Here is a 56,225-nt window from a genome sequence, read left to right as displayed (position 1 = left end):
AAACAAGTGTGTCACGCTTATCACTTTATATCGCCACCCATACAAAATTTATCGCAGGACCGAGGTGGTGAAATAAAATAAAGGGATATTTTACTTGTGACGTCGTCAGATAATACGTGGTGTATAAAGAAGTGCTATCTGACGACGTTTTAGCATAGTCTCCCGTTTCGATTTACGCGATAACGTCCGTAGTCACCTCAACTTTGCCCACGAGTTGTACCAGAAAATCCGGGTTGGCATTGCCGTTAAGATTTAATGCAAGCTCACTTAGATTATTTTGGCTGTCATAAGACAACAGCGCTTCACCGGCATGGCCAGAGAAATGCTCAACAAAGTGAATAAAGTCATGGCCTTCCTCGATCTGATTAAAGAATGACAGATCAATTTTGTCTTTGCCTGACTCAAAGTCCATGACTTTGTCAGGTGATGAAATCGGAGAGTCATTCAGTTCGGAAAACACAAAAGTATCATTTCCGCTTCCTCCCCAGAGTATATCTTGACCGCCTGAACCGTAAATAATGTCGTTACCGCCCCCTCCCTTTATGAGGTTATCGGCACTGTTACCTACGATGACATCGTTGTCTGCACCACCGATGGCGTTTTCAATCGTTACGCCCGCCGCGATAGAGATATTACCCTTCAGACCACCGACATCAGAAATAGAACCTTCATTCAAGTTTATGCGTTGGTCCTGCAAGTAGCCGGAAAAGTCAAGAGTATCATTTCCGCCTGCGTCCCATATAGCGAATATGGGGGCTGGCTTACCTTCTAACGCAGTATAATAAGCTTTACCGGTTGTATTATGAAAACCGTAGACGTCATCGCCAGTTCGCGTTGACATATTGGCGCCATACAGTTTTTGTGCTGCGGCTATATCATCTACTTGTGGCGAATAAGGCGAGTGGTTATGACCAAATTCGCCGCCAACATGGCCGGAACCCCAATAAGTCATAACGGTAAACATATTATTGTCTTCAGCGTACTTTGCCTGACTATCATAACTCAGTGGTGTTCCGCCCGAGGCATCATAGTTTCCTGGGTGAGATAGCCCTAGAATATGGCCAAGCTCATGTGTGTAAAGATTTTTTATGTTTTCGGGCGGGTTTGTGTTATTAAGGTCTCCAATTGTTGGCCCTATTTTTAAATACTTATTATTGCCTGATATTGGAAATGATCCTGAAGCGCCGGTCTGTTTCATGTTGGGATCGTTAACGATGACAAAACCGACTTTTTGCTGTTCTGTTGTATCCTCAACCTCTTTGAAGGTTATATTTGCAACGTCAGACCATGATTCCATCGCTGATTTTATAATGGTTTTCTGCGCATCGGTGACTGGCACACCGTCATCGCGAAATGAATAGGTTACGATCGCCGCAGTATCTGTCACATTTTTACCATTCCAGCTGTATCCTGTTCTGGTTATTGTATCTGCAGCATTTTCTATCGTATATGATGGCTTTCCATTGTAGGTAATCCCATCGCCGCGTTCATGATAGCGAATGAGTTGGCTGACTTCATTTACAGCGTTACTTTCACTCATTTTCATTACCTTTTAGCTTGTTTAAAAAGACAACCATCGATGGCAATGCATATAACGGCCATGCCCATGCAGTTCCATTAAGTTGCCAGGTTTATTGGTGTCGACAGCGAGCCGCACCGCGTGAACATCATGACTGTTATTGGAGCCGATAGTTTTCAATAAGTCATTAACCCCCTTACATTTCTACCCGTCGGTGAGTTGAACGATGTTTAAAAACTCAATGTTCCCTGCGCCAGGACGAAGTTCATGTTTTTCAGCCCGGCATGCTGCTGCAGGCTGTGGCCGACGTCGAAGTAGACATAGGCCACCTTGAACTGAAGATCGCTGCGCGGCGTCCAGATGGTTTCGACCTGATACTGGTTGCCGATAAAGCGCGAGCCTTGCGCGCTGCCCTTCACCGGGCGCATCGGCCCGAGGTAGAAGGCATCCTCGCGGCGTTGCCGCCACAACGCGTCCCAGCTGAAGTCGATGGCCAGGGTTTGCCACGGCGTAATCGTGACCGAAGGATGAATGGCGATCAGGTTAGCCGGCGCCACCAGCCCGTTTTCGGTCAGGTAGGGCAGCTTGGGGTACATGGCGTTAAAGGTATTGAGCTGCCCATCGTGGCCGTTTTTATCGCCGCTGGCGATGCCAATTTTGCCGCCAAAGCGCGGCTGCCAGCGCCAGTCACTCACCCTATACCCGGCGTGCGCCGACGCCGACCAGGCGCGAATATCGCGCTGTTCTGCGCTACCGAACTGCCAGGCGGCTTCATTATCCCAGTCGAACCCCTGCGCCGCGCCGAAAATACGTGCGCCGACGGTATAGCGCCGCTCTTGCCCGCTGAGCTGCGCGTAGTGGGCGTCGTTATCCTCAAAGCCAAAGGTGTAGAGATCGAGTGAGGACGCCAGCGCTGCCAGCGGCGTGGTGCCGTACAACCCCCACACCTTTTGGCTGTTGTCGGTATCGTCGTCGAAACTGCCGGTTTTGAGGGTGACGGGATGGCCGATAAAGGCATCGAGGCGGTTTTTATCCTTGGCCCAGCTGGCGCGGATAGCATCGAAAGCGCGGCGCACGTTGGGGCCGTCGCGGGTGCCCATCAGGTGCAGCGAACCCAGCGCAATTTCCTGGCGGCCGACCCGCAGGGTGCCGAGGCCGTAGGCGGTGGGCAGTTTTAAGTCCACATAGCCCTGGCCGAGATAGGCATGATCTTCGTCGGTCGGCTTGCGCCCGCGATCGCGCGGCGTGGCCAGTGACGATCCCAACTGGACATAGGCGCCAAAGTCGTCGCCATAGTCGAGGCGCGCGCCAATCAGCAGGCGCTGCATGAAGGTGTCGTCGCGTCCGCCGCTCAGATCGCGTTGATCCGTCCATTCATAGCGCTCGCGCAGTGAACCGTCGAAAGACAAGGTGGCCGCATCGCCCAACGGAATGTTTTTCCAGGGGGATACGGCGGGCTCCGCCGCCAGAGCGGGGAGCGTGGAGAACAGCAACAGTGCGGGAAGCGTGCGTTTCATCATGGGTATCCGAAGAAAAAAACGCGCCGCAGCGCGCCTTGGATTCATTTAGCTGTTTGGTGAATTTCGGCGATGTAGCCGCCGGGGAAACGCACCAGCGCCGAGGCGCGGCGCTCCGCCGCCGTCGAACGCCACAGCACCTGAGCGCCGCTGGCCTGCGCTTTAGCCAGCGTGGCCGGCAGATCGTCGACGCCATAGCCGGTGCGCTCATGGCCGAACGGATAAGGCAGATGCCCGTCGGTGACGAAAATGCGCGTTTTGCCGAAGCGCGAGTCCAGTTCGATCTGGCGGATCTTGCCGCTGTCGCTGCGGCCGATCGTCGTATCGCTGACCTGTTCGTCGCTCACCACCGTGGCGTGCGAGAACGCCTGGTAGCTTTTCAGGAAATCGTCGACGCGGTAGGCGGAGAGATACAGGCGGTTTTCCGGCACGCTCAGCAGCGGCTTGTAGTTGGGCGCCTTGGTGTGCCAATAGAGCTGCATGTTGACGCCGCCGGGCCACTGGATCACCGCGTCGCGGCCAATCGGATCGTCGAAAGGCGCAACCTGCACATCGGCGCCGGCGGCTCTGGCCTGGCGGATGGCGGCGTCCATATCCCTGACCAGAAAACCGTTGCGCTCGGTGCCGAACGGGTGTGGGATCGGCGTTTTGAAATCGAACACCGAGAAGCTGCCGGCTGGCGTCAGTATCAGCTGGGAGTAAGTTTCGCTCGGCGTGGGCGTGACGTTGACCAGCACGCGTTCGGTGCTGGTACCGCCGAAGGTTTTCAGGATGCTGTCGACAAAGGCATCCATTTTGCCGCGTTCGACGTAGACATGGGTGGTGTCATATTGCGGCCCCACGGCGAGAGACGCCGTATCGGCCGCCCATGATACGGCAGGGAGCAGCAGCGCAAGGGCTGATGTTATTAACCAACGAGAGGACATACCGATAATTTGTCTCATTCTTATCTCCAGGTGGATTATTTTTCCTGAGTAAACACAGCCAGGATTGAGGAGAGCGCATTTAATCTTTTCAATCTCTATTAGGAACATCGAATAGGTTGTTAATGTCCTTTGCAAGCAAACCGATTCGATAGGTTTTAAAGTGAATAAAGGTAATGTTTTTGGTGGGTCTTAATTATAAATACATCATGTAAGCTGATTTTTCGCATCAAATTTTTATATGACTCGTTTAAAAAATACGAATGACAGTGCCATGATAAAATTATTAATGGCGATAAGGCGCTTACTTGAATAATTACTGCTTGTTACTATTTTTTTTTGGTGTGCGAGTCACAATGGCTTTCATTATCCGATGTGTGACAGTCAGGGTTATCCGCACCAGTGTTTCTAAGTTTTCCTGCCCTAATGAAAATGTGCAGTGAAATAGTGCCGATAGCCATGAGAATCACCTGTTCATATACATGAAAAGTGCTATTGATTGATTCCCATGGTTTTCTCTTGTTCGGGAATCGTCATGAGGTTTGAAATGTTCGCATCACAAGCTCTGATGGGCTTCTGCACGATCGTTATCCTCCCAAAGTGATGACTCTGTCTGCTGAGGCTATGGTGCTCTCTCGGTGGGCGATGATTATTCTGGTTATGTTCATTTGCTTTATTGCCTGATTGACAAAGTTTTCACTTTCTCGATCAAGAGAGCTGGTTGCTTCATCCATAAATAAAACACTGGGTCTTCTGTATATTGCTCTGGCAATGAAAATACGTTGTTTCTGCCCACCTGATAAACCCTCGCCCAATTCTCCAATCAAGGTTTCATATCCCATTGGCATGCTTATGATCACATCATGTATATAACTCGCTTTGGCACATTCAATCATCCATGCGTCATCAATGTCTTCCGCAAAACCACAAATGTTTTCCTTTATTGAACCAGAAAAGAGTTTGTCATCCTGCATAACGGACGCAATCATCTTGTGGTAGTTGTTAATCCCCAATTGTTGAATGTCTATACCATCGGCGATAACTTTGCCTGTTTCAGGTTCGAACAAACCGCACAGTACTTTCATCAGGGTCGTTTTTCCTGCTCCAGACGGGCCGACAATGGCAACGCTTTCTCCCGGTGCAATGGCGGCATTAAGTTGACTGAAGACCGCCGGTGATTGGCTGTCATAGCGGAAACTCAGGTCATTAATCTCGAGCGCGATCGGTAGCATTTTCGCCACGTAGTTGATATCCGGTTTTTTACTCTCCATTTCATTCAGGGCAATATCGGAAATACGCTCGTTATGCAGGCTCATCATGCGCAGCTGAAGCAGAAAATTTGTCAGTGACGCGACGCGATCGGAGAATTGCCCGCGAAAAGCGCCAAAGGCCACGAACATACCGATCGTCATTTGGTTGTCGATGACCAGGCTGGTTCCCAGCCACAAAATCACCACTTGGTCACAGGCGGCAATAAACGTATTGATGCCGCCAAAAAACAAATCCATTTTGGTGACTTTGATACCGGTATTGATGGTATCAATTTCAAGATTAAGCCAGTGGGAGCCGCGCCTCTCGGTCATGCCCTGCATTTTGACCGTCGCTATGCCATACAAGGTTTCCATAAAGTAAGAACTGGCGCGGGCCCCCCTGACCAGAGACTCTTCAGACAACTGCCGATAATAGTCATAAGTGAGTAGGCGAATCAGCACGTATATCAGCGTAAAACCCAGGACGAACCAGGTCAGGTAGCCGCCGTATAACACCATCATTATCAATACGCCAACGACCATGATGCTGTCCATAATCGCCCCGACTACGCTGGTGGTAAACGTTGTGCGCAGCGTATCCAGCGAGCCGAACCGAGACTGAATGTCTCCCAGTTTGCGCCGTTCAAAATATCCCAGTGGCAAGCGCATCAAGTGTGAAAACAAGCCAGTTTTCCACTGTACGCCGATCAGTGTGCTCATGACTAACGATGACCAGGCCCTTATCATACCGGTTGCTGCTCGCAGTAAGATAAAGAACAGCAAGCCTGCGCAAATGAGCGTCAATAATCCGCGATCGCTCGCCGGAATAGCGTGGTCCATCACGAGTTGCGTTCCGATTGGCATGACCAGATTGATGGACTCGATCACGACAGACAGACTGAAAATTTTAACCAGCGCGCCTTTGATGCCATGCACGCTGCCGATTAATGCCGACAGGCTGATTCGATTGCGGATGGTTTGCGCTGTAAAGTGGCTGCCAGGCCAGACTTCAAGCGCCACACCCGTGAAATGCTGAGATATCTCGGAGAGGCCTATGCTGCGCCGACCCCGGGCAGGATCATGAATAATAATGCGTTGCCGCCTGACGCTTACCAGCACCACAAAATGATTAAAATCCCAGTGGAGTATGCAAGGTTTTTTCAACGCGCCGATTTCATCCAAATCCAAAGAAAGCGCGCGCGTCATCATGCCGAGTTGAGTGGCTATACCCTGAGCGCTGGCTAACGTTGCGCCACGTGCTGAGAGGTTAAACTGCTGCCTCAGAGAAATCAGATCGACATTTTTTCCATAGTGCCCGCATATCATGGCCAGACAGGCTAATCCGCACTCCGAGGCTTCTGTCTGGTGAATGACCGGCACTCGGCGGCGTAGCCCCAGCTCGAGTTTACTGACGATAGTTTTAAATGGCATCCTACTCATTAACCGGCCCCATTGCACTGTGTTTCATATCGTAAAAAGGAGAAAGCATCCACTGATATATTTTTCTTCGCTCCAAAAATAAAGTGGTTTGCGCTTTCATTCCGTTTTCCAGACTTAGCATTTTTCCATTGTACCCGACCATCTGTTTTTCAGGTTTGACAATTACTTTATAATAAGGGATCGATGTCGTCTGGATATTTTGAGGTGCTCCAGGGTAAGTTTGCATTTCTTGTGTAGATGCTGGTGTTTTGGATACCATCTCTATTTTTCCGGCGAACTGACCAAATTTTTCGGCAGGAAAGGCCTCGTAACGTAGATTGACGTTATTACCCACGGAGATATAGGGAATCGCATCATTGGGTACCCAAATGACAAGGTGGTAATTTTTAATTTTGCTCGGAATGATCTGTACCAGACTGTCGCCGATATTGACCATTTGCCCCACGGTGACACTCAAGGAGTCCACTCTTCCGTCAGACAATGCCCTTACGATAATTTCACCGCTGGCATCTGTACTGACCAGTTCTTTCTTCAGTTCATAGCGTTGCAACTCCATCTGATAAACCCTGTTGTCAAAGTCGGCCGCTTGAGTTTGAATCTGGCTTTCTAAACTGGTTATCTGTAAAGCGTTTTGTTCATTTTGCCCACTCAATCCCAGTAAGTTGTTCTGTTGCTGATAATAAATAGCCGTCTGATTGGTTAACTGATCTTTGTTTATCAACCCCTTTTTTTGATATTGTTGATAGTTCTCCATGTTATTCTTCATGATGTTTATGCCTTCTTCTGCGCGCCTGATGATATCAGAGGATTTTTTGAAAGCGTCGGTGTATTGTGATTTTTGTTTTTCCAAAGCCTCTAATGTTGACCTCTTGCTGTTTTCAAGATGCGCAATGATGCTGCTTATTCGTAGTAACTGATCTTCGATATCTTTTCGTTGGTTATCGCTGACGACTCCGCTGCGCGTGCTGCGGCTGACGTCGATTTGATAGAGAGGATCGCCATATCTGACAACTTGCCCCTCATTGACGAACCTTTTGACAATGAATCCTTGCGCACGGGAATAAACATTTATTGTTCTGGGGTCTGTTGTCACTTCTCCGCTGACGTTAACGCGGCGCGTATAGGTACCTGCAATAATAAATACCAAAAGGGCGATGAGGAACAGAGCACAAAGGCCAGTAGTCAACCACAGGGGAATGCCTGGCAACAAAAGAGCCCGTCCGCGCCATTTCATTTTTTGACTGTTTATCGCTTCCTGGCGAAACAAAACCGTACCCTCCCTAGAGCAAGCTTGGTATAACGCAGATCCGTTTCGTTACTCATCGGCATAGAAAATTCATTGCTGTAAACAGGTCGTGAGTGCAGGGGGAGATTAAAAGCCCCAATTGGCAAGCCCAACTGGGGCTTGGGTAAAAAGCGATTACCCTTTAAGCGTTTTTATTCGACCCAAATAAACCGCCGAACAGAGTGCCGAGTGCATTAATGCCCACTTCAACGACGGACCCAATGCCTTTGCCCAGCGCCGCGCCGGCTTCCGCTGCGCCCTTAACGCCTGTCGCCTGGACGATTGCGCCAATCCCTTGACCAAGAGCTTGACCGGCATCGGCGATCGCGCCTGCTCCTGATACCTGTTCTACTTCGATATGGGTTAACTCTTTCATAGAACCTCCTGATTAATCTTTCAGATTAGGCTTTGTCGGTTGTTGAGGTGTTGCCACCAAACAGCCCGCCAAAAAGGCCTTCAACGAGGCCGCCAACGACGTTGCCAACGGTTTTACCGATGGTGGAGCCGATGTTATTGCCGACAGAACCCAAGCCAATAACGCTACCAACCAGATTGCCAATGAAACCGCCAGCCGTTGAGCCAACGCCGGATAGGGCATCCTGAATGACTCCAGCACCACTGATCATTTCCACTTCTTGTGTATTTAGCTCTCGCATAATGACCTCCTGTTACTATGATGATCGTGCAGTTTTTGCACGTTGGTGAAGAGACCTCAAATGAGAAGGAGACTTAATATCACCTTCATTAGTTAGGTTAGTTAATGTATGTGACCGTTTTGTGATCGGTTAACAGCTTAAGATCTATTGTTTCAGCGGTCGTGGCCACAACACGTGGTGGAGCTTAAGGTTCAATTCAGCTGTTCGCTTTTAAAACGCATAGCGTAACGCAATCATCCGGGGGGACTTAACCGGGGATAATTCCACCGATGACCCCGCCAATGGCCTTGCCAACCGCGGTACCCACAGAGCCGATAATACTGCCGGTAGCCGTGCCCGCCGCGTTGATAAATGAAGGCCCCAATGAACTGAGTGCGCCCACATTATTTTTATAAGCATCATTGCCCAGTTGGCTGCCGACAGCAATCACGCCATCAGCAACTGAACCGATCCCGAAACCTAGTGCGCTGCCAATTTGCGAATTGGTTCCTCCATTTTTAACTTGATCCAGAGCGCTGCCAAAACCCAATCCAGCATTGCCAAACTCCTGAGCTAAAATACCGGCACCGGTAACCAGCTGCACTTCATTGAAAGACAGTTCTTTCATGATTAATTCCTCGTTTAGATATAACAAAAAGGCATTAGTATATTCCACTTGGCAAGGAGGTGAGCTCCTTAATTAAAAGTAATACCGCTAATTGCGCCGGGATTAATACCAAGTATTTTTATATGACTTGTTCAATAAATATGAACAAACTTCTTCGCTATGTGAATACTAAATATAGGTAGTAAAAGATGACTAATAGTTCAAGGTGGGAACTATTATGGTTTTTGATTTGTAATTTGTTTTTTATTTTGTTGATTTTATTAGGTTTTAATTTTTAATTGTCATTTTTCATTGGATTTAATTCATGTTTTTTGAAAGATACGTTCTGTTTTATTGTGTGAATAATAATTCTGCAAATGGTACTCTTGCCAAAGTCAGGGCGTTTATCTATGAGTGGCAATAATGTAAAACAAATGTTAATAACATGGGTGAGATGTTGCTATCTGCCTTTGTTATTTATCCTCTTTTCATTCAGAGCGAGTAGGGCGTATCAACAACGTCTTGTCCTGCTGAAAGAAAATCCTATTTTTGTTCATGGCATTATCGTCCGTAGGATGATTTTTCTGGCTGCGTGATGTGCTCATCTATTTCATAGCATGGTTCTAAATAGGGTAACGCTTTACTTTTCAACTTTTATCGAGGGTTTAATGATCTTCTGGGAGGGAAGATGGTTGTTGCGTGGTCACCAGAAGATAGTTTCTTTTCACTAGGGGTTAAAGCTCTGTTTGATAGAGATAACAGTGAAGCCTATTACTCTGAAAATGTCATCGTGGTTAATCTGTCAATGCCAAATCTACAATGTTTTTTGGCGTGTGAAGAGGAAATCTTGCTTCCGGGAAGTTCCAGTGTAGTAATTATTTCTGTTGATGAGTTCCTGTTGCCGCTAGCCGCTTTCCTTTGGGAAAAGTATGCAAGCGTCAAAACAGTCTGCTACAAGAGGTTGCCTGTCGATGTGCTTCGCACTTTGTTGTCTGCAGAAAACGTTATGGAGGAAGGCGTGACGAATCCGCCAATAAATAGGTTGTCGGCGGCAGAGTATAGGATCCTAAAGCTGACGATGAGCGGATTGGACGTTTATTCAATAGCGAAAAATATAAAAAGGAGCACTAAAACGGTTTACTCACTGAGGAGTAATTTGTTGAAAAAAATGAATGTAAGGCATTATAGGATGTTGTTTTTATGAGCGTTAATTCCTGACCAGGCGTATTGAATACTCTTATCTAGTGGGCTAACGCATATTGCGGATCTCTTTTACAACTCACGACAGGTGGCCATCTGTTGCCAGTGTACGGAGGCGTAGGTTCGCATCACGATGGGCATAATAATAAATAAAGCCCGCCAGGCTTCCCGTGGCGGGCTTTGTGCTGTCGTTAGGTTACGCCAGATCGAAACGATCGAGGTTCATCACTTTGTTCCAGGCGGCGACGAAGTCGTGGGCGAACTTCTCCTGCGCGTCGGCGCTGCCGTAGACTTCGGCCAGCGCGCGCAGCTGCGCGTGTGAACCGAACACCAGATCGACGCGGGTGCCGGTCCATTTGACCGCGCCGCTGCGGCGATCGCGCCCTTCGAACAGGCCGTCCTCACCCACCGGGTGCCAGGTGGTGCCCATGTCGAGCAGGTTGACGAAGAAGTCGTTGGTCAGCGCCTGCGGCCGCTGGGTGAACACGCCGTGCGGCGTGCCGCCGACGTTGGCGCCGAGCACCCGCAGCCCGCCGACCAGCACCGTCATTTCCGGCGCGGTCAGGGTCAGCAGCTGCGCCTTGTCGACCAGCAGCGTCTCGGCCGGCACGCGGTATTTGCCCTTCAGGAAGTTGCGGAATCCGTCGGCGAGTGGCTCCATCGCTTCGAAAGAGTCCACGTCGGTCTGCTCCTGCGAAGCGTCCATGCGGCCCGGCGCGAACGGCACCGTCAGGGCCAAACCGGCGTTCTTCGCCGCCTGTTCCACGCCCGCCGCGCCGGCCAGTACGATCAGATCCGCCAGCGAGACGCGCTTGCCGCCGGCCTGCGCATCATTGAAGGCGCGTTGGATGCTCTCCAGCTTGGCCAGCGTCGCGGCGAGCTGCGCAGGTTGGTTGACCGCCCAGTCTTTTTGCGGCGCCAGGCGAATGCGCGCACCGTTGGCGCCGCCGCGTTTGTCGGAACCACGGAAGCTCGAAGCGGAAGCCCAGGCGGTGGAGACCAGCGCCGATACCGGCAGGCCGGAAGCCAGCACGGCGTTTTTCAGCGCGGCGATGTCCTGCTCGTCGATCAGCGGATGATCGACCGCCGGGATCGGATCCTGCCAAATCAGCTCTTCCTGCGGCACTTCCGGGCCGAGGTAGCGAGGGCGCGGCCCCATATCGCGGTGGGTCAGCTTGAACCAGGCGCGGGCGAAGGCGTCGGCCAACTCTTCCGGATGCTCATAGAAGCGGCGCGAAATCTTCTCGTAGGCCGGATCGAAGCGCAGCGACAGGTCGGTGGTCAGCATGGTCGGGCGGCGTTTCTTGTTCGGATCGAAGGCGTCGGGAATGGTTTCACCGATGTCTTTCGCCACCCACTGGTGCGCGCCGGCCGGGCTTTGGCTCAGTTCCCATTCGTATTCGAACAGGTGACGGAAGAAATCGTGGTTCCACTGGGTTGGGGTGGTGGTCCAGGTGACTTCCAGGCCGCTGGTGATGGCGTCTTTGCCGACGCCGGTGCCGAAGGTGCTGTGCCAGCCGAGGCCCTGCGACTCCAGCCCGGCCGCTTCCGGATCGGCGCCGACGTTAGACGCCGGACCGGCGCCGTGGGTCTTGCCGAAGGTGTGGCCGCCGGCGATCAGCGCCACGGTTTCTTCGTCGTTCATCGCCATGCGGGCGAAGGTTTCACGGATGTCGCGCGCGGCGGCCACCGGATCGGGGTTGCCGTCCGGGCCTTCCGGGTTGACGTAGATCAGGCCCATCTGCACCGCCGCCAGCGGGTTCTCCAGGTCGCGGTCGCCCGAGTAGCGGCTGTTTGGCCCGCCGCTCAGCTCCAGCCAGATCTTCTCCGAGCCCCAGTAGACGTCGTCCGGCTCCCAGGTGTCGGCACGGCCGCCGGCGTAGCCGAAGGTTTTGAAGCCCATCGATTCCAGCGCCACGTTGCCGGTCAGGATAATCAGGTCGGCCCAGGAGATGTTGCGGCCGTATTTCTGTTTGATCGGCCACAGCAGGCGGCGCGCCTTGTCGAGGCTGACGTTGTCCGGCCAGCTGTTGAGCGGGGCGAATCGCTGCTGGCCTTCGCCCGCGCCGCCGCGGCCGTCGCCGATGCGGTAGGTGCCGGCGCTGTGCCAGGCCATGCGGATGAACAGGCCGCCGTAGTGGCCGAAGTCCGCCGGCCACCATTCCTGCGAGTCGGTCATCAGGGCGTGCAGATCCTGTTTGACCGCCGCCAGATCGAGACTGTTGAAGGCGTCGGCGTAGTTGAAGTCTTTATCCATCGGATCGGACAGGGGGGAGTGCTGATGCAGCGGTTTCAGGCTGAGCTGATTGGGCCACCAATCCTGATTGGTGGGGCCGTTCTGCGGTGCGGGCTGCTTGCCGCCCGAAAACGGGCATTTGCTTTCAGTTGTCATAATGCGCTCTCTGCTTCCGTAAGGGTGCTCCAGCCGCCGGGCGTGGAGCGGTTAACAAGGCATGCGGGTAAGGCTTGCGTCGGGTGTTGCGCTAAATAACTGAACTCAATGGAATCACATCGCCCCGGCCGCTAACGGGCAAAGGGCGACTCATGGCTAAGCTTAGTCAGCGGCGGCGGAGAGATAAAATAGGAATGATTGAATACTGTGATAGCTTGCGGCGATTCATGGCTGTGTTATTGATAGTCAGCGCGGCGCTCTATCGGCGCCGCAGCATCACCTTGAGTACCGCGTCCGCCAGCCTGCCGAACGGCGCGCGCAGCAGATCGGTGAAGCGCCAGCGGCTTTGGATAAAGACGCCCTTGGCATGGCTCAGCGCCCGGAATCCTTCGATGCCGTGACAGGCCCCCATGCCGCTGGGGCCGATGCCGCCGAACGGCAGATCGTCCTGGGCAAAGTGCAGCAGGGTGGCGTTGACGCTGACGTTGCCGGAGGTGGTGCGCGCCAGCAGCCTGTCCTGCAGCGTGCCGCCTGGGCCAAAGTAGTACAGCGCCAGCGGGCGCGGCCCGGCGTTGATAACGTCGATCGTTTCATCAAAGGCGGTGTAGGTGCGCACCGGCAGCAGCGGCCCGAAGATCTCCTCTTGCATGATCCGGCTGTCGTCGGGGGCGCCGACGATCAGCGTGGGGGCGAGGGTTTTCGGCCGTTCCACCGCCGAGTCCGGGCGGTGGCCCACCGGAACGATCCGCGCGCCCCGCGCCTGGGCGTCGGTGAGCAGATCCTGCAAACGGTGGTAGTGCCTGTCGTTGATGATGGCGCCGTAGTCATGGCTCGTCGGCCCGTCGGGGTAAAACGCTTTGACCGCCGTGTCGTAGAGCGCAATGAAGTTTTCCACATCGTCCTGATGGATCAGCAGGAAATCGGGCGCGATGCAGGTTTGGCCCGCGTTCGACAGCTTGCCGAACGCCAGGCTGTTAACGGTTCTGGCGGTGAGCGCGCCGGGCGCCACGACGGCGGGGCTTTTGCCGCCCAGCTCGAGCGTCAAGGGCACCAGATTTTTACCGGCCGCCTGCATGACCTGACGGCCGATCGCCGTGCTGCCGGTGAACACCAGGTGATCGAACGCCAGCTCGCTGAACCCGGCCCCGACGTCCGGCCCGCCGGTCACCACGGCGACCTCATCGGCGGGAAACAGCGCCGCCAGCATCGTTTCGATAAGCTGGCTGGTGCGCGGCGTGAGCTCCGAAGGTTTCAGCATCACGCGGTTGCCGGCGGCCAGGGCGGTGGCCAGCGGGATGAAGGTCAACGAAAACGGGTAGTTCCACGGCGCCATGATGCCAATCACGCCCTTGGGTTGATACTGCACGTAGGCGCGCCCGGCCTGGTACGGCAGGGCGACGTGGCGGCGTTCCGGCTGCATGAAGCGCTTCAGATTGCGCAGCAGGTAATCGATCGCCTGCACGGTGACCAGGATCTCCAGGATTTCGGTTTCGTAAGGCGAACGGTGGCCGAAGTCTGCGCTGACGGCCGCCGTCAGTGCGCCGCGCTGGGCCAAAATGGCGCTCCGCAGGCGGCGCAGGGCGGCCTTGCGCTGAGCGATCGTCGGTGCGCCGTCGCGCAGGAAGGCATGACGTTGGGCGGCAAGCCGTTGCTCCATCGTCATGAGGATGTCATCTCCCTGCACTTGAATTCTCCTGATGCCGAGTGAAAGCGGGAATGCGGTTTGCCGAATCGTGTTTGACCTTAAAGTGAACTTTAAACCTATACTCGTTAAACGATCAACGCAAGATCGTCGGCCAACCGGGATGAGGGAGCCAGAGATCCCGGCGCCGCGCGCAGTATAAACCTTCTTTTTTAACCAAAGTGTAAATGGGAGAAACGACATGGGTTACGTAACGACCAGCGATGGCGTCGAGATTTTCTACAAGGATTGGGGCCCCAAAAACGGCAAGGTTATCTATTTTCACCACGGCTGGCCGCTGTCCAGCGATGACTGGGATGCCCAGATGCTGTTCTTCGTGAACAAAGGGTTCCGCGTGGTTGCGCACGATCGCCGCGGCCACGGCCGCTCCAGCCAGGTGTCGGAAGGGCACGACATGGACCACTACGCCGATGACGTCGCCGCGGTGGTAAAACACCTGGGCGTGCAGGGCGCGATGCACGTGGGCCACTCGACGGGCGGCGGCGAGGTGGTGCGCTATATCGTGCGCCACGGCGAGGACAAGGTGTCCAAAGCGGTGCTGATCAGCGCGGTGCCGCCGCTGATGGTAAAAACCGACGCCAATCCGCAGGGCACCCCAAAATCGGTGTTCGATGATTTCCAGGCGCAGCTGGCCGCCAACCGGGCGCAGTTCTATTACGACGTGCCCGCCGGCCCGTTCTACGGCTATAACCGCCCGGGCGCCAAACCGTCGGAGGCGATTATCTGGAACTGGTGGCGCCAGGGCATGATGGGCGGCGCCAAGGCGCACTACGACGGCATCGTCGCCTTCTCGCAGACCGATTTCACCGAAGATCTCAAGAAGATCGCCATTCCGGTGCTGGTGATCCACGGCGACGACGATCAGGTGGTGCCTTATCAGGATTCCGGCGTGCTGTCGGCCAAGCTGGTGCAAAACGGCACGCTCAATACCTATAAGGGCGCGCCGCACGGCATCCCGACCACCCATGCCGATCAGGTCAACGCCGATCTGCTGGCGTTCGTGAACAGCTAAAGACTCAACGCGTCGCGAGCCTCGCCCTTCACCGGGCGGGGCTTTTTATTGGCTGAGGGAGAGCGGATCACCAGTGATAGCTGATGCCCATATCGAGCTTGTCCGAGGCATCGACGCCGGGCGTGTGCTGCGAAAGGTTATTGAATTCATAGTTAATAAACACCTGCATATTGCTGTTGAGCAACCAGGTGACCCCCAACTCCTCATAGTTCAATAAGTCCGTGTTCCGGCCTGCCCGGGTCTGTATCAAACGGGTATAGCCGATGTTGGGTTGAATATGGTCCGTCAGCCGATATTTGGCGAGCGCTTCATAACTTGACGCCGAACCGCGGTTAGCGGTTTGTTGCGGGCTGATGGCGTTGTCGCTTTGGGTGAACACGGCCGCAAGATAGATTTTTTTCGACGCATAGAGAACCCCTTCGGACAGCGTATCGATGCGCCGGCGATAGCCGGCGGCGCGTTGTTGCCGCTGCGTGGTTTGAGACGCCGAGGCGGCGGCGATGAGGCTGAGCGTCGGCGTCAGCGCATAACGGAAGGAGAGGCCGAATCCGTTGCCGTTTTGTTTGCCCGGCGTTTGCCGGTCGTCGCCGTCTTTGAACTGATATTGCAACGCGAGTGCGGCACGCCGCTGAAACAGGCTGAAGGGGCGGCGGTAAGTGAGCAGGTTACGCGCCCGGCCGCGCATAAAATTGTCGATGTAGTTGTAGGCCATCTCTCTAAACAGCGGAGAGCGATCGGTCAGGGCGGTCACATCATAGAGCACGCCCCAATTGCGGCCGATATCGAGGCTGCCGAAGGTTGCGTTTTGCACCCCAATATAGGCGAGTCGGGTGCTGTTGCGAGTCGCGTCGGCGAAGCTGACGGTATATTCCCAGTGGGCGTAGGCCCGCCAGCGCGGCGCGATCTTTTTTTTGCCTATCAGGCCGAAATAGAGGTAGCTGCGGTCGCCGTCGTCGCGCGCGTTTTGGCCGCTGTAGCGTCTGGCGATAATCGTGCCGTAGAAATTCAGGCTGTTTTGCTGCGACCCCGTCAACGACACGGCGAAGGCGCCGCGTGGTAATAGGGCCAGCAGGGGGAAAAGCATGCCCGCCGAAAAATAACGCGGATTGCATTTTATCATGATGACACCGTCCCTGTGCGCGGCAAGCCCGTGAGCTTGCCGCTCCGGCGAAGCTTAAGCGTGCGTTTCGCGTTTAAAGTAACTGACGATCCCCTGAGCGATCGCCGTGGCAATTTTATTTCGGAATGCGGGGGTGCCGAGCAGTCTTTCTTCCTCAGGGTTGGTGATGAAAGAGGTTTCCACCAACACGGAAGGAATATACGGGGATTTTAAGACCACGAAGGCCGCCTGTTCGGTATTTTTGGCATGCAGATGATGAATGGGCGCAATATGTTGAATCAGGTGCGAGCCCAGCGTCAGGCTTTCTTTGATCGTTTCCGTCTGCTCCAAATCAAACAGTATCTTCTGCAAATAGCGGTCTTTCTTGATGACGTTAGGGCCGGCGAGATCGTCCGCCGCGTTTTCACTGTTCGATAAGTATTTCGCCATCGCGCTGCTGGCGCCTTTATTGGAAAGCGCAAAGACCGAAGCGCCGCAGGCGCTGGGGCAGGTAAAACCGTCGGCGTGGATGGACATGAAAAGATCCGCACCGTGCCGGTGCGCGATCTCCACCCGATCGTAAAGCGGAATAAAAATGTCGCTGTCGCGCGTCAGGCGGGCATCGATGCCGTGTCGATCGAGCTGTGCACGCACATTTCTGGCGATCGCCAGAACGACATGTTTTTCCAGCGAACCGGTGTGGCCAATGGCACCGGAGTCGATGCCGCCATGACCGGGATCCAACATGACCAGGAATCTTTTTCGCGCCCCCTGAGGTTTGGGGCGCGGCAGGCCGTGGGCGTGAGCCAGCGGGGAAACGGCGCCGTTCAGCGCCAGGGCCGCCAGCCCTGCCAACATCATTCTGCGGCGAGATAACCGGGTGTTCAAAAGGTCCGTCTTAGCCATAAGGTTAACCAGCATAAAAGGAAAGGGTGTTTTTGTTATAACATAACAATTTCACGCGCCAGCGGGGTTGTCTGTTAGCGGCTGTTACTTTTAATGTCATTCCTTAAATTCACTGGTTTTTTATACTGCATTTATTTTGTTTATTGAATATTCGTATTGCTACTAATTTGTTTTGTATTTGTTAATTCTTATTTTGACACACTATTTAATCTAATATTTCAAATGAGATTTATTCTCCTCTTTAATTGATATGTTATAACATAATTACTAAAACGGATAAAAAACGGGGTCTTTGCCGCCGGCATGAAGTCACTCACGTTTTTGGAGCGTTAACATGACTTTTAAACACCAGGAAAAAGAGACATTAAATATATTCGCCGTTCTCGCCGTCTCGTTAAGCACGGTTATCGCCATGCTCGACAGTACCATCGCCAACGTGGCGCTGCCGGTGATCGCCAAAGATTTCGGCGTTTCCGAATCGGCCTCCATCATGATTATTAATGCCTACCAGTTTGCCGTCGTGGCCTCTTTGATGCCCTTCGCGGCGCTGGGCCGCGCGGTGGGCAATAAAAAAATCTTTATGGCCGGGGTGGTGCTGTTCGCTTTTTCATCCCTGGGCTGCGCGCTGTCCACGACGCTGGAGATGCTGACGGCATTCAGGGTGATACAGGGCTTCGGCGCGGCGGCGGTGCTCAGCGTCAATGCGGCGCTGATCAAGGAGATATACCCGGCAAGGCTGCTTGGGCGCGGCCTGGGCATAAACGTGATGGTGGTGTCGGTTTCCGCCGCCGCCGGGCCATCCATCGCCTCGGCGATACTTTCTCAAACGAGCTGGAACTGGCTGTTTACCATTAATGTTCCCATCGCCTGCCTGTCGCTGCTGCTGAGCGTGATATTCCTGGGTTCCCGCGAGCGGCGCAGCGTTGGGTTCGACAGCGGGGGCGCCCTGTTGGTGTTTGTGCTGTTTATCGCTTTCTCGCTCAGCACCATGAGCATGACCACTCACCATCTGCCGGCGGCGGCGCTGAGCTTTGCGGTATTCGCCGGGCTGGCCGGGTTGCTGTACATCAATCAAAAAAGAAAGGCCGACGCCGCGCTGATCCCGATCGCGATGCTGCATAACCCGACGCTGTCATTGTCTTTGCTGATGTCGATGCTGTCCTACAGCACCCAGCTTTTGGCCTATGTTTCGCTGCCTTTTTATTTTCACAACGTTCTGCAAAGAAACGTAGTGGAAATCGGTCTGTTGCTGACCGCCTGGCCGCTGGCCACCATGGCGTCTTCGCTAATTTCCGGCGATTTGGCCAAGAAGTACGATCCCAATCTTGTTGCCCTCTCGGGCCTTGCCTGTCTGCTGGCAGGCATGCTGCTGATGGCCAATCTGCCGAGCGATCCGTCGAATGGGGCGATCGTATGGCGCGTGGCGCTGTGCGGCATCGGTTTCGGCCTGTTTCAATCACCGAACAACCTGTTGATCATGACGTCGGTCTCCCATGAAAACAGCAGCATCGCCAGCGGCCTGTTGGGCAGTTCCCGGCTGATTGGGCAAATCGTCGGTTCGGCGTTGGTGGCGATTTTCTTCAACATGCGGGGCGCGCAAGCGACGAATATCAGTTTAATGGCGGGGGCGGCATTCTCGTTCCTTTCTCTGGTCGTGAGCTATATGCGCTTCAAGTCCGCCGTTACGTTAAAAACCAGTAAATAGAAGCACGAGGTTTCCCATGCGATTTATCCCATTAGTGCCGTTGGTTATCGGCATGGCGGCGTTTTCCCTTGCCGGCTGCACGACCTACCACGACGTGGCGTTGCAACAAAAAGAGACGGGGCTCAATAGCCAATATTACCTGCTGCAGCCGCCGGTCTATGTCGGCGACCAGCTGAAATATGGTCTGAAGGACGGCAGCGGCGGCGAGTTGACGGTGGCTAAGGTTGAACCAAAAGACCTGGTCGCCGACAGCGGAAAAATCATTCCCCTGTCGCAGCTCTCTTTCCTGCAACGAAAAGACCTTTCCACAGGAAAAACCGCCGCGTTGGTCGGCGGCGGCGCGGTCGCCACCACGGCAATCGTCTTTGTGGCCGGGATAACCATCATGGCCGCCGGCATCGCCGCGTCGGCCTAACGCAGCCCATCGCCGCACGCCGCCGAGCGTGCGCACAGGAGGCACCATGTGCGTCACAGTGAAATTTATCGCCACCGCGCTGCTGGCAATATTCGCCTTGCCGACGGCGCCTTGCGCCAGCGGTAGTCAGCCGGCGGCGGCCGAACGTCCGCAGAGCGCAGCGGTGCAAAAGTTGCCTGGCCACTATCAGCGGATCGTCATCACCGGCAACTGCCCCTTCGGCGTGATCCTGGCGAATGAGGCGGCCTACCGGCACGTCGTCGGCGTGGGGCCCTGGGCGTTCATGCATGCCGATATGCATGTGTTGAAGGACATGAAGCCTGACATCGGCAGGATCACCTCCGCCTTCATCAATAAGGACTACCGGGTCAACATGGAGTCGTTAATGAATCTACGGCCCGACATTATTTATTACTACGGCAAAAGCCAGGACGATCGGCTGGAAAGGGCGGGCGTGATGACCGTCGATCTGGATGCCGGCGGGAAGACAAAGTACCAACCGATGGTCACCCAGATGTATTGGGAAAATACCTTCGCCGACACGCTCGGCCTGCCGCGCACGCACAAATTCAAAGACGCCTGGGAAAAGACCCTGAAGCAGATCCGCCCCTATGCCGCAGCCATCCGCGCGCAGCACGTCAGGGCGTTGTATCTCGAAGAAAGCGACGGCAGGCAGCTGAAGGTGAGCGGCCCGCATACCTACGGCGACACCTACCTGAAAATGGCCGGCATGGACAACGTCGCCGGGGATTTGCCGGTGAAAGGGGATGCCGGCAGGTACATCAACGTTTCGATGGAGCAGATCATGGCCTGGGACCCGGATGTGATTTTCGTGGTTTTCGGCAGCGCCAAAGCGCTGCTGCACGGGGGGATCCCCGGCCAGGCCTGGGAGACGCTCAGGGCGGTAAAAAACGGCAAGGTTTTCTCGACGCCGGTGGGCATTCATAACTGGGGGGGGCTGTCGGCGGAAACGTCACTGCTGCCGCTGTTTATGATCAACCGCTATGCCCCTGAAGACATTAGCGACAAGACGCTGCGGGAGGAGACGCGCCGCTATTATCAGACGATGTTCTCCTATGCGATCCCGGACCGTTTGTTGGATGAGGTGCTGGCACAGCGCTAGCACCACGGTTGAATTGCGTTAGTGGGTTGGAGGAGCTTGGGGATGCCGGGCAGAGGAAAATATATGGCGATCATGGTAGGGCTGTTTTTAGCCTTGTGTGTGGTTGCCGTCGCATCACTGTTTGCCGGCCGTTACGCCTTGTCGGCCCATGATGTGCTGCAGATTTTATGGCAGGGGAACATGCCGGGGGAAAACCAGGCCCACTATTCGGTGATTTTTAACCTGCGTGCGCCGCGGGTGGTGGCGGTGATGCTGGTGGGCGGCGGGTTGGCGGTCGCCGGCGCGACCTTTCAGGCGGTGCTGAAAAACGCGTTAGCCAGCCCGGACGTGCTGGGCACGTCTTCCGCCTCCGCCTTTGGCGCTGCGCTGGGCATTTTATTGAGTTTGCCTTTTGCCCTGAGTTCCCTGCTGTCGTTTCTTTTCGGCGTGGTGAGTTTGTTGCTGGTGCTTGGCATCTGCCGCCTGAAACGCCGGCAGGATGCGCTGACGACGATCCTGTCCGGCATGATTATCGCGTCGGTGTTTATCGCGTTTGTCTCGGCCATCAAATATGTCGCCGATCCGCAGGATACCTTGCCCGCCATCGTCTTCTGGCTGATGGGCAGCTTCGCTTCGCTGGCGAAAGCGCAGGTCTATTGGCTGATCCCGCTGTTTGCGGCGTGTTACCTGACTATCTACCGGCTCAGGTGGAACATGAACATTCTCTCGCTGGGGGACGACGAGGCGCGCATTGCCGGCCTGAACCCGTCGCGGCTGAAGATCCTATTGCTGATCGCCGCCTCTCTGCTGGTTTCCGCCTCGGTGAGTTTGGCCGGCGTGGTGGGGTGGGTTGGCTTGGTGATCCCCCATTTGGTGCGAAGCGTGCTGGGATATAACCACGGCCGTCTGATCCCAGCATCGGCGCTCGGCGGCGCGTTGTTTTTGCTGGTTATCGACAATATTGCGAGAGGTGCCACCTATACGGAAATTCCAATCGGCATCCTGACCGCGCTGATCGGCGCGCCGCTTTTCGCGGTGCTTTTTATTCTGGGGAATCGATATGATCACCGCTAGCCGGCTAGCCTTTGGTTTCAAGGGGCGGGAGCCCATTTTCGACAACGTCAGCTTCGAGCTTAAGCGCGGCGAGATCCTCAGCGTGCTGGGCCCGAACGGCGCCGGCAAAACGACGCTGCTGAGAAATATTGCGGGCCTGTGTCGGCCCAGCGCCGGCAGGTGCGAGATCGGCCGCGTCGATAATCGAGAGGCGCGCCTGGCCTACGTGCCGCAGGCGAAGGCGCCACATTTTTCCTATGGCGTACTCGATTTTGTCACTTTCGGCTGCGCCCGCCAGGCGGGATGGTTCGCCGGGCCGCGGCGGCAAGATTTCACCAGGGCGCAGGCGGTGTTGCACGCGCTGGAGATCGCGCCGCTGGCGCAGAAAAATATCAACCAGATCAGCGGCGGTGAACTGCAGATGTGTTATTTCGCCAAGGCGCTGGTGGCAGATCCCGACGTCATGATCCTCGACGAACCGGAATCGAATCTGGATTTTTACAATCAGGCCAAAATGATCGAAATGCTGTGGCGCCTCGCCAAAGAGCGGCAGATGACGATCGTGCTGAATACGCATTTCCTCAATTACGCCGAACGCATCTCCGACAAGTGTTTACTGATGGCAAAACGGCAGTCGCTGTTTGGCGTTAAAAGCGCAGTGCTGCAGGAAGATATCCTGGAGCGCTATTTCCGGGTGCCGGTCAGAAAATGCCGCTATGAACACCAGGGCGCCAGCGAAGAAACCTTTATTATCGCTCTACGCAATCTCGCCTGAGTTTCGGCTGCAAGGATTGCTTGAGGGATATCCCTCATTGCGGCCCCGCCGGCGGTTATTTAAGCTGAAAGGGCAACGTAACGGTGAATATGGAGATAATCATGACTGATTCAGTGTCCAACGATCGTAATCCCACCCCGGATGTGGCGGAAGACAACGCGTTCTTCCCATCACCTTACTCCCTCAGCCAGTACACCTCGTCCAAAACCGACTTCGCGGGCGCCAGCTACCCGAACGCCTATCGCGGCGGCAAATGGAAGGTGCTGATGATCGCCTCGCAGGAGCGCTACCTGCTGATGCAAAACGGCAAGTTCTTCTCCACCGGCAATCACCCGGTCGAAATGCTGTTGCCGATGCATCACCTGGATCTGGCCGGTTTCGAGATCGACATCGCTACGCCGTCCGGCGATCCGGTGAAGCTGGAGATGTGGGCGTTCCCGCAGGAAGACGACGCGGTCAAGGCCACCTACGAGAAGTACCGCAGCCAGCTCAAGCAGCCGAAAAAGCTGACGGAGGTGGTGAAGGATCTGGATGGCGGCAACTACCTCGGCGTTTTCATCCCCGGCGGCCACGGCGTGCTGAATGATATCCCGTTCAGCGAAGAGGTGAAAAAGACCCTGCACTGGGCGCACGACAACGATCGCTACGTGATTTCGCTGTGCCACGGGCCGGCCGGTTTGCTGGCGGCGGGCATCGACGAGAGCAAAGAGGATTTCCTCTATCGTGGCTATGAAATGTGCGTGTTCCCGGACTCGCTCGATACCGGCGCCAACATCGACATCGGCTACATCCCCGGCCCGATGCCCTGGCTGGTGGGCGAACGCCTGCGCGAGCGGGGCGTGAAGATCGTTAACGCCGACATCACCGGCAAGGTGCATAAAGATCGGCGCCTGCTGACCGGCGACAGCCCGCTGGCTTCCAACAACCTCGGCAAGCTGGCGGCGGAGACGCTGCTGGCCGACGTCGCCGTGCGATGAGCGACGAGATCGCGCAGCGCGCTTTCCAGACGGCGCTGGCGATGGACCACGAGCGAACCCTGTCCGCCATTCAGGGGCGGGTTCGTGCCTTTGCCGCGCCGTTCGGCTTCGATCGCTTTGTGCTGTTTTCCGCTTCCGCTGCGGCGGAGGCGGGGATCGAGCATATCTATTGGGTCGAGGGCGACTGGTTCGGCGACGGCGAGGCGGTCGATGCGTTGACCTACGTGCGGCACTGCCCGGTGACCCGGCATATGCTGCGGGTCAGCGAGCCGTTCTTCTGGACCAAGACCCGGGCGCAGCAGGGCGAGCGCTACCGGATTGTACGCACGCCGCGTGGCGCCGGCCTGCACGGCGTGCAGATCCCGGTGTTCGGCCCGGCCGGTTTGGAGGGCGCCGTCAGCCTGGGGGGCGAGCGCATCGACGCTTCGCCGCCGGCGCGGCTGGCGCTGTCGCTGGTGGGCACGGCGGCCTTTCAGGCGGCGCGGCGGCTGTTCGCACCGGCGGCCGGCGAGGGGGAGAGCAGGCTGTCGGCGCGTGAGCGCGAGGTGCTGAGCTGGACCGCCATCGGCCGGCGGCAGGCGGATATCGCCGCGATGCTCGGCCTGTCTGAGCGCACGGTGGAAAACCACCTGCGGCGCATTCGCCAACGCCTTGGTGCCGCCACTACCGCGCAGGCGATCGGCGTGGCGATCCGCCTGGGGGAAATCGCCCCCGAGCGCCGTTAGCCCACCGCCATTTGCCGCAGCAGCCACTCGCGCAGCGCAATGATATCGGGGCGCTGCGCGGTTTCTTCGGTGGCTACCAGGTAATAGTTGGCGCCGGGTAACGACATCTCGAACGGCGCGGCCAGCACGCCGCGCTGCAACAAATCGCGCGCCAGCAGCCGGCTGGCGATCACCACCCCCTGGCCCGCCACAGCCGCCTGCAGCGCGTGCGTCTCGTCGCTGAAGGTCAACCCGGCTTCCACGTTCAACCCTTCCGGCCCGTAGCGCCGCCGCCAGTTTTCCCAGGTCGGCGCGTCGGCGGGCACCTGCCGATGTTCCACGTGAAACAGCGTTACCCGCTGCAAATCCTCGCTGCGCTCCAGCGCCAGCGCCGGGCTGGCCACCACGATAAAGCGATCCTCATGCAGCAGGGTGCAGTGCAGATCGGTTTCCGGCGTTTCACGGTAGCGGATGGCGACGTCCACGGTGCGCTGGTTGAGATCGACGCGCTCGACGCTGGTGTGCAGGCGCAGATCGATGGCGGGAAACTCCGCCTTGAAATCCGCCAGGCGCGGCACCAGCCAGTGGGTGAGAAAATTGGAGGTGGTGGTGACGGTCAGCGCCGGCGGCTGTTGGGCGCGGGTGATTTGGGCGACGGACTGCTCCAGTGCGGCGAAGGCGCGCTGGGTGCCGGCATACAGGATCTCGCCGGTCTCGGTCAGGCTGACGCCCTGCGCGCTGCGCTCGCACACCCGGCATGCCAGCACCGACTCCAGCAGCTTGATCTGATGGCTGACCGCCGTCGCGCTGACGCCCAGCTCCTCGGCGGCCAGTTTGAAGCTGCGGCAGCCGGCCACGGCGTGGAAGGCGCGCAGCGCGCCCAGCGGCGGCAAACGGGTTTTTCTCATGGCTGAGTTATTCTCATCTAAGGCTGAAAACTATGAGTTTATCTGACCGATTATACAAGAGATAGGCTACTGACATGTGAACAGGGAAATGAATTTATTTCATCATTTCCACCATGTCGGGAGTTAACGATGAGCATATATGTCAACAACGGCGCCCTGGGCGCCATGGAACACACGGGAACGGCGGCGAGCGGTCTGGCGCTCAGCGTGCCGGTCGCGGCAGGCGCTTTGCTGCTGAAGACCGAAAGCCTGCTGGGCATCGGCGCAGCGCTGATGCTGCTAACGGCATTGGCGCTGGCGTTTCTAGGCGGCACCGCGCTGGCCCGCTGGCAGCCGCTGCGGAAGCGGCCTGCGCTGGCTATGCTCCGCTACGGTTTTTTGCTGGCGGCGGCGGGGTGGCTATTGACGCTGCTGATGCTGTTCGGCGGCCATGATTGGCCGGCCCTGCTGGCGGGCATCGCCCTCGGCGGCCTGGGGCAGGGCGTGGCTTACCGCACGGCGGTGGGGGAGAAAACGGCGTTCGCCGTGGCGTGCAGGCTGACGACGGTGGTGACCATCGTGGCCGTGGGGGTTGCCGCTTTGCTGGTTCAAACCTATGCCGCGCCGGGCGTGAGAGGAAGCTGTTTCGCGCTGGCGTTGCTGGTCGATCTGGCGTTGCTGGGGGCGTTGATGGCGCGGGTTGCGGAGCGGGATGGGGGCTGAGACATTGCGGAGGGACAAGGGCCTGCCTGGGGGCGGGGTGGGCTTTTTTGTTTTTGGGGGATTGTTGGAGCAGAGATTGCGATACCCAATTTATATCTTTAATGAATTCAGCATTTCTGTGCAATCATTCATTAGATTTTCCTTAATTGGGTAGTAGCCAAGCTCCGCTTCTCGCTCAGAACGGATGGCGTTAACATCATGTAAGTCGGATGAAAATGGGTACAGGTGACGACATTATTTGAACAACGCATTTAGTTCATTAGAAAAATCAATAAAGGTCGTACCCACCAGGAAGTTTCCTCTTTTTGCTCGATGTTCTTTAAATGAACTAACTGCCCGAAGTGAATACCGTTCAACGCCGCTGCTCATAACGATCTGAGCAATCACGCCTCCACTCATTCCAGCCAGCGATGGTGTAGCTGTTGTACAGCTGATCGGTTCAAAAGTGACATTTTTATTTTTCCCATCAGGGATAAAGTGAAAGAAGATATCCTCTGTTACCCGATCATAGTGAAAATTGTGAAAAGTTAGGGCGAAAGGCGTCAGCCCTCTCTCCGGCCGCAGTCTATGTAGTTTGTTGTGCTTTGCAGGGTAACCAATAATGACAAAAGAGGAGGTTTTAATCTCTCTGGTATTATCGATAGAAGTGAATAATCTGCTGTCAGGAATACCCATTGCAATCTTTTTCGGCAAAGGTATAACTGCATAATCTTGTTCATTATTAAAAAGTATTTCTAGATTTTCGAACAGGAATTTAACACCATCAATTGAGATAAAAGGTAAATCGCTTTTACGCATCTCGGTGATAACATGAGAAGCCGTCATAATGCATGGCACTTTACCATCAAGCAAGTAGAGAAAACCGCTGCCGACCAGTACAGCCTCCTGAGTGCTGAATTCTTTTTTGACGAAAAATGACACTAGTGCACTCCGCCAGTCCAAAATCAGGGTCGATGTTAAATTTTTTTCTATCCAGTTTGGAACAAAGACTCCAATAGGTAGATAGGGATAAATCATGGAGGCGTCAGTTAGCATGCTATTCCTTGCATATTGTCAGATGAAATACATCCCCTATCAAAACATCTATTGAAGGCGTGTTCAATTCAATGGGTAATAGCCATACGCCTTGTAGCAAGTTTTTAGGCAGTACTAACGTTCGCTCCTCTTGACTATTCTCCAGTCTGTCCGCTTCGCGCCAGAAGCGAACACTCCATACCCCAAGGCAGAGTTTGCCATACCAAATAAGCCTCAGTGCGACGAAACAAATACCGACGCAGGCTGCGCGGGCGGAATGGCGAAGTTACGCTGCATGCGTTTTATCTCCTCTGCCGGTGGCAGGCCAAACAGACGTTTGAATTCGCGATTAAATTGCGATGGGCTTTCATAGCCAACGGCGTAACTCGCGGCGGCGGCGGTGATTTGTTGGCGCACCATCAGCATCCGTGCCTGGTGCAGGCGTACCGATTTCACATACTGCATCGGCGGCATCTTCGTTATCGCTTTGAAATGGCTATGAAAGGTCGGCACGCTCATGCCGGCCTTCATCGCCAGCTGCGTCAGCGTTAGCGGCTCCGCGTAAGCGGCATGGATGTGCTGCAGCGCTTTACCGATTTTGCCAAACTGGCCCTGCAAGGCCAGCGCGGCACGCATGGCGTTGCCCTGTGCGCCTGTCAGCACGCGAAAATAAAGCTCACGCAGCCGCGTCGGGCCGAGGATCGCCGCCTCAAGCGGGTCAGCCAGGACTTCAAGTAAGCGAAGTACGGCCATTTTTACCCTGTCGTCCATGGGGCTCGACATCATGCTTTGCGGCGCGACGGGAGGGTGCGGGGCGCCATGCTGTTCAATCTGCAACATCAGTTCAGCGGCAAGCTGAAAATCCAGATGCATATAAATCGCCAGCAGCGGATGTGCTGCCGACGCATCGGTTTCCATCACAAACGGCACCGGCACCGAAACCGCCAGGTAGTGCTGCTCATCATATAAATAGGTCTGCTGGCCGAAATAGCCGCGTTTGCTGCCCTGACAGACAATCACGATCCCCGGATCGTAAAGCACCGGCGTTCTGGCAAGCGGGCGATCGGATCGCAAAATTCGCACATCAGGTAGGGCAGTGAGGTTGTATCCCTCTTGCACCGCAAGTCTATTCATCAGGGCAATCATGTCGGACATCCCACCACCTCATAAAATCAGGCAAGAAAAAGAGAAGATACGGCCTAAAAATGCGGCAGTACAGAGAATACCATGCAACCTTCATGGTTCATGGGAGTTCTTTGTATGGCATCTGCAAAAACGATTTTAATTACCGGAGTCAGCAGTGGCTTTGGCCAGGCGCTGGCGCGGGAAGCCCTCGCCGTAGGGCATCGGGTTGTAGGGACGGTGCGCAACAGCGAAGCACTGCAGGCATTCGGCGCGCTCGATACGCAGCGGGCTTTTGGCTATCTGCTTGATGTCACGGACGTTGAACGTATTGATGAGGTGGTTGGAGAGATAGAGTCCGCCGTCGGTCCGATAGATGTGCTGGTGAACAATGCCGGTTACGGCCATGAAGGCATACTGGAAGAATCCCCGCTTGCAGAGCTGCGCCGCCAGTTTGACGTCAATGTGTTTGGCGCGGTGGCGATGATCAAAGCCGTGCTGCCGGGCATGCGCCAGCGCCGTCGCGGCCACATTATTAATATCACCTCAATGGGCAGTTTCATTACCTTACCTGGTATCAGCTATTACTGCGGCAGCAAATTTGCACTGGAAGGGATATCAGAAACGTTAAGCAAAGAGCTTGTCCCGTTCAACATACACGTGACCGCAGTAGCGCCCGGCTCGTTTCGGACGGACTGGGCCGGGCGCTCAATGGTACGTAGCCCTCGCCGTCTCCCGGACTATGACGCGTTATTTGAACCTGTTCGTCAGGCGCGTCAGGAAAAAAGCGGCAAGCAACTCGGCGATCCCGTGAAGGCGGCTCACGCCATGCTGGCATTGATCGAGAGCCAGACCCCACCCACGCATCTGTTGTTAGGCAGTGACGCATTAAGTTTGGTGCGGCAAAAGCTCGAGGCGTTAGGTAAGGAAATTGAACAATGGGAGCAACTTACCCGTTCAACGGATGGCTGACCGGTTTCGGGTAGGGAGAGTGCAGGGGATCACCGATTATGACCGCCCAACAGCAAAAAGCCCGCTCGGGTTTCCCTGAGCGGGCTTCTCTAAATATGGCTCCTCTGACTGGACTCGAACCAGTGACATACGGATTAACAGTCCGCCGTTCTACCGACTGAACTACAGAGGAATCGTTGGAACGGGGCGAATAATAGCGAGGCGCCGTCGGCATGTCAAAGGCGGATTACACATTCTGTGACTGTTTGCTTACAGAATGCGCAACCCGTTGAGTTTTTTGGCAGATTTAGCCCTCAGGCCGCCCGCTGCAGGCGCAGCTGATAGCGGTAAACGCCGGCGGTGAGCAGGTAATCCCGGTGCACGCTCGGGCTCCAGGAATCGTCGCCGCCCACCCCCATATGGAAGCCGTCCAGATGCAGCCAGGTGCCGGCTTCCGGCTGCAGCAGATGCTGGTGGCTGCAGGCCATCAGCTGTTGCAGGCCGTAGCGGCTGAGCGAGAAGTGGAAGCGGCCGTCGATGCGCCAGCCGCCGTAGCGCAGGCTGCGGGTGTCGCAGCGCAGGCCGTTCTCGCCGGGGAAAATATACGGCGTGTGCAAATCTGCCAGCGGCAGGCGCCAACGCCCGTGCTGCGCGGCCAGGCGGCGATCCGGGTAGTTCTCGTGCGGGCCCAGGCCCAGCCATTCGGCCTGCGGCTGCACCGTCGCCAGTTGGCAGTGCAGGCCGATGCGCGCTGGCGGCGGCAGAGTATCGGCCACCTCGACCTCCACGCTCACGTTCACCGCGCCCAGCGCATCGAACAGCCACTGTTTGCGGCCGATCAGCAAAATTTGCCCGTCCACGCCGAACTGGTGTTCGCTCACCACCTGCACGCCGTTTTGCAGCGCATCGGCCTGCAGCCGCGTGCAGCGTTCCTCCAGCCGGTACAGGCCCGCCCGCTTCCAGCGTTCGATCCAGGCGTTGGGATCGATACGGTCCGCCTCGCTGACGCCGATGTCGTTATCGATCGGCGCGCGCGCAAAGCCGTCGCGCAGAGGCGTCAGCAGCTGCGGCTGCTCATTCTGCCACCACTGCGTCAGATGGCCGCTGCTGCGCTCGAAGCGCCAGCGCTGGTCGCCGTGGGTGAGGGTCAGCCCCTGATCGTCTTCAGTCAGCGTGGGCGGCACGCCCTGCGCCGGCGGCGGCGCGGGATGCAGCGCGCGCGGCACCCGCCATTGATCCCAGGCGCAGCGGTGATGCGCTTCGGACCAGTCGGTGGCCTGCGGCTGCACCACCTCCACGTTCAGCCACAGCTCGCCGGGCTGATGCAGCATCGGCAGGCGGTCGAGCAGGGTGAAGCTATGGCTGCCCTGCGGCGGCAGCGCCAGATCGAAGCTGCCGCTGGCGCGCTCCACGCCGTCCAGCTCCAGCCGCCAGTTGAGCTGCTCGTTGTCGGTCTGGCGGAACAGGTAATCGCTGGTGACGGTCAGCGTCAGCGAGGCGGCGTCGAAGGCGAAGCGGAACAGCTGCTGCGCCCGCTGCGCTTCGAACAGCGCCGGGTGCGGGGTGCGATCCGCGAACACCAGCCCGTTCAGGCAGAACTGGCGATCGTTGGGGGTATCGCCGAAGTCGCCGCCGTAGGCCCAGAACTCTTCGCCCTGTGCGTCGCGCTTGATCAGCGCCTGATCGACCCAGTCCCAGACAAAGCCGCCCTGCAGGCGCGGATGTTCGTGGAACGCGCGCCAGTAACGCTCAAAGCCGCCGAAGCTGTTGCCCATCGCATGGGCGTATTCGCACAGGATCAGCGGCCGCTGTTCCTCCGGCAGGCCGATCCACTTGCCGATCGCCCATTTGGGCACCGCCGGGAACGGCTGATCCTGATCCACCCGCGCATACATCGGGCAGATGATATCGGTAGCGGCGGTGTCGGCGCCGCCGCCTTCATATTGCACCGGGCGGGTCGGATCCTGGCTTTTCACCCAGCGGTACAGCGCGTCGTGGTTCACGCCGTGGCCGGACTCGTTGCCCAGCGACCAGATAATGATGCAGGGGTGGTTGCGATCGCGCTGCACCATGCGGGTAACGCGCTCGCTCATCGCCGGCAGCCACAGCGGATCGTCAGCCAGGCGGTTCATCGGCTGCATGCCGTGGGTCTCGATATTGGCTTCGTCCACCACGTACAGCCCATAGCGGTCGCACAGCCGATACCACAGCGGGTGGTTGGGATAGTGCGAGCAGCGCACCGCGTTGAAGTTGTGCTGCTTCATCAGCAGGATGTCGTGGCGCATCGTCGCCTCGTCCATCACCTGGCCGTAGCGCGGATGATGCTCGTGGCGGTTAACGCCGCGGAACAGCAGCGGCTGCCCGTTGAGCTTCAGCAACCCGCCGCTGATTTCTACCTGGCGGAAGCCGACGTCATAGGCCTCCACCTCGATAATCTCCCCCTCGGGTGAGAGCAGGGTGACGGTGGCGCGATACAGCGCGGGCGTTTCGGCGCTCCACAGCGCCGGGCGTTCCACCGGCAGGCGCAGCGTGACGCGATCGTCATAGGCGCCGCGCTCGTCCACGATCTCGCTGCCGAGCGGCTGGGTGCGTTCGGCCACCCGCGCGCCATCGCGCCACAGCTGAACCTGCACCTGCAGCGGGCCGGGCCGGTTGGCGCGCGCCGTCACCACCAGTTCGCCGCGGGTAAAGCTGTCATGCAGCGGCGTGGTGATGCGCACATCGCTCAGGTGCGCGGCGGGTTTGTGCAGCAGGCTGACGTCGCGGAAGATGCCGCTCATGCGCCACATGTCCTGATCTTCGAGATAGCTGCCGTCGCACCAGCGCAGCACCATCACCGCCAGCCGGTTTTCTCCCGGCTGCAGCCACGGGCTGAGATCGAACTCCGCCGGCAGGCGGCTGTCCTGCGAATAGCCGACCCAGTGGCCGTTGCACCACAAATAGAACGCCGAGTTGACGCCGTCGAAGATGATGCGCGTCTGGCCGGCGGCCAGCCAGGCCGGATCGACGCTGAAGGTGCGCGAGTAGCAGCCGGTCGGGTTGTCTTCCGGCACGCGAGGCGGATCGACCGGGAACGGGTAGCGCACGTTGGTGTAAATCGGCGCGTCGTAGCCGGCGAGCTGCCAGTTGCTCGGCACCGCCAGCGGGGCGGCATCCGGCAGATCCTGCTGCAGCCAGCCTTCCGGCGCCGCCTCTGGGCGCGGGAAATAGCTGAAGCGCCACTCGCCGTTCAGCGAGCGGCGGCTGGCGCTGGGGGCATCGTTGCGCGCGTCTTCCACCGTGCGCCAGCTGGCGAACGGCGGGTGGGCGTCCAGCCGGCGGTAGTGGGTGCAGGCCGGGTTTTGCCAGTCACGGCGGGCGAGGATCTCGGTCAGGGAAGCAAGGGGCGCAGCGGGCATCGGCGATCGTCCAGTCGGCTAGGTGATGCTCACCAAGATGCTGACCGGCGCATAAAAAGTAAAGCGGTTACACGCAACCTTGCAAGGGCGATCAAATAACCGCTAATGCGGTTCGCCGGCGCGGTAGATCCGCTGCGGGCGGCCGACCTTGCCGTAAATGATCTCGGCGCGCAGCTGCTGCGCGGCGGTGCAAAACTCCAGATAACGGCGCGCGGTGGTGCGGCTGAGCCCCATTTTTTGCGCAACGCTTTCAGCGGTGTGGCGCGCGGCGGGTTCGGCAAATAGCGCGCGGACCTTGCCCAGCGTCAGCTCGTCGATGCCGGCGGGCAGCGCTGCCTGCTGTTCGCCGCGGGCGTAGGTGTTGAACATCTCGTCGATGCGGCGCTGGTTGAGGCGCGCTTTGTCTTTCAGCGCTTCGCGGCGCTGGCTGAAGCGCTGCAGGGTCTGGCTCAGCCGGTCATAGGCCAGCGGTTTGATCAGGTAGTCGAATACGCCGTAACGCAACGCCTCGGCCACGGTGGCCATGTCGCTGGCGGCGGTGATGAACACGATGCCGCCGCGATACCCGCTCAGCGTCAGTTCGCGCAGCAGGGTGATGCCCTGGCCGTCGGGCAGAAAGTTGTCCAGCAGGATCAGGTCCGGCTTGAAGCGCTCGGTCATGGCGCGCGCCTGCGCCAGCGTGCTGGCCAGCCAAATCTGGCGGCAGCCGCCGTTCTGGCGGATAAACTCCGCGTGCATCTCCGCCAGCGGCGTTTCGTCTTCAACGATCAGGATGTTCAGCCATTCCATAATGAAACCTACTATTGCAATCAAGATGCTAAATGAATGTAAGTAAATTGCGGCGCCAAATAAAGATTATCTCAATAATAAACACCATAAGATTAATTAAGCAAATAAAGAACATTAAATAACTTATTAACCGGAATCGGTTTGTGAAATAGGTCAATAATCGGCGTTTTTTTTCTGTTTACCATTAATTTATCGAACGCAAAGTTGCGTTTATCTGCATGGTTTTTAAGGTTTTAATTACCCTTGCTGATGTTAATTAAAATGCCTTTTTGTATTTAATTTGTTGTTTGCCAGTTAACCCAGAGAGCGTGTTATGTTAGGCGATGCCGTATTTAATCGGGTAAAGCGATCGGATCATAAAGCGATTTCGGAAATAAGCGCCTTCTTGCGCAGTAACGATCTGAATATCGACACCACGGTTGAAATATTTATTACCGTTACCCAGCACGACAAATTGGTCGCCTGCGGCGGCATCGCCGACAATATTATCAAATGCGTCGCCATCAGCCCGCTGATGCGCGGCGAAGGGTTGGCGCTGGCGCTGGCGACCGAGCTGGTGAACCTGGCCTACGAGCGCCACCACACTCAGCTGTTTATCTACACCAAGGTGCAGAACGAGCCGCTGTTCCGCCAGTGCGGTTTCTACCCGATCGCCACCGTGCCGGGCATCGTGGTGCTGATGGAAAACAGCCCGTGCCGCCTGAAGCGCTACGCCGCCCAGCTGGCGAGCCAGCGCCGGCCGGGCGACACCATCGGCAGCATCGTGATGAACGCCAACCCCTTCACCCGCGGGCATCAGTATCTGGTGCGTCAGGCGGCCAAACGCTGCGACTGGCTGCACCTGTTTCTGGTGAAGGAAAACACCTCGCGCTTCAGCTATGAAGACCGCCGCCGGCTGGTGCTGGCCGGCACCGCCGATATTCCCAACCTCACGGTACACGAAGGCTCGCAGTACGTGATCTCGCGCGCCACCTTCCCCTGTTACTTCATCAAGGATCAGGGCGTGGCCGATGACTGTTACACCGAAATCGATCTGAAGATCTTCCGCCAGTATCTGGCGCCCGCGCTGGGCATTACCCACCGCTTCGTCGGCAACGAGCCATTCTGCGCGGTGACCGCGAAATATAACCGCGACATGCGCTACTGGCTGGAAACGCCGGCGCTGCCCAGCCCGCCGATCGCGCTGGTGGAAATCGAGCGTTTGCAATATCAGGGCACGGCGATCTCCGCCTCCTGGGTGCGCAAGCTGCTGGCGGCGGGGGACTTCCACGCCGCCGCGCCGCTGGTGCCGCCGGACACCCTGTACTACCTGCAGGATCTGCAAACGCAGCGCCGGGCCAAGGCGGCCCCGCATCCTTTTGAGTCCGCACAATCAGGTGAATGATGAAAATTATCCGAGAAGCAATGGCCGGCACGCTGGAATCCAGCGATGTCATGGTGCGCATCGCGCCCGCCGAGGGGCCGCAGCACGATCTGTTGATCGCCAGCAGCGTGGAAAAACAGTTCGGCGCGGCGATCCGCCACACCCTGCTGGAGGTGCTGCAGCGCTATGAGGTGGAGCCGGTGCAGGTGATCGTCGACGACAAGGGCGCGCTGGACTGCGTGCTGCGCGCCCGGCTGGAAACCGCGCTGATGCGCGCCTGCGAGGGCGGCCAACTGCCGTGGGAGGCGAAAGATGAAAACGCTGAATAAAACCCGGCTGCGCCGCAGCATGTTGTTCGTCCCCGGCGCCAACGCGGCGATGGTCAGCAACGCCTTTATCTACCAGGCCGATGCGCTGATGTTCGATCTGGAAGACTCGGTGATTCTGCGTGAAAAAGACGCGGCGCGCCGGCTGGTGTACCACGCGCTGCAGCACCCGCTGTACCAGGAGGTGGAAACCATCGTGCGCGTCAATGCGCTCGACTCCGCCTACGGCCTGGCGGACTTGCAGGCGGTGGTGCGCGGCGGCGCGGACATTGTGCGCCTGCCGAAGACCGACAGCGCGCAGGATGTTGTCGACATGGAGCGCGAGATTGCCGCCATCGAAGCGGCCTGCGGGCGGCCGGTCGGCAGCACCGGGCTGCTGGCGGCGATCGAATCGGCGCAGGGCATCACCAACGCGGTGGCGATCGCGCACGCTTCGCCGCGGCTTATCGGCATCGCGCTGGGGGCGGAAGACTATGTGCGCAACCTGCGCACCGAACGCTCGCCGGAGGGCATTGAGCTGCTGTTCGCCCGCTGCTCGCTGCTGCAGGCGGCGCGCGCCGCCGGCATTCAGGCGTTCGACACCGTCTATTCCGACGCCAATAACGAGGCCGGCTTCGTGCAGGAAGCGGCGCTGATCAAACAGCTCGGCTTTGACGGCAAATCGCTGATTAACCCGCGCCAGATTGAGCTGTTGCACAACCTGTACGCGCCGACCGCCAAAGAGGTGGCGCACGCGCAGCGGGTGGTGGACGCCGCCGAAGCGGCGGAGCGGGAAGGGCGCGGCGTGGTGTCGCTCAACGGAAAAATGGTCGACAGCCCGGTGATTGAGCGCGCCCGGCTGGTGCTGGAGCGCGCCGCGCTGTCCGGCTTACGGGAAGAACCGGCGCAGCACGGGGAGGAAGCATGATGAACCGCCAACAACGATTGATGACCTTCGCCAACCCGGCGGATCTGCCGGGCTATCAGGACGTCTCCAAAGCCAATCTGCAGGCGCGCAAACCGCGCGATCTCAAGCTGTGCGACTCCTTGCAGGAAGCGGTGCGCCGCAGCGGACTGCAGGACGGCATGACCATTTCCTTCCACCATGCGTTTCGCGGCGGTGATTTGACGCTCAACCAGGTGATGGAGACGCTGGCGGCGATGGGGTTCCGCAACCTGACGCTGGCGTCCAGCTCGCTGACCGACTGCCATGCGCCGCTGGTTGAGCATATCCGCCACGGCGTGGTGAGCCGCATTTACACCTCCGGGCTGCGCGGCCCGCTGGCGGACGCGGTTTCGCGCGGCCTGCTGGCGGAGCCGGTGCAAATTCACTCGCACGGCGGCCGGGTCAACCTGATCGAATCCGGCGAGCTGAAGATAGACGTGGCCTTCCTCGGCGTGCCGGCCTGCGATGAGTTCGGCAACGCCAACGGTTACAGCGGTGAAGCCTGCTGCGGCTCGCTCGGCTATGCGCGGGTGGACGCCGAGGCGGCGGGCACCGTGGTGCTGTTGACCGAGCAACTGGTGCCGTATCCGCATCATCCCGCCAGCCTGGCGCAGGATCGGGTGGATCTGATCGTGCAGCTGGAGCGGGTGGGCGACGCCGACAAGATCGGCGCCGACGCCACGCGCATGACCTCGAACCCGCGCGAGCTGCTGATCGCCCGCCGCGCCGCCGAGGTGATCGCCGGTTCCGGCTACTTCACCGAAGGCTTCTCGCTGCAAACCGGCACCGGCGGCGCCTCGCTGGCGGTGACCCGGTTCCTGGAGGACAAGATGCGCGCCCGCGGCATTCGCGCCGCGTTCGCCCTCGGCGGCATCACTTCGACCATGGTGGATCTGCACGAGAAAGGGCTGATCGGCAAGCTGCTGGACGTGCAGAGCTTCGATCGGGCGGCGGCGACCTCGCTGGCGCGCAACCCGCGCCATATCGAAATCAGCGCCAACCAATATGCCAACTTCAGCTCCAAGGGCGCGTCGGTCGATCGGCTCGACGTGGTGGTGCTGAGCGCGCTGGAAATCGACACCGGCTTCAACGTTAACGTGCTGACCGGCTCCGACGGCGTGCTGCGCGGCGCGTCCGGCGGCCACTGCGACACCGCCGCCGCCGCGCGGCTGGCGATCATCGTTGCGCCGTTGGTGCGCGGGCGCATCCCGACGCTGGTGGAGCAGGTGACTACCTGCGTCACGCCGGGCTCCAGCATCGACATTCTGGTGACCGACCACGGCATCGCCGTCAACCCGGCGCGGCCGGAGCTGGCGCAGCGCCTGCGGGAGGCCGGCCTTGAGGTGGTGAGCATCGACTGGCTGCGCGCCCGCGCGCTGCAGCTGACCGGCGAACCGCAGCCGATCGCCTTTACCGACAAGGTGGTGGCGGTGGTGCGCTACCGCGACGGCTCGGTGATCGACGTGGTGCATCAGGTGGCGGAGTAGCCGATGGCCGCCGTCGATCCCCAACTGGCCGCCGAACGCGCGGTCAGCCTGCCGGAGTTGCTCACCAGCCGCGAATGCCGCCAGGCGCGCCAGCAGGCATGGCTGGCGCAGCACCAGTGCACGCTGCTGGTGCTGACGCTGGTGGTGCCCGGCCCGGTGAAGGACAGCGCGCTGACGCGCGGCATCTTCAACCTGGGGTGGGCGGCGTTGCTGCGGCTGTGCGCCGAACAGGGCTGGCCCAGCCCGCAGGCCGAGGCGCTGGCGCTCGCCACCGGCTGCGAAGGCTTTGTCGCGCTGCGCGCCGATGCCCAGCGGGTGAAGGACTGCGCCATGCAGCTGGAGGTGAGCCGCCCGATCGGCCGGCTGTGGGATATCGACGTGCTGGATACGCAGGGGCGCATTTTGTCGCGCCGCGACATCGGCCTGCCGGAACGGCGCTGCCTGCTGTGCGGCCAACCGGCCAAGATCTGCGCCCGCCAGCGGCGGCATAGCAGCGAGCAGCTGCTGCATGAAATGGAAAGGATGTTCAACGATGCGATCTCTGCCGATTAACCTGCCCGCCCACCGTGCCGAACCGGCCTGCGACTTCGCCCGCGCCGCTTTCCGCGCGCTGCTGGTGGAGGTCAATCTTACGCCCAAACCGGGGCTGGTGGATCGCCATAACACCGGCGCCCACTGCGATATGGATCTCGGGCACTTCTACCGCAGCGCCCGCGCCATCGGCGTGTGGCTGCCGCGCTTTATCCAACGCGGGCGCGAAGACGCCACTTTGCCGGCAGAGCAGCAGCTGGCGCGGCTGCGGCCGCTCGGCCTGGCCTGCGAAAACCAGATGTTTCGCGCCACCGGCGGCATTAACACCCACAAGGGCAGCGTGTTCTCGCTCGGGTTGCTGTGCACCGCCTTCGGCCGCCTGCAGCAGCAGGGCCGCGCCATCGTCGCCGAAGCGCTGTGCGCCGAGGTGGCGGCGATGTGCCGGGGGCTGGTGGATCGCGAGCTGCGGCGCAACAACGCCGGGCAGACCGCCGGCCAGCGGCTGTTCGCCGCGTACGGGCTGAGCGGCGCGCGCGGCGAGGCGGAGGCCGGTTTCCGGCTGGTGCTTGACGGCGCGCTGCCGCTGTATCGGCAACGGCTGGCCGCCGGCGGCGACGAACAGCGGGCGCTGCTGGACAGCCTGCTGTGGCTGATGGCCCACAACGACGACACCAACGTCGCCTCGCGCGGCGGCCTGCACGGGCTGCGCTGGCTGCGGCGCCGGGCGGCATTGCTGCTGGCGCAGGGCGGCTCGGCGGGGGAAGCGGGCCTGGCGCGCCTGCGGCGCTTCGATGCCGACTGCATCGCTCGCAACCTCAGCCCCGGCGGCAGCGCCGACCTGTTGATAGTGACCTGGCTGCTGGCGCAGCTGGGTGCCCAAGAATAATAACCAAGCCTTCAGGAGAGTCCCTATGTCCCAAACCCAGGAAAAGATCTGGAAAGCGATAGCGCCGCTGGCGGTGCTCGCGATCCTGTTATTGATACCGGTGCCCGACGGCATGCCGCCGCAGGCCTGGCACTACTTCGCCATCTTTGTGGCGATGATCGTCGGCATGATTCTGGAGCCGATACCGGCCACCGCCATCAGCTTTATCGCGGTGACCGTCAGCGTGCTCAGCGCCAACTGGGTGCTGTTCGGCGCGCAGGAGCTGGCGGAGCCGGGCTTCAAGGCCGGTAAAGAGGCGCTGAAATGGGGGCTGGCGGGTTTCTCCAGCACCACCGTCTGGCTGGTGTTCGGCGCTTTTATCTTCGCACTGGGCTACGAGGCCACCGGGCTGGGGCGGCGCATCGCGCTGTTCCTGGTGAAGTTCATGGGCAAGCGCACGCTGACGTTGGGCTATGCGGTGGTGATCATCGATATCCTGCTGGCGCCGTTCACGCCGTCCAACACCGCGCGCACCGGCGGCACGGTATTCCCGGTGGTGAAAAACCTGCCGCCGCTGTTCGATTCTTTCCCCAACGATCCCTCTTCACGCCGCATCGGCGGTTACCTGATGTGGATGATGGTGGTCGGCACCAGCATCAGTTCCTCGATGTTCGTCACCGGCGCCGCGCCGAACGTGCTGGGCATCGAGTTCGTCGGCAAGATCGCCGGGGTGCACATCAGCTGGATGCAGTGGTTCCTGGCGTTCCTGCCGGTCGGCCTGCTGCTGTTGATCGTTGCGCCGCTGATCTCCTACTACCTGTACAAACCGGGCGTGACCCACAGCAGCGAAGTGGCCGCCTGGGCGGATACCGCGCTGGGGGAAATGGGCAAGCTGACGCGCAAGGAATACACCCTGATCGGCCTGGTGCTGCTCAGCCTGTGCCTGTGGGTGTTCGGCGGCAAAGTGCTGGACGCCACCGCGGTGTGCCTGCTGGCGGTGTCGCTGATGCTGGCGCTGCACGTGGTGTCGTGGAAAGAGATCACCAAATACTCCAGCGCCTGGAACACGCTGGTTAACCTGGCGACGCTGGTGGTGATGGCCAACGGCCTGACGCGCTCCGGCTTTATCGACTGGTTCGCCCAGACCATGAGCACCCACCTGGACGGCTTCTCGCCGAACATGACGGTGGTGGCGCTGGTGCTGGTGTTCTACTTCGCCCACTACCTGTTCGCCAGCCTGTCGGCGCACACCGCCACCATGCTGCCAGTGATCCTGGCGGTCGGTAAAGGGCTGCCGGGCGTGCCGATGGAGCAGCTGTCGATGCTGCTGGTGCTGTCGATCGGCATCATGGGCGTGCTGACGCCGTACGCCACCGGGCCGGGGGTGATCATCTACGGCTGCGGCTACGTGAAGTCGAAAGACTACTGGCGCCTGGGCGGCATTCTCGGCGTAGTGTACATTGCCGCGCTGCTGCTGATCGGCTGGCCGATAATGAGCCTGTGGTACTGAGTTGAAGCCACGCGGCCACCGCCCGGTGGCCGCGGTTACGATCCTTTCCCGTGAACCCTGTCACACTAACCCCGCCATCATACTCGGGCAAACGCTAACACCTTAAAAATAATCATTTTCCGGGAGCCTCTGCGGATGAGAAAAAAAACGTTATTGCTGTGCCTGCCTTTGCTATTCACCGGGAACGCGCTGGCGGAAGCCGGCGGTTATCAGCTGGAACAGGTGCTGGTGATGAGCCGCCATAACCTGCGCGCGCCGCTGGCCAACAACGGCAGCGTGCTGGCGCAGTCCACGCCGAAGGCCTGGCCGGCCTGGGAAACGCCGGGCGGCCAACTGACCACCAAGGGCGGGGTGCTGGAAGTGTATATGGGGCACTATTTCAACGCCTGGCTGAAGCAGACCGGCCTGTTGCCGCAAGAAGGCTGCCCGACCGACGGCAGCGTGTACGTCTACGCCAACAGCCTGCAGCGCACGGTCGCCACCGCGCAGTTCTTCAGCAACGGCGCGTTCCCCGGCTGCGACGTCGGCGTGCATCATCAGGACAAAATGGGCGAGATGGATCCGACCTTCAACCCGATCATCACCGACACCAGCGAAGCCTTCAACCAGCAGGCGCTGGCGGCGATGAACGCCGCGCTGGGATCGCTGAAGCTGGACGCCTCTTACCAACAGCTGGCGAAGATCATCGACTACAAGGATTCCGCCGCCTGCAAGACCGACAAACACTGTGACCTGAGCAAAGAAGCCAGCGTGATGAGCGCGGTGCCGGGCAAAGAGCCGGGCGTCTCCGGCCCGCTGCGGGTGGGCAACTCGCTGGTGGACGCCTTTATGCTGCAGTATTACGAAGGTTTTCCGATGAAAGAGGTGGCCTGGGGCAAAATCGCCACCCCGCATCAGTGGCAGCAGCTGGCGCAGCTGAAAGACGGCTATCAGGATTCGCTGTTCACCTCGCCGGTGGTGGCGCAGAACGTCGCCAAGCCGCTGCTGACCTACATCAACAATGCGCTGCTCGGCGAGCGCAAACCGGACGCGCCGAAGTTGACGGTGCTGGTCGGCCACGATTCCAATATTGCCTCGTTGCTGTCGGCCATGCAGTTCCAGCCGTATCAGCTGCCGCAGCAGTACGAGAAAACGCCGATCGGCGGCAAACTGGTGTTCCAGCGCTGGCGCGACGCGCAGAACGACCGTGAATTGCTGAAGATCGAGTACGTCTATCAGTCCACTGAGCAACTGCGCAAGGCGACGCCGCTGACGCTGCAAACCCCGCCGCAGCGCGTGACGCTGGCGCTGAAAGGCTGCCCGATCGACAAGGACGGTTTCTGCGCCTGGAGCGATTTCGAAAAGACCATGAAAGGCATCTTGTAATGCCCAGCCTCTCTCCCGAGCGCGGGGGAGAGGCCTCTCCCCACCCCGGCTAATGCGCCGCCGTGCAGGCGTTAACGCCATTTATTTTGCCCAGGGTCATTGTTGCAGGCCGTTTCGGGGGCTAACATCATCAGCCTGCCTGCTTATCATGGATACCGCCGTTGCCCACTTTTATCCGCAATATCGAATTTTTCACGCCGGACGGCTATCCGGGCCAGGTGGCGCGCTGCCATTTTGCGCTGGCGGAGTATCGCGACGACAGTTTTCCCGAGGCGGGTTTTGCACTGCCGGATCATCTGGCGCGCGCGGTGCCGAAGCGCCGCGCGGAGTATCTGGCCGGGCGTGTTCTGGCGCGGCAACTGTTGGCGCCGCTCGGTTTTGCCGACTTCACCCTGGCGCGCGGCGAAGATCGCGCGCCGCAGTGGCCGCCGGGCATCGCCGGGGCGCTGAGCCATAATTCGGATACCGCGCTGTGCGCCGTGCACCGCGAGCGCGGGCTGGGCGGCGTTGGGTTGGATGTGGAGACGCTGCTCTCCGACGTGCGGGCGGAGGAGCTGTGGGGGGCGATCGTTTCCCCGGCGGAGCGCGAGGCGTTGCTGCGCGAGACGCTGCCGTTCAACGAACTGCTGACGCTGACGTTTTCCGCCAAAGAGAGCCTGTTCAAGGCGCTGTATCCGCAGGTGCGCTGTTACTTCGATTTTCTCGATGCGCGCATGGTCGCCGTGGATGCGCAGCGGCAGACGTTTGTATTAACGTTGCTTAAGACGTTGACGCCAAATTGCCCCGCCGGCCGCCGGTTTAACGGGCGTTTTTGGCGTGAAGGTGACGATGTCACGACTTTTATCTTTTGCTAAAACCCAATAATAACAGTGTGTTATTTCTTTATTTGCCGTAACGCAGGTTTGCCGCGGCGGGCGGAAAGATTCATTCATCGGAGATTGACCCACGCTGGGGATCCGGTGTAATTTATCCTTCTTTTACAGCTAATGATAATTATTCGCATAAACATTATCATTGGTAAGGCGCAACAAAGGAGTGGTCTTGTGGCGACACTGACGACAGAAAACCAAACCTTCCCCGGGTTTGTGTACGCCGAACAATCGACCTTTTTGTACCGGTCCGAATTCCGTTCCCTCTCCGCCGATGGCGTGTTCGAGCGTATCGAGACGCCGGCGTTCGGTGGCGAGCAGGAAGGCAGCGCGCTGGCGCAGCATATCCGCCAGGCGTTGGCGCGCGCCAAAGCCGCCGGCCAGGAGACGCCGGTGGTGGTGGGCGCCATTCCGTTCGATACGCGCCGGCCTTCCAGCCTGTACGTGCCTGAAAGTTTACAGTTTGTCGCCAACGACAGCTTTACCCGCGCCGCGCGCCCGATGCTGCAACAGCCGCATCGCCTGGCCGCCTGCACCAGCATTCCGGACGAGCCGCGCTTCAAGCACGCGGTGGCGGAAGCGGTCAGCCGCTTTAAACAAGGCAAGCTGGACAAGGCGGTGCTGTCGCGCATCCTCGACATCGAGCTGGAGCAGCCGGTGGCGGGCCACCAGATCCTCAATAACCTGATGGTGCAGAACCCGACCGGTTACCACTTTTCCCTGCCGCTGGCCGATGGCGGCGTGCTGATCGGCGCCAGCCCGGAGCTGCTGATCCGCAAGCAGGGCGGCGAGATCCACACCAATCCGCTGGCGGGCTCGGCGCGCCGTCAGGACGATCCGCAGCAGGATCGCCTCGGCAGCGAGCGCCTGATGCGCTCGACCAAAGACAAATACGAACACAAGCTGGTGATCGACGACATTCGCCGTCACCTGGCGCCGCTGTGCGCCAGCCTGAGCGTGCCCAGCGGCCCGTCGCTGCTCAGCACCGGCACCATGTGGCACCTGTCCACCCGCATTCGCGGCGAATTGCTGAACCCGAATCTCAACGTGATGCAGCTGGCCTGCCTGCTGCATCCGACGCCGGCGCTGTGCGGCTTCCCGACCGAGAGCGCCCGCCAACTGATCGCCGATCTGGAACCGCACGATCGCGGCCTGTTCAGCGGCATTGTCGGCTGGTGCGACGCCAACGGCGACGGCGAGTGGGCGATCGTCATCCGCAGCGGCCTGCTGCGCGGCAACCGGGTGCGGCTGTTCGCCGGCGCGGGCATCGTCGCCGCCTCGACGCCGCAGGCCGAGTGGATGGAAACCGCCGCCAAACTGGGCACCATGCTCAACGCTTTCGGCCTGAACAGCGGCGCGCTGTAGGCCTCTTTGCGGCGCAGTGCGCGCCGCGTCATACGCTTTCGCAGGAGACAACGATGAACAACAACATGACCCGGCTGTGCGCCAGGATGGCGGTGCGCCCATGAGCATTCAGATGGATTTCACCGGCAAACGCGTGTGGGTGACCGGCGCGGCGCGCGGCATCGGCGAGCAGATCGCCCGGCATTTTTTGACGCAGGGCGCCGAGGTGGTGGGATTTGACCGCGAGTTCGCCAACCCGGATCTGCCTTACCCCTGCGTGACGCTGGACATCAGCCGGCCGGAGCAGGTGGAGGCGGTGTGCCGCCAACAGCTGGAGGAGAACCCCAAACTGGACGTGTTGGTCAACGCCGCCGGCATTCTGCGCATGGGCAATACCGAAGATTTGAGCGTGGATGACTGGCATCAGTGCATCAACGTCAACGCCTCGGGGGCGTTTTACCTGTTCCGCGCCGTGCTGCCGCACTTCAAGGCGCAGCGCAGCGGGGCGATCGTCAGCATCGGCTCCAACGCCGCGCACGTGCCGCGCACGCAGATGGCGGCCTACTGCGCCTCCAAGGCGGCGCTGACCAGCCTGAACCACTGTGTGGGGCTGGAGATGGCGCCGTTCGGCGTGCGCTGCAATCTGGTGTCGCCGGGCTCGACCGACACGCCGATGCAGCGCGGCATGTGGCAGACCGACGATGCGCAGCAACGCACCATCGCCGGTTTCCCCGAGATGTTCAAGCTGGGGATCCCGCTCGGCAAAATCGCCCGCCCGGACGAAATCGCCAATGCGGTGTTGTTCCTGGCCTCCGATTTGGCCAGCCACATCACTATGCAGGATATCGTGATCGACGGCGGCGCCACGCTGGCCGCCTGAGTCAGACCCGCTGGCGGCGCAGCAGGTGCTGCGCGCCTTCCGCCGCCAGCAGCAGCACCGCCAGCCAGATCGCCAGATAGGTTGGCCATTCGCTTTGGCCGATGCTCTCGCCGAGCAGCAGCGCGACGATCACCAGCAGCACCGGTTCCACATAGCTCAGCAGGCCGAACAGGCTGAACGGCAGCAGGCGGCTGGCGAGGATGTAACACACCAGCGCCACGGCGCTGATGACGCCGAGCAGCGGGATGCGCCAATACAGCTCGGCATTGGTCGGCAACGCCGCCGCGCCGCCGTCGCCGAAGGCGAACCAGGCCGCCGCCGGCAGCATCAGCGCCAGCTCGCACCACAGCCCGCCGAGATTGTCGGTGCCGAAACGCCGCCGCAAAATAAAGTAGAGCGGATAGCCCAGCGCCACCACCAGCGTCGGCCACGAGACGCCGCCCGCCTGATACAGCTCATTGCCCACCCCCACCATGGCGCACGCCACCGCCAGCTTTTGCAGCAGCGACAACCGATCGCGGTAGATCAAACGGCCCGCCAGCACCATGGTCAGCGGCAGCAGAAAATAGCCGAGCGATACGTCGAGCGCCTTGCCGTGCAGCGGTGCCCACAGGAATAACCACAGCTGCACCCCCAGCAGCGCCGAGGTGAGCAGCAGGCCCAGCAGACGCTGCGGCCGTTGGCCGATCCAGCCCAGCGTGTCGCCCACTTTGCGCCAATCGCCGGACAGCGCCATGAACAGCGTCAGGAACGGCAGCGTCAGCAGCGTGCGCCAGCCGTAGACCTGCTCGCCGTTCAGCGGGGTGAGGGTAGAGGTGAAGTAATACATCGCGCCGAACAAGATGGAGGCGACGACCGAAAGAGTGATGCCCTTAATCACACGCATTCCTGGTGAGTGATTGATTTTATGGCGGCTACTGTAGAGAAATTTGCCGCCAACGACAATGGCGTTGCCGGGCGCTGGACAATCGGCGGCGGCGGGTTACAATGATTACTGTGTATTCATACAGGTTTTGGCGATGACAATCGATCTTTTTGAAGACGCGCTGCCGCCGCCGTGGCGCGAAGAGATCGCCCCCGGCGCGGTGGTGATGCACGGCTTCGTGCGCGATCACGGGCCGGAACTGCTGGCGGCGGTGCAGGGCGTCGTCGCCCAGGTGCCGTGGCGGCATTTGACCACGCCCGGCGGGCACGTGATGTCGGTGGCGATGAGCTGGTGCGGCAACGGCTGGACCAGCGACAGCCGCGGTTACCGCTATTCGGAACGCGACGCGCGCAGCGGCAAACGCTGGCCGGCCATTCCGCCGATCTTGATGGCGCTGGCGGACGAAGCCGCGCAGCAGGCGGGATTCGGCCCCTTCGTGCCGGATTCCTGTCTGATGAACCGCTACGATCCGGGCAGCAAGCTGTCGCTGCATCAGGATAAAGACGAGCACGACTTCGGCGCCCCCATCGTCTCGGTGTCGCTCGGGCTGCCGGCGGTATTTCAGTTCGGCGGCCTGCAACGCAGCGACCGGGCGCGGCGCATCCCGCTGGCGCACGGCGACGTGGTGGTGTGGGGCGGCCCATCGCGGCTCTGTTTTCACGGCATCCTGCCGGTCAAGGAAGGCTACCACTCGCTGGTGGGGCCGCACCGCATCAACATCACGCTACGCAAGGCGCTTTAGCTGCGGCTCCTGCGCCAGGCAGGCGACGAGATAGTCGATAAACACCCGCAGTTTGGGCGGTAGATACTGGTTAGGCGCGTAAAGCAACCACAGGCCGCCGTGATAGCTGCTGAGGAAATCCCACGCCGGCAATACCTGCACGATCTCGCCGTCATCGAGCGCCTGGCGGGCGGTAAAATACGGCAGGCTGCCGATGCCGATATGCTGTTTCACCGCGTCCAGCCGCACGCCGGTGTGGTTGGCGGCGTAGCGGCCGCGCACGTTGACCGTCACCGTTTTGCCGCTGCGGCGGAACTTCCATTGCGCGTCGCTCGGCGTTTCGCCCAGATAGATGCAGCTGTGCGCCGCCAGATCGTGCGGGTGCTGCGGCGTGCCGTGCTGCGCCAGGTAGTGCGGCGTGGCGCACAGCAGATGGTCTATTCTCATCAACTGGCGGCCGATCAACCCGGGCGATGGGCGATCGGTAATGCGCAGCGCCAGATCGACCCGATCGTCGATCAGATCCATGTAGCGATCTTCCAGCCGCAGCCGCACGTCCACCTTCGGGTAGCGGCGCAGGAACTCCGGCATGTGCGGATGCAGCACGAAGCGCCCCACCGCCTTGGGCACGCTGATGCTGACCAATCCTTCGGGCTCCGCGGCGCCGCGCCCGCCGATCGCCATAACCGCATCGGCGGCCGCCAACAGGGTGCGGCAGTGCGCATACGCCTCTTCGCCGCTTTCGCTCAGCCGCAGTTTGCGGGTGGTGCGGTGCAGCAGCTGCAGCGCCAGCGCCTGTTCGAGCCTTGCCACGCTGCGGCTGACGGCGGAAGGCGAAGTATCCAGCTTGCGGGCGGCGGCGGAAAAGCTGCCGCTCTCTACCACCTGAACGAAAACGGCCATTTCGGGCAACAGCGCGTAAGAAAGATTTGTGCTCATGGCGCAAAGGTCCATTGTGATGACGGCGGATTATCCATCGATTATGACATGAATATAATGGCTCTTCGAACCGAGGAGAAAAATGATGACCGAACGACGTTATTACTACAGCGACGATGTACAGGGCCAGGCGCAGGTGTTGAGCTGTACGCCGGCCGAGGCGGGCGCCTACGCCATAGAGCTGGACGCCACGCTGTTCCACCCACAGGGCGGCGGCCAGCCGTCCGACGTGGGGACGTTAGGCGTCGCCGCCGTGCTGCGGGTGCAGCAGCAGGGGGATACCGTGCTGCACTTTACCGCCGCGCCGCTGCCGATCGGGCCGGTCACGCTGCAAGTCGATGAAGCGCAGCGCCGCCTGCACGCCCGCTGGCACTCCGGCGGGCATCTGATCGGCTGGCTGGGCGAAAGCCGGGGGTGGCGGCCGGTCAAGGCGCATCATTGGCCGGGGGAAGGGCGCATCACGTTTACGCCAGGGCCGGATGCGCAGACGATAGAAGCGGACTTTTTGCAGGCGGAGCTGGCGCGCTTGATAGCCGCCGATCTGCCACGCCGCCAACAGGCGGTGGACGGGATGCGGCAGGTCGGTTTCGGCGAACTGCCCGCCTACGGCTGCGGCGGCACCCATGTCGCCGCGCTGGGCGAGGTGGGCGCGATCGCGATCACCGGCGTAAAGATGAAGAAGGGGCAGCTGATCGTGCAGTATGAGCTGGGTTGAATAAGGGGCTTCAGCGCCCGGCCTGCCGCAGCTGGGTGCAGAACGCGCATTGGCATCCCGCCACCGGCACCGCCGCGCAGCTGCCGATGTTCACCGGCTGGGCGTCCATGGCGTGAAAGCCATAAAACAGATTTTCGATGTTTTGTTCCGCCGCGCGCGCCTGTTCCGGGCGCGGTTCGGGCACTTTCGACTGAAACGCCGCGGCCTTGCCGGCCAGCAGGCAGAGAAACAGCAGAGACAGCTGGATTTTCATCGTCGTCTTCCTTTGGCTAAAGTTATGATACGTTATAACAAAACCCCATCAATGCCAAGCGGCGGCGCTGCCGCCATTCACGGTATTTTTACGCACGGCAACAGTTCCTCATTCAAATAACACTTCGACACATTTCTTGCCGCTACGCTGACTAATAATTCAAATTACAAAAATTGCCTCACTAAACGAATATTTAGATACTCGCTGTGCGGCCTGGCCAGTGCTGACACGTTTTTAAATTCTGAGCATACAGAAAGATGCCTCTGTAGGTATCGTCACGCACTCTGGACAGGACATCGCCACCATGGGCTCTTTTTTTAAGCAGATCTACCGCTATTCCCACGCGCGCCCTTATCGGCATAACGAAAACCTCTGGCCCTACGTGAAGATTGCGCGCGGCGAGGGCGGTGAAATCGCCGCCTTATGGTACAAGCACCGGCCGGTGCCGATCGTCCCGCTGAGCGAACTGCGCAACAGTTGCCGGGGGCCGGCGTTGTTGACGGCTACCGGCCCGTCGGTGAAGGCGCTGCGTTTCGAAAATATTCCCGCCATGCCCGCGATCGGGGTCAACGGCGCCTATTGCCTGCATCGGCAGGTGGATTTTCACTTCTACGTCATCGTGGACATGGGGTTTATCGATAACCGCCCGGAGATCGTGCGCGATGTCATTCAACGGCCAGCGCTGACGCTGTTCACCACCGTGCACGGCGTGGCGCGCATTCTCGATCGTTTTGGACAGGCGGCGATCGGCTGCCGATTGGCGATTGTCGAAGACGCGGCCTGCAAGATTTACCGTCCCCGGATCGACAGCGGCGCGCTGTGGGATCACTACTGCCGGGAAAACGGGGTGGAGTTTTGCATCGCGAACCGCACGCTCGGCTTCAGCCAGGATATCCGCTGTGGCATTTTCGATGCCGGCACCGTGGCCTATTGGGCGCTGCAAATCATCGCCTATCTCGGCTTCAGGCAGCTGTTTATCGCCGGGTTGGACATGAACAACTTCCACCAGCCGCGCTTTTACGAAACGGAGCAGGATCGGTTACCGACGTTCCTGTCGGACAAAGTGGAGTCGCTGGTGATCCCCGCTTTTCGGCATGCCGGCGCGGTCATGCAAAAACAGCAGATCGCGATAAAAAACCTTTCCCCGCACAGCGCTATCGGCAGCGATATCTTCGAGAAGGTGGACGGCAATGTTTACTTTCAGCAAGCCTGAGCGGTGTTATCGCCTCGGCAGCGCGCTGTTTTTAGCCTTCGCATTTTTAAGCGCGATCTTTTGCGGGCAGACCCGCGTCAACAACCTGTTTCATCTGGCAGCGCTGCTGTGGCTGGCTGCCGTGTTCACCTGGCCGCCGCTGCGGCGGCAGCTGTGGATCAATCGTCAGGCGCGTTGGGGCGGCGGGCTGGCGCTGATGTTTTTGCTTTATTATTCCCTCAGCGCGCTGTGGGGCGAGACGCCGGGTGACATGCAGTCGGCCCTGACCCACAGCGCCTATATCCTGCTCTATCTCGCCTGGCTGGTGACGCTGCTAGACGGTGAGCGGCGTCATCAACTGCAGTGGGCGATGCTGGCCGGCATAACGGCGCTGTGCCTGTATCTGACGCTGGTCGACGCCCCGTCGATTTATCATCTGCGGGAAACCACCGCCCGCAATCCGGGGCCGAGCAACGTGATCGATCTGGCCGGTTACGCCGCCATCGCCATTTTGTTGAGCCTGATGATCTTCCGCGATACCGGGCAAAAAGCGGCGCTGTGCTTTATCCCGCCGCTGCTGGCGTTCATGGTGCTGACGCAAAGCCGCGGCCCGCTGATCGCGCTGGCGTTCGCGGTGGTGGTGGCGATGCCTTATCGACACCGGCCGGGACGATGGCTGTGGTTTCTGTTGCCCGGCGCGCTGGCTGTGGTTCTCGCCGTCGTTTACAGTGCGATCGGCGAAATGTTGCTTACGCGTTTTGGCGAGCTGTATCAACAGAGCTTTGTTCGCATCAGCATCTGGCGCCACAGCTTGGCGCTGATCGAACAGGCGCCGTTCTTCGGCTACGGCTTTGATAAGCAGCTTAACTTTCTCAATTACACCGGCGAGCTGAACCACACCACGCACAGCCTGTACCTTGGCGCGTTGCTGAAGGGCGGCTGCGTGGGGTTCCTGTTGTTGCTGGCGCTGCTGGGATACGGCGCGCGGCTCGCCATCGCGCACTGGCGCGCAGGGCGGCGTTGGGAGGCGGGCCTGTTTCTGTTTATGCTGGTATTTTACAGTTCGCAGGGCATGTTTGTGATCGCCAATCCGGCGGAGTTTTGGTCCCTGTTTTGGCTGCCGCTGGCGTTGCTGCTGTCGCAGCCTAAACGGATCGGGACTGTGCGGACGGCAGCGCCGCCAGCGTCTTCTCCAGCACCTGTTCCGCCGCGATGATGCTGAGCGGTTGGCGTCGCTCAGCGGCACTCAGCGCGGCGCTGTCAACCGGCACGTGCATCACCTGATGCCGTTCGCTGTCCTGATAGGGGCCGGTATGCCGCGGGTTAGCGGTGACGAACAGGCTGACGGTGGCGGTTTTCAACGCCACGGCGAGGTGGAGCGGGCCGGTATCGCCGGTCACCAGTACCTGCAGATTGGCGATCGTCGCCAGCAGTTGCGGTAGCGTGGTCGCGCCGATATGGCTTACTACCCGCTGTTGCTGCGCCTCGCTCAAACCCGCCATAAACTCCCGCTCGAGGCTGTGCTCCGCCTTGCTGCCAATCAACTCGATCTGACAGTCGGGAGAGTGCGCCAGCAGCCGTTGCGCCAGCTGAACAAAGTGGTCGACCGGCCAGCGGCGCAGCGTTTCGGAAGCGCCCATCTGAAAGCCGATCAGGATCTTGCCCGCCGGTTTGGCGCGCGCAGGGAAAGCGACGGGAATGAACATCGCCGGGTTATCGGTGCGGCAGCCCAATTGCCCCATCATATCCAGCTTGCGCTGAATCAAATGGCCGCCGGTGCTGCGGCTGACGCCGGTCAGCCAGCGCTCCATGCCGCTCGGTTTGTTGCCATAAATGTCTTTGAACAGGTATTGGCAGCCGGCGGCGATGGCGACCAGCACATCGTAAGGCGCCTTCGAGTGCAGGATGACCGCCAGCTGAGGCCGGTTTTTTCGCAGGCGCCGGATAACGCCCAACATGTCTTTGGCCTTGTGGTCCCAGTAAATCACGTCATGAAAGCAGGGGCTGCCTTCGACCAGCTGCCGGTTTTTATGGCTGGAGACCAGCGTGATTTGCGCGTCGGGATAGCGTTCGCACAGTGCGCGAATGGCGGGCGTGTTGAACATCAGATCGCCGAGGGCGCTGGTGGAGAAAATCACGATGCGCTCAAAGGATTGCTGCGGATCGAAGCTTGCTACGGGCCGGAAATTGCCCGCGATGCGGGTATAGAGACGCAGCCCGGCGTTGGCCGCCGTTATTTTCCACTGTTTAGACATTGCAGTTCGCTTCCGCTTGAGATCGGCGGCCACCGTCTGGCGCCGCGTCGTATCATACAAGCGCGGCAACGGCGGGCCAATGGCCCGCAACAGATTGCGACAGACTTGCAATTGCCTCCGGGCGCCGCGCTTACTCCTCCCACACCTGCGTGCTGCGCGGGCTGTCCATCTGATAATCCGAATAGGGGCGAGTGAAAAACTCGCGCCCCAACTCGCGGGCGGCCTGCAGCGGGTTGCGCGGATCGCGGGCGATCTCGCCGCGCTGATTGCCGGCGCCGTGCACCACGCCGACGAACGAGGAATGGGTGTAGCGGCTGAATTCCTGGAGCTGATGCACGATGCCCAGCGCCGCGCCGGGGTAGGTTTCTTCCGACGCCACCGCCAGCCCGATGCGTTTGCCGCTCATGCGTTGGTGCACCTGTTCCGCCTGAGGGTAGGCATTGGAATAGAAGCTGAACGAGCGATCGAAAAAGGCCTTGGTTTGCGCCGACATGCCGTACCAGTAAATCGGCGTGCAGAATACCGCGCCGTCGGCCGGCAGGAAGTGCTCCAGAAACAGCTCGGCGTAGCGATCGGCCGGTGGCGGCGTGTGGCGTTCATCGCTCAGAAAACCGCTCAGGTAATCATCGAGAAAATGCAGGCTGGCGGACGTGCCGGCTTCGGCGGCGCCCGCCAGAATCGCCTGCGCCAGCGTGGCGCTATTGCCGTCGCGGCGCGGGCTGCCGACCAACACCACCAGACGTTTGGATTGATGAGTTGTATTCATGTCATGTTCCTCGGTATGAAGTGGATTCAGTCCTACTCTAGAAACAAGTAGTGGCAGGCGACAAATGACGGCTTTTCTGCCAGGATGAGCTCAACTCATCTCTAGAGGTTTCGCCATGTTCGCCACGCTGCCCGTCAACGCATTACGCACCTTTGAATCTGCCGCTCGCCTGCGCAGCTTCAAGCTGGCGGCGGCCGAGCTGGCGGTGACGCCGACGGCGATTTCGCACCAGATCAAAGCGCTGGAACAGCAGTTGGGGTTTGCGCTGTTCGAGCGGGTGCCGCGCGGCGTGCGGCTGACGCCGAAAGGCGAAACGCTGTTTGCCGGGGTGCACGGCGCGCTGCTGGACGTTGCCGCCACGCTCGAGGGCCTGCGGCCGCAGCCCAGCACCGGATCGCTGTGCGTCTCGGTCACGCACTCTTTCGCGGCGCTGTGGCTGGTGCCGCGCCTGGGGCGTTTCTACCAGGCCTACCCGCACTATCTGGTGCGGTTGGAGGCCTGCGCCGAGGTGATCGATCTGCAGCAGGACGCCAGCGTGGACGTGGCGGTGCGCTACAGCCGCGCGCACTATCCTGCGCTGCATCAGACGGCGCGGCTGGAGGAAAGCTTTGGCGTCTACGCGGCGCCGGGGCTGGCCGCCGCCGAGCCGGAAAACCCGGTGCTGATCACCGTCAAATGGGGGGATTCGGCGCTGTACGACAGCGGCTGGCGCGACTGGTGCCTGGCCGCCGGCGTGGACTGGTGGCAGCGCCATGCGGCGATGCGCAGCTATCACGAGGAGCATTACGCCCTGCAGGCGGCGGTGGCCGGGCAGGGGATGGTGCTCGCGAGCTCGGTGATGGTGTCCGATATGGTGGACAACGGCCTGCTGGTGGCGTACCGGCCGGAGGTGCGCGTACCGGGCGCCGCGTACAGCGTGCTGTGCGCGCCGGGGCGCGAGCGGCATCCGCCGGTCAGGGCGTTTCTCGCCTGGCTGCAGCAGGAACTGCCGCAGGGCAATGGCACGAAATAAAAGTTTTATCGTCCTAAGCTGTGGGAATATCAGCGAACTTTTGTTTTTACTTCACTGCGAGAACCTATCATGAGCCAGCCAAGAACTTCCGATTATCCGATTGATGCGCAATTTATCGAACGCTGGTCGCCGCGCGCGATGGCCAACGACACCATCGACGACCAAACGCTGCTGAGCTTTTTTGAAGCGGCGCGCTGGTCGCCTTCGGCCTACAACATTCAGCCATGGCGCTTTGCCTACAGCAAGCACGGTTCCGACAGCTGGGAGAACTACCTGGAATTCCTGATCGACTTCAACCGCGGCTGGGCGCAGCACGCCTCGGCGCTGGTGGTGATCGTCTCCAAAACCACCAGCCTGAACGGCGAACGGCTGATGGACAACCCGACCCACGCGTTCGATACCGGCGCCGCCTGGGCCAGCCTGGCGCATCAGGCGCACCTGAAAGGCTGGCTGACCCACTGCATGAGCGGAATTCACCACGACAAGATTAAGGCGGCGCTGCAGCTGCCGGACGACTATGCGGTGCACGCCATGGTGGCGATCGGCAAACCGGGCGACAAAGCCCGCCTGCCAGATTTCCTGCAGGAAAAAGAGGCGCCGTCGGGCCGCCTGCCGCTGGGCAAGACCGTCAGCGAAGGGCTGAATTTCACGCTGTGATTGCCCGTTCTCGCCGAGGCCCGCTTGGCGGGCCTTTTTTATGCGGCGAGTAAAACTTAGGGAGTATGTTCTCGTTCGCTCATTCGCTGTATATTTTGTTATATAGCGATGGCGTAATGAGGAGGAAACCGTGGGTGACCATTTTGGCAAAGGGCTGTTGGCGGGGTTAAAGGCGGAGAGTCTGAAGCCGGAGGCGGAATTGTCGCGCTTTTGCTCCGACTATAAGCGTGGCTTCGTGCTCGGCTATGCGCACCATTTGGCACAGCGCTGCGGCGACGAGAACCGGGCGGCGTTCGAAGCCGGGCAGCTGAGCCGCGCCTATGGCCTCGGCAGTGAGCCGATGAGCGAGTTCTTTTCCGGCGGCGACAGCCGGCTGGCGGAGAAGTTTTTCCGCGCCGGCTATAACCGGCCGACGCAGGGCTAGCGCGGGCGGGGCATCAGGCGGCGCTCAGCACCGCCACCATATACACGCACGGTTGATCGCTCTGGTTTTCAAAGCGGCAGTCCGCCGGTGGGCCGAGCTCCAGGCAGTCTCCCTCGGCCATGACATGGCGCGCGTCACCTTCCACAAAGACCAACTCGCCGGATAAAACCCAGATCAGCTGGCGCTTAAAGGCATACACCGAAGCCGGCATCGGGATCGTCGCGCCGGCCGGCAGTTCGATACGCACCAGATCGAGCGGCAGATCGGTGCGCGGCGAAACGTGGCGCCGCACGTAGCCGCTCTCCGGATCGACCCAGATCGGCTGATCTTCCCGGCGCAGCAGCCGGCCTTCCTGCGTTTCCGCCCGAGCGATCAGCTTGGACATGCTAAGGCCGAACGCCCCCGCCAGCCTGGCCAGCAGCATCGCCGTCGGGCTGCTCTCGCCGCGCTCGATCTTATGAACCATCGCCCGTGAGACGCCTGCCTGCTCGGCCAGATCGGACAGCGACCAGTGGCGCGCCTCGCGTTCAAGGCGAATGCGTGCGCCGATCAGCTGATTTAGATTGTCTAATTTAATATTCATATCGTAGTATTATAGTGGACAATTGGCCGGGGTAAACCATGATTATACGAAATGCGACGCTCAACGATAGCGCGGCGATTGCCGCCATCTATAACGACGCGGTGTTGAACAGCACCGCCATCTGGAATGAACAAACCGTAGATGCGGCCAACCGCGCGGCGTGGATCGGCGAACGGCAGGCGGCGGGCTACCCGGTGCTGGTGGCGGTGAACGGCGCGGACGAGGCGATCGGCTACGCGTCGTTCGGCGACTGGCGCGCCTGGGACGGCTATCGCCATACCGTAGAACACTCGGTGTATGTCCATCAGGCGCATCGCGGTGAAGGGATTGGCAAAGCGCTGTTGATCGCCCTGATCGCACGGGCGCGGGAGATCGGCAAGCACGTGATGGTGGCCGGTATCGAATCCGGCAATCAGGCCTCGATTAAGCTGCATCTGGCGCTCGGGTTCCGCGAGGTGGGGCGCATGGAGCAGGTGGGCGCCAAATTTGGCCAATGGCTGGATCTGACTTTCCTGCAGCTGACGCTCGACGAGCGAACGGCGCCGCCGGCGCGCTGATCCTGGAGACAGGGCGATGAATATGCTATTGCTGCTGATCGCGGCGGGAATGGGGCTGGTGGTGCAGAATCTGCTGATGGTGCGCATTACCGAAAGCGTCTCGACCATCCTTATCACGCTGGTGATCAACTCCAGCGTCGGTTTGCTGCTGCTGGTGGGGTTGTTGCTGGCCAAAAACGGCCTCGGCGCGGTGGCGGAAGTGACCGGCGCCGCCAGGTGGTGGATGCTGCTGCCGGGGCTGTTGGGATCGCTGTTCGTGTTCGCCGGCATCCTGGGCTACCAAAAACTGGGGGCGGCGGCCACCATCTCGATCCTGGTCGCCAGCCAGCTGTGCATGGGGCTGCTGGTGGACGTCTACCGCGCCGGCCCGGCGGCGCTGCGCGACAATCTGCCGGCGCTGGTCGGCGCCCTGTTGCTGGTGGCGGGCGCCTATCTGGTGGCGAAACGCAGCTTTTGACGGCGGCAGAAAGCAAAAAGCCCGCTCGGGTTTCCCTGAGCGGGCTTCTCTAAATATGGCTCCTCTGACTGGACTCGAACCAGTGACATACGGATTAACAGTCCGCCGTTCTACCGACTGAACTACAGAGGAATCGTGTGAACGGGGCGAATAATAGCGGGGTGGTTGCGGCTTGTAAAGCGTGAAAACGCCCGACGCGCTC

The 56,225-nt window shown here is 59.5% G+C and carries 54 protein-coding genes and 2 tRNA genes; 31 read left to right on the top strand and 25 right to left on the bottom strand.

The genetic code is table 11. The annotated features are described in order from the left end of the window. Positions 1-172: 172 nt before the first annotated feature. From REA38_RS02275 to REA38_RS02240, 8 genes are all read right to left on the bottom strand, one after another. On the bottom strand, positions 173-1,540 hold the full coding sequence (locus tag REA38_RS02275) for a serralysin family metalloprotease (protein WP_374213766.1): 1,368 nt from the start codon (positions 1,538-1,540) through the stop codon (positions 173-175). Between the two features lie 209 nt (positions 1,541-1,749). Then, positions 1,750-3,036, bottom strand: a complete 1,287-nt coding sequence (locus tag REA38_RS02270; RefSeq protein WP_308884819.1) for an alginate export family protein — start codon at positions 3,034-3,036, stop codon at positions 1,750-1,752. A gap of 44 nt (positions 3,037-3,080) precedes the next feature. Then, positions 3,081-3,878, bottom strand: coding sequence for a glyoxalase (locus REA38_RS02265; protein WP_308884818.1), 798 nt, complete (start codon positions 3,876-3,878; stop codon positions 3,081-3,083). A 668-nt stretch (positions 3,879-4,546) separates the two neighbouring features. Further along, complete coding sequence (locus REA38_RS02260) at positions 4,547-6,649, bottom strand: peptidase domain-containing ABC transporter (RefSeq protein ID WP_308884816.1); 2,103 nt, start codon at positions 6,647-6,649, stop codon at positions 4,547-4,549. Continuing rightward, positions 6,642-7,916, bottom strand: coding sequence for an HlyD family secretion protein (locus REA38_RS02255; RefSeq protein ID WP_308884814.1), 1,275 nt, complete (start codon positions 7,914-7,916; stop codon positions 6,642-6,644). Before REA38_RS02255 ends, REA38_RS02260 begins: the two co-directional genes overlap by 8 nt. A gap of 160 nt (positions 7,917-8,076) precedes the next feature. Further along, on the bottom strand, positions 8,077-8,310 hold the full coding sequence (locus tag REA38_RS02250; RefSeq protein ID WP_074027111.1) for a hypothetical protein: 234 nt from the start codon (positions 8,308-8,310) through the stop codon (positions 8,077-8,079). Positions 8,311-8,335: 25 nt separating this feature from the next. Beyond that, positions 8,336-8,590: a colicin V synthesis protein gene (locus tag REA38_RS02245; protein ID WP_308884812.1), complete on the bottom strand. Its 255-nt coding sequence runs from the start codon at positions 8,588-8,590 to the stop codon at positions 8,336-8,338. Between the two features lie 247 nt (positions 8,591-8,837). After that, entirely contained in the window at positions 8,838-9,197 is a 360-nt protein-coding gene (locus tag REA38_RS02240) for a hypothetical protein (RefSeq protein ID WP_308884810.1), read from the bottom strand. Positions 9,198-9,864: 667 nt separating this feature from the next. Between REA38_RS02240 and REA38_RS02235 the strand changes: the two genes are divergently transcribed. Beyond that, on the top strand, positions 9,865-10,380 hold the full coding sequence (locus REA38_RS02235) for a LuxR C-terminal-related transcriptional regulator (protein WP_308884808.1): 516 nt from the start codon (positions 9,865-9,867) through the stop codon (positions 10,378-10,380). A 192-nt stretch (positions 10,381-10,572) separates the two neighbouring features. On the opposite strand, the gene katG is transcribed toward REA38_RS02235, so the two are convergent. Together katG and REA38_RS02225 are read right to left on the bottom strand one after the other, a co-directional pair. Continuing rightward, positions 10,573-12,768: a catalase/peroxidase HPI gene (gene katG, locus REA38_RS02230; RefSeq protein WP_039565197.1), complete on the bottom strand. Its 2,196-nt coding sequence runs from the start codon at positions 12,766-12,768 to the stop codon at positions 10,573-10,575. Positions 12,769-13,027: 259 nt separating this feature from the next. Then, complete coding sequence (locus REA38_RS02225; protein WP_308884806.1) at positions 13,028-14,452, bottom strand: coniferyl aldehyde dehydrogenase; 1,425 nt, start codon at positions 14,450-14,452, stop codon at positions 13,028-13,030. Positions 14,453-14,651: 199 nt separating this feature from the next. Between REA38_RS02225 and REA38_RS02220 the strand changes: the two genes are divergently transcribed. Then, positions 14,652-15,482, top strand: a complete 831-nt coding sequence (locus tag REA38_RS02220; RefSeq protein ID WP_033647942.1) for an alpha/beta fold hydrolase — start codon at positions 14,652-14,654, stop codon at positions 15,480-15,482. A 67-nt stretch (positions 15,483-15,549) separates the two neighbouring features. Here the strand turns inward: REA38_RS02220 and REA38_RS02215 are convergent, their stop codons facing one another. Together REA38_RS02215 and amiA are read right to left on the bottom strand one after the other, a co-directional pair. Then, positions 15,550-16,602, bottom strand: a complete 1,053-nt coding sequence (locus REA38_RS02215) for a porin (RefSeq protein ID WP_308884804.1) — start codon at positions 16,600-16,602, stop codon at positions 15,550-15,552. Positions 16,603-16,656: 54 nt separating this feature from the next. Then, positions 16,657-17,487: an N-acetylmuramoyl-L-alanine amidase AmiA gene (amiA, locus tag REA38_RS02210; RefSeq protein WP_308414704.1), complete on the bottom strand. Its 831-nt coding sequence runs from the start codon at positions 17,485-17,487 to the stop codon at positions 16,657-16,659. Between the two features lie 334 nt (positions 17,488-17,821). Between amiA and REA38_RS02205 the strand changes: the two genes are divergently transcribed. From REA38_RS02205 to REA38_RS02175, 7 genes are all read left to right on the top strand, one after another. After that, positions 17,822-19,192 (top strand): MFS transporter, encoded by a 1,371-nt coding sequence (locus REA38_RS02205; RefSeq protein WP_041035867.1) that lies wholly within the window; start codon positions 17,822-17,824, stop codon positions 19,190-19,192. Positions 19,193-19,208: 16 nt separating this feature from the next. After that, complete coding sequence (locus tag REA38_RS02200) at positions 19,209-19,607, top strand: hypothetical protein (RefSeq protein ID WP_223182167.1); 399 nt, start codon at positions 19,209-19,211, stop codon at positions 19,605-19,607. Between the two features lie 46 nt (positions 19,608-19,653). Further along, positions 19,654-20,730: an ABC transporter substrate-binding protein gene (locus tag REA38_RS02195; RefSeq protein ID WP_202637324.1), complete on the top strand. Its 1,077-nt coding sequence runs from the start codon at positions 19,654-19,656 to the stop codon at positions 20,728-20,730. A 63-nt stretch (positions 20,731-20,793) separates the two neighbouring features. Further along, positions 20,794-21,783 carry an iron ABC transporter permease gene (locus REA38_RS02190; protein WP_308884801.1) on the top strand — a complete coding sequence of 330 codons (990 nt, stop codon included), beginning with the start codon at positions 20,794-20,796 and terminating at the stop codon, positions 21,781-21,783. Next, positions 21,770-22,537, top strand: coding sequence for an ABC transporter ATP-binding protein (locus REA38_RS02185; RefSeq protein WP_043147669.1), 768 nt, complete (start codon positions 21,770-21,772; stop codon positions 22,535-22,537). Before REA38_RS02190 ends, REA38_RS02185 begins: the two co-directional genes overlap by 14 nt. 101 nt (positions 22,538-22,638) lie before the next feature. Further along, positions 22,639-23,514, top strand: coding sequence for a glyoxalase III HchA (gene hchA / locus REA38_RS02180; protein WP_049211345.1), 876 nt, complete (start codon positions 22,639-22,641; stop codon positions 23,512-23,514). Next, on the top strand, positions 23,511-24,239 hold the full coding sequence (locus tag REA38_RS02175) for a PA1136 family autoinducer-binding transcriptional regulator (RefSeq protein ID WP_308884799.1): 729 nt from the start codon (positions 23,511-23,513) through the stop codon (positions 24,237-24,239). The genes hchA and REA38_RS02175 overlap by 4 nt, the downstream gene beginning before the upstream one ends. Here REA38_RS02175 and REA38_RS02170 read toward each other — a convergent pair. Beyond that, on the bottom strand, positions 24,236-25,126 hold the full coding sequence (locus REA38_RS02170; RefSeq protein WP_308884797.1) for a LysR substrate-binding domain-containing protein: 891 nt from the start codon (positions 25,124-25,126) through the stop codon (positions 24,236-24,238). The two genes, REA38_RS02175 and REA38_RS02170, sit on opposite strands and share 4 nt — an antisense overlap. A gap of 129 nt (positions 25,127-25,255) precedes the next feature. On the opposite strand from REA38_RS02170, the gene REA38_RS02165 reads away from it, so the two are divergent. After that, the gene (locus tag REA38_RS02165; RefSeq protein ID WP_308884795.1) at positions 25,256-25,828 is read left to right on the top strand and encodes a hypothetical protein; all 573 of its coding nucleotides are present in this window, start codon (positions 25,256-25,258) and stop codon (positions 25,826-25,828) included. A 234-nt stretch (positions 25,829-26,062) separates the two neighbouring features. Here the strand turns inward: REA38_RS02165 and REA38_RS02160 are convergent, their stop codons facing one another. Both REA38_RS02160 and REA38_RS02155 read right to left on the bottom strand, forming a co-directional pair. Continuing rightward, entirely contained in the window at positions 26,063-26,863 is an 801-nt protein-coding gene (locus REA38_RS02160) for a serine protease (protein ID WP_308884793.1), read from the bottom strand. A 213-nt stretch (positions 26,864-27,076) separates the two neighbouring features. Then, a complete protein-coding gene (locus REA38_RS02155) occupies positions 27,077-27,997 on the bottom strand; it encodes an AraC family transcriptional regulator (protein ID WP_039565226.1) in 921 nt (306 codons plus the stop codon). Between the two features lie 105 nt (positions 27,998-28,102). Here REA38_RS02155 and REA38_RS02150 point away from each other — a divergent pair, with 105 nt between their 5' ends. Next, positions 28,103-28,936, top strand: a complete 834-nt coding sequence (locus tag REA38_RS02150; RefSeq protein ID WP_033635190.1) for an oxidoreductase — start codon at positions 28,103-28,105, stop codon at positions 28,934-28,936. A 96-nt stretch (positions 28,937-29,032) separates the two neighbouring features. Here REA38_RS02150 and REA38_RS02145 read toward each other — a convergent pair. The 3 genes from REA38_RS02145 to dpiA all read right to left on the bottom strand — a co-directional run bounded on the left by REA38_RS02145 (position 29,033) and on the right by dpiA (position 33,102). Beyond that, positions 29,033-29,108 (bottom strand) — tRNA-Asn (locus tag REA38_RS02145). 121 nt (positions 29,109-29,229) lie between these two features. Further along, positions 29,230-32,313, bottom strand: coding sequence for a beta-galactosidase (locus REA38_RS02140; RefSeq protein WP_308884790.1), 3,084 nt, complete (start codon positions 32,311-32,313; stop codon positions 29,230-29,232). A 102-nt stretch (positions 32,314-32,415) separates the two neighbouring features. Further along, entirely contained in the window at positions 32,416-33,102 is a 687-nt protein-coding gene (dpiA, locus tag REA38_RS02135) for a two-component response regulator DpiA (RefSeq protein WP_308884788.1), read from the bottom strand. 313 nt (positions 33,103-33,415) lie between these two features. Between dpiA and citC the strand changes: the two genes are divergently transcribed. From citC to dhbA, 11 genes are all read left to right on the top strand, one after another. After that, entirely contained in the window at positions 33,416-34,486 is a 1,071-nt protein-coding gene (citC, locus tag REA38_RS02130; protein WP_004940809.1) for a [citrate (pro-3S)-lyase] ligase, read from the top strand. Then, positions 34,486-34,794, top strand: a complete 309-nt coding sequence (citD, locus tag REA38_RS02125) for a citrate lyase acyl carrier protein (RefSeq protein ID WP_019452464.1) — start codon at positions 34,486-34,488, stop codon at positions 34,792-34,794. Before citC ends, citD begins: the two co-directional genes overlap by 1 nt. Continuing rightward, positions 34,778-35,698 carry a citrate (pro-3S)-lyase subunit beta gene (gene citE, locus REA38_RS02120; protein WP_047571400.1) on the top strand — a complete coding sequence of 307 codons (921 nt, stop codon included), beginning with the start codon at positions 34,778-34,780 and terminating at the stop codon, positions 35,696-35,698. Before citD ends, citE begins: the two co-directional genes overlap by 17 nt. Beyond that, positions 35,698-37,203 carry a citrate lyase subunit alpha gene (gene citF / locus REA38_RS02115; protein ID WP_004940815.1) on the top strand — a complete coding sequence of 502 codons (1,506 nt, stop codon included), beginning with the start codon at positions 35,698-35,700 and terminating at the stop codon, positions 37,201-37,203. The genes citE and citF overlap by 1 nt, the downstream gene beginning before the upstream one ends. 3 nt (positions 37,204-37,206) lie before the next feature. Continuing rightward, positions 37,207-37,755, top strand: a complete 549-nt coding sequence (citX, locus tag REA38_RS02110) for a citrate lyase holo-[acyl-carrier protein] synthase (RefSeq protein ID WP_060436473.1) — start codon at positions 37,207-37,209, stop codon at positions 37,753-37,755. After that, entirely contained in the window at positions 37,736-38,620 is an 885-nt protein-coding gene (citG, locus tag REA38_RS02105) for a triphosphoribosyl-dephospho-CoA synthase CitG (protein WP_308884784.1), read from the top strand. Before citX ends, citG begins: the two co-directional genes overlap by 20 nt. A gap of 25 nt (positions 38,621-38,645) precedes the next feature. Beyond that, complete coding sequence (locus REA38_RS02100) at positions 38,646-40,109, top strand: anion permease (RefSeq protein ID WP_033635183.1); 1,464 nt, start codon at positions 38,646-38,648, stop codon at positions 40,107-40,109. A 135-nt stretch (positions 40,110-40,244) separates the two neighbouring features. Next, positions 40,245-41,474, top strand: coding sequence for a bifunctional glucose-1-phosphatase/inositol phosphatase (gene agp, locus REA38_RS02095; protein WP_308884782.1), 1,230 nt, complete (start codon positions 40,245-40,247; stop codon positions 41,472-41,474). 161 nt (positions 41,475-41,635) lie between these two features. Continuing rightward, positions 41,636-42,328 (top strand): 4'-phosphopantetheinyl transferase superfamily protein, encoded by a 693-nt coding sequence (locus tag REA38_RS02090; RefSeq protein ID WP_308884781.1) that lies wholly within the window; start codon positions 41,636-41,638, stop codon positions 42,326-42,328. A 189-nt stretch (positions 42,329-42,517) separates the two neighbouring features. After that, entirely contained in the window at positions 42,518-43,708 is a 1,191-nt protein-coding gene (locus tag REA38_RS02085) for an isochorismate synthase MenF (protein WP_041035836.1), read from the top strand. A 100-nt stretch (positions 43,709-43,808) separates the two neighbouring features. Continuing rightward, positions 43,809-44,567, top strand: a complete 759-nt coding sequence (gene dhbA / locus REA38_RS02080) for a 2,3-dihydro-2,3-dihydroxybenzoate dehydrogenase (RefSeq protein ID WP_060421746.1) — start codon at positions 43,809-43,811, stop codon at positions 44,565-44,567. Position 44,568: 1 nt separating this feature from the next. Here dhbA and rarD read toward each other — a convergent pair whose 3' ends face one another. Continuing rightward, positions 44,569-45,447, bottom strand: a complete 879-nt coding sequence (gene rarD / locus REA38_RS02075; protein WP_033647922.1) for an EamA family transporter RarD — start codon at positions 45,445-45,447, stop codon at positions 44,569-44,571. Between the two features lie 139 nt (positions 45,448-45,586). Between rarD and alkB the strand changes: the two genes are divergently transcribed. Beyond that, positions 45,587-46,234, top strand: coding sequence for a DNA oxidative demethylase AlkB (gene alkB, locus REA38_RS02070; RefSeq protein ID WP_033635177.1), 648 nt, complete (start codon positions 45,587-45,589; stop codon positions 46,232-46,234). Here alkB and REA38_RS02065 read toward each other — a convergent pair. Next, a complete protein-coding gene (locus tag REA38_RS02065) occupies positions 46,217-47,152 on the bottom strand; it encodes a LysR family transcriptional regulator (RefSeq protein WP_308884780.1) in 936 nt (311 codons plus the stop codon). The genes alkB and REA38_RS02065 overlap by 18 nt on opposite strands. Before the next feature lie 85 nt (positions 47,153-47,237). Here REA38_RS02065 and REA38_RS02060 point away from each other — a divergent pair, with 85 nt between their 5' ends. Beyond that, positions 47,238-47,867: an alanyl-tRNA editing protein gene (locus tag REA38_RS02060; RefSeq protein WP_308884778.1), complete on the top strand. Its 630-nt coding sequence runs from the start codon at positions 47,238-47,240 to the stop codon at positions 47,865-47,867. A gap of 10 nt (positions 47,868-47,877) precedes the next feature. On the opposite strand, the gene REA38_RS02055 is transcribed toward REA38_RS02060, so the two are convergent. Further along, entirely contained in the window at positions 47,878-48,120 is a 243-nt protein-coding gene (locus tag REA38_RS02055; RefSeq protein WP_033635174.1) for a hypothetical protein, read from the bottom strand. A 304-nt stretch (positions 48,121-48,424) separates the two neighbouring features. Between REA38_RS02055 and REA38_RS02050 the strand changes: the two genes are divergently transcribed. Beyond that, complete coding sequence (locus REA38_RS02050; protein ID WP_060421735.1) at positions 48,425-49,333, top strand: hypothetical protein; 909 nt, start codon at positions 48,425-48,427, stop codon at positions 49,331-49,333. Beyond that, on the top strand, positions 49,311-50,528 hold the full coding sequence (locus REA38_RS02045; protein ID WP_308884775.1) for an O-antigen ligase family protein: 1,218 nt from the start codon (positions 49,311-49,313) through the stop codon (positions 50,526-50,528). The genes REA38_RS02050 and REA38_RS02045 overlap by 23 nt, the downstream gene beginning before the upstream one ends. Here REA38_RS02045 and REA38_RS02040 read toward each other — a convergent pair. Continuing rightward, positions 50,458-51,567: a glycosyltransferase family 9 protein gene (locus REA38_RS02040; RefSeq protein WP_033647916.1), complete on the bottom strand. Its 1,110-nt coding sequence runs from the start codon at positions 51,565-51,567 to the stop codon at positions 50,458-50,460. The genes REA38_RS02045 and REA38_RS02040 overlap by 71 nt on opposite strands. Before the next feature lie 130 nt (positions 51,568-51,697). Further along, a complete protein-coding gene (locus REA38_RS02035; RefSeq protein WP_043147649.1) occupies positions 51,698-52,333 on the bottom strand; it encodes a flavodoxin family protein in 636 nt (211 codons plus the stop codon). Between the two features lie 115 nt (positions 52,334-52,448). Between REA38_RS02035 and REA38_RS02030 the strand changes: the two genes are divergently transcribed. From REA38_RS02030 to REA38_RS02020, 3 genes are all read left to right on the top strand, one after another. Next, the gene (locus REA38_RS02030) at positions 52,449-53,345 is read left to right on the top strand and encodes a LysR substrate-binding domain-containing protein (RefSeq protein WP_033635169.1); all 897 of its coding nucleotides are present in this window, start codon (positions 52,449-52,451) and stop codon (positions 53,343-53,345) included. 69 nt (positions 53,346-53,414) lie between these two features. Beyond that, positions 53,415-54,002 (top strand): nitroreductase family protein, encoded by a 588-nt coding sequence (locus tag REA38_RS02025; protein ID WP_103829645.1) that lies wholly within the window; start codon positions 53,415-53,417, stop codon positions 54,000-54,002. Positions 54,003-54,132: 130 nt separating this feature from the next. Then, positions 54,133-54,426: a DUF2623 family protein gene (locus REA38_RS02020; RefSeq protein WP_060425948.1), complete on the top strand. Its 294-nt coding sequence runs from the start codon at positions 54,133-54,135 to the stop codon at positions 54,424-54,426. Positions 54,427-54,439: 13 nt separating this feature from the next. On the opposite strand, the gene REA38_RS02015 is transcribed toward REA38_RS02020, so the two are convergent. Beyond that, the gene (locus REA38_RS02015) at positions 54,440-55,009 is read right to left on the bottom strand and encodes an XRE family transcriptional regulator (RefSeq protein ID WP_060460796.1); all 570 of its coding nucleotides are present in this window, start codon (positions 55,007-55,009) and stop codon (positions 54,440-54,442) included. 38 nt (positions 55,010-55,047) lie between these two features. On the opposite strand from REA38_RS02015, the gene REA38_RS02010 reads away from it, so the two are divergent. Beyond that, positions 55,048-55,566 (top strand): GNAT family N-acetyltransferase, encoded by a 519-nt coding sequence (locus REA38_RS02010; protein WP_033654908.1) that lies wholly within the window; start codon positions 55,048-55,050, stop codon positions 55,564-55,566. Between the two features lie 16 nt (positions 55,567-55,582). Next, entirely contained in the window at positions 55,583-56,023 is a 441-nt protein-coding gene (locus REA38_RS02005; protein ID WP_060430574.1) for a DMT family transporter, read from the top strand. Between the two features lie 56 nt (positions 56,024-56,079). Here the strand turns inward: REA38_RS02005 and REA38_RS02000 are convergent. Beyond that, positions 56,080-56,155, bottom strand: a tRNA-Asn gene (locus REA38_RS02000). Positions 56,156-56,225 lie beyond the last annotated feature (70 nt).

The organism is Serratia sp. MF1(2023), assembly GCF_030954545.1.
Classification (GTDB): Bacteria; Pseudomonadota; Gammaproteobacteria; order Enterobacterales; family Enterobacteriaceae; genus Serratia; species Serratia sarumanii.
This window is presented reverse-complemented; position numbering and strand designations above follow the sequence as displayed.

Bases quoted from the DNA above. Each gene is read 5' to 3' on its own strand.
- citC (WP_004940809.1), top strand. From the start codon at position 33,416: ATGTTAGGCGATGCCGTATTTAATCGGGTAAAGCGATCGGATCATAAA.
- REA38_RS02025 (WP_103829645.1), top strand. From the start codon at position 53,415: ATGAGCCAGCCAAGAACTTCCGATTATCCGATTGATGCGCAATTTATC.
- REA38_RS02270 (WP_308884819.1), bottom strand. From the start codon at position 3,036: ATGAAACGCACGCTTCCCGCACTGTTGCTGTTCTCCACGCTCCCCGCT.
- REA38_RS02040 (WP_033647916.1), bottom strand. From the start codon at position 51,567: ATGTCTAAACAGTGGAAAATAACGGCGGCCAACGCCGGGCTGCGTCTC.
- REA38_RS02205 (WP_041035867.1), top strand. From the start codon at position 17,822: ATGACTTTTAAACACCAGGAAAAAGAGACATTAAATATATTCGCCGTT.
- REA38_RS02220 (WP_033647942.1), top strand. From the start codon at position 14,652: ATGGGTTACGTAACGACCAGCGATGGCGTCGAGATTTTCTACAAGGAT.
- REA38_RS02010 (WP_033654908.1), top strand. From the start codon at position 55,048: ATGATTATACGAAATGCGACGCTCAACGATAGCGCGGCGATTGCCGCC.
- REA38_RS02240 (WP_308884810.1), bottom strand. From the start codon at position 9,197: ATGAAAGAACTGTCTTTCAATGAAGTGCAGCTGGTTACCGGTGCCGGT.
- REA38_RS02250 (WP_074027111.1), bottom strand. From the start codon at position 8,310: ATGAAAGAGTTAACCCATATCGAAGTAGAACAGGTATCAGGAGCAGGC.
- REA38_RS02185 (WP_043147669.1), top strand. From the start codon at position 21,770: ATGATCACCGCTAGCCGGCTAGCCTTTGGTTTCAAGGGGCGGGAGCCC.
- REA38_RS02175 (WP_308884799.1), top strand. From the start codon at position 23,511: ATGAGCGACGAGATCGCGCAGCGCGCTTTCCAGACGGCGCTGGCGATG.
- REA38_RS02245 (WP_308884812.1), bottom strand. From the start codon at position 8,590: ATGCGAGAGCTAAATACACAAGAAGTGGAAATGATCAGTGGTGCTGGA.
- REA38_RS02100 (WP_033635183.1), top strand. From the start codon at position 38,646: ATGTCCCAAACCCAGGAAAAGATCTGGAAAGCGATAGCGCCGCTGGCG.
- REA38_RS02015 (WP_060460796.1), bottom strand. From the start codon at position 55,009: ATGAATATTAAATTAGACAATCTAAATCAGCTGATCGGCGCACGCATT.
- REA38_RS02235 (WP_308884808.1), top strand. From the start codon at position 9,865: ATGGTTGTTGCGTGGTCACCAGAAGATAGTTTCTTTTCACTAGGGGTT.
- REA38_RS02140 (WP_308884790.1), bottom strand. From the start codon at position 32,313: ATGCCCGCTGCGCCCCTTGCTTCCCTGACCGAGATCCTCGCCCGCCGT.
- REA38_RS02050 (WP_060421735.1), top strand. From the start codon at position 48,425: ATGGGCTCTTTTTTTAAGCAGATCTACCGCTATTCCCACGCGCGCCCT.
- REA38_RS02150 (WP_033635190.1), top strand. From the start codon at position 28,103: ATGGCATCTGCAAAAACGATTTTAATTACCGGAGTCAGCAGTGGCTTT.
- REA38_RS02065 (WP_308884780.1), bottom strand. From the start codon at position 47,152: ATGAGCACAAATCTTTCTTACGCGCTGTTGCCCGAAATGGCCGTTTTC.
- hchA (WP_049211345.1), top strand. From the start codon at position 22,639: ATGACTGATTCAGTGTCCAACGATCGTAATCCCACCCCGGATGTGGCG.
- REA38_RS02005 (WP_060430574.1), top strand. From the start codon at position 55,583: ATGAATATGCTATTGCTGCTGATCGCGGCGGGAATGGGGCTGGTGGTG.
- citX (WP_060436473.1), top strand. From the start codon at position 37,207: ATGGCCGCCGTCGATCCCCAACTGGCCGCCGAACGCGCGGTCAGCCTG.
- citG (WP_308884784.1), top strand. From the start codon at position 37,736: ATGCGATCTCTGCCGATTAACCTGCCCGCCCACCGTGCCGAACCGGCC.
- citE (WP_047571400.1), top strand. From the start codon at position 34,778: ATGAAAACGCTGAATAAAACCCGGCTGCGCCGCAGCATGTTGTTCGTC.
- REA38_RS02165 (WP_308884795.1), top strand. From the start codon at position 25,256: ATGAGCATATATGTCAACAACGGCGCCCTGGGCGCCATGGAACACACG.
- amiA (WP_308414704.1), bottom strand. From the start codon at position 17,487: ATGGCTAAGACGGACCTTTTGAACACCCGGTTATCTCGCCGCAGAATG.
- REA38_RS02035 (WP_043147649.1), bottom strand. From the start codon at position 52,333: ATGAATACAACTCATCAATCCAAACGTCTGGTGGTGTTGGTCGGCAGC.
- REA38_RS02060 (WP_308884778.1), top strand. From the start codon at position 47,238: ATGACCGAACGACGTTATTACTACAGCGACGATGTACAGGGCCAGGCG.
- dpiA (WP_308884788.1), bottom strand. From the start codon at position 33,102: ATGGAATGGCTGAACATCCTGATCGTTGAAGACGAAACGCCGCTGGCG.
- REA38_RS02055 (WP_033635174.1), bottom strand. From the start codon at position 48,120: ATGAAAATCCAGCTGTCTCTGCTGTTTCTCTGCCTGCTGGCCGGCAAG.
- agp (WP_308884782.1), top strand. From the start codon at position 40,245: ATGAGAAAAAAAACGTTATTGCTGTGCCTGCCTTTGCTATTCACCGGG.
- REA38_RS02170 (WP_308884797.1), bottom strand. From the start codon at position 25,126: ATGAGAAAAACCCGTTTGCCGCCGCTGGGCGCGCTGCGCGCCTTCCAC.
- citF (WP_004940815.1), top strand. From the start codon at position 35,698: ATGAACCGCCAACAACGATTGATGACCTTCGCCAACCCGGCGGATCTG.
- REA38_RS02195 (WP_202637324.1), top strand. From the start codon at position 19,654: ATGTGCGTCACAGTGAAATTTATCGCCACCGCGCTGCTGGCAATATTC.
- REA38_RS02275 (WP_374213766.1), bottom strand. From the start codon at position 1,540: ATGAGTGAAAGTAACGCTGTAAATGAAGTCAGCCAACTCATTCGCTAT.
- dhbA (WP_060421746.1), top strand. From the start codon at position 43,809: ATGAGCATTCAGATGGATTTCACCGGCAAACGCGTGTGGGTGACCGGC.
- REA38_RS02215 (WP_308884804.1), bottom strand. From the start codon at position 16,602: ATGATAAAATGCAATCCGCGTTATTTTTCGGCGGGCATGCTTTTCCCC.
- alkB (WP_033635177.1), top strand. From the start codon at position 45,587: ATGACAATCGATCTTTTTGAAGACGCGCTGCCGCCGCCGTGGCGCGAA.
- REA38_RS02155 (WP_039565226.1), bottom strand. From the start codon at position 27,997: ATGTCCGACATGATTGCCCTGATGAATAGACTTGCGGTGCAAGAGGGA.
- katG (WP_039565197.1), bottom strand. From the start codon at position 12,768: ATGACAACTGAAAGCAAATGCCCGTTTTCGGGCGGCAAGCAGCCCGCA.
- REA38_RS02200 (WP_223182167.1), top strand. From the start codon at position 19,209: ATGCGATTTATCCCATTAGTGCCGTTGGTTATCGGCATGGCGGCGTTT.
- citD (WP_019452464.1), top strand. From the start codon at position 34,486: ATGAAAATTATCCGAGAAGCAATGGCCGGCACGCTGGAATCCAGCGAT.
- REA38_RS02045 (WP_308884775.1), top strand. From the start codon at position 49,311: ATGTTTACTTTCAGCAAGCCTGAGCGGTGTTATCGCCTCGGCAGCGCG.
- REA38_RS02190 (WP_308884801.1), top strand. From the start codon at position 20,794: ATGGCGATCATGGTAGGGCTGTTTTTAGCCTTGTGTGTGGTTGCCGTC.
- REA38_RS02030 (WP_033635169.1), top strand. From the start codon at position 52,449: ATGTTCGCCACGCTGCCCGTCAACGCATTACGCACCTTTGAATCTGCC.
- REA38_RS02160 (WP_308884793.1), bottom strand. From the start codon at position 26,863: ATGCTAACTGACGCCTCCATGATTTATCCCTATCTACCTATTGGAGTC.
- REA38_RS02260 (WP_308884816.1), bottom strand. From the start codon at position 6,649: ATGAGTAGGATGCCATTTAAAACTATCGTCAGTAAACTCGAGCTGGGG.